Raw genomic sequence first — 54,897 nt, 5'->3', positions numbered from 1 at the left:
GTTTCCACATTGGACGACGCTTCCTCGGACGCAGCGGCCACCGTCGTACTCTTCTCGCTGGTATCATCTGCACCTGCGGTCAGGGTCACGGAAGCGCCGTTCAGATCCTCGACCTGGGACATGACTGTCGCGGTCAGTTCCGTGATCTTCCGATCGAAGTCTTGCGAAATTTCGCTGATCTTTTGAGCGCGGGCGAGCTGCTGCCGCTGAGTTTCTTCCTGTTCGGCTGCCAAGGCTTCCGCCTGCTGTGCCTTGTCGCGGAAGACTTCCAGAGCCTTGCTGATCTCTCCGATTTCATCCTGACGATCCGTGTCATGGATCGGCTCTTCATAGCGGCGGTCAATCAAGGCCTGAATGCTGCCGACTGCACGCTCCAGCGGGCGACGCACAATGTTCGTACCTACAATATAGATCGACGTTGCCACAACGAGCAGCAGAACAAGCCCAACAACCGCAATCATAGTTATGATCTGCGTTGAAGCTGCGTTCAAAGTCGATACTGGTACGTTGACGACCACGGCCATTTTGGCGTCGGTCCGGCCAATGCTGACCGGTTTTACAATTCGCAAAACATCGGTGCCGAGTGTGTTTGAGTAGCCTTCATACACATAGCTCTCGCCATTCTTTACGGCTGCAAGCAACTCATCCTTGACCGCCAGATCGGTATCGGACCTCCCTTCGCTCCACTTTTTACCGAGGAGCGCACCGTCCGGATGGGCGATCCAAGACCCATCCTGGGAAATCAGGTGGACCGATCCGGTTCCAAGTGGTTGTTGTTCCCCCAAAGCACTCGACAAGGGTGTCAGCATGATGTCACCGCCGGCAACACCAATGACTTTCGAGCCCTCTTTCACCGGAATACCGAAGGATACGCCGGTCACAGTCTTTCCATCAGCTTCCCAGCTGTATGGCTCTGTCACGTAATCCTTGCCGGTTTCGTAAGGGACATTGAACCAAAGGCTTTTGCCGGGCTGATCCATCTCCAGATCACCCATCGGGCGGTACCCGAGCTTGCCGTCGGCAAGCCGGAAGAAATAGGGGCGCCACATGCCGCTGTCATCGTGCTTTTCGGCACCGACGTACTCTGCGTCCTTACCGTCCAGCCCATCGAAAGGAATAGCACCCCAGGTTCCAGAGAAGTCGACGTTTTTATGCAGCGTCTCTTCAACGATCGCCATCCACTGATTGCGATCCTGATTGCCGGTGCTCTTCAGTCCTGTCAGGGCCGCGGCAAGCGATTGAGCGGTGACAAGACCGTTTTCCATGGTCCGCTGGACCAATTCAGCCTGGTCTTCAGCAACAGCATCCGCTTGAGCAACGGCAAGCGATTGCGTCATCTGTGAGGCTTGCCAGCCAATGACCCCGATCCCACCGACCAAGGCCAAGGCAAGCGTTGCAACACTAACGCCTACGAGTTTTGTAGTGACCTTCGCATTCTTAAACACCGGATCTTCTCCGTTAGCCAATCGATTCGCTGCAGCAGTCCAACTGCTGCATCTGCGAACAAACTAGCCTGCGGAGATTAACAAGGTATTCAAAGGCCTAGGGATTATTGCGGTTTTGGCGGAAACGCATCTTCTACCATCGGCAAAAGATGCAGTTTCCGGTTAGTGCCGGAAGTGACGCATGCCGGTCATGACCATCGCAAGACCGGCTTCATCAGCCGCTTTGATCACATCATCGTCGCGCATGGACCCACCCGGCTGAATGACCGCCGTCGCACCCGCCTCTGCCGCCGACAGCAATCCGTCAGCGAACGGGAAGAAAGCATCCGACGCAACGACGCAGCCCTTGGTAAGTGGTTCGGACAATCCGGCAGTTTCCGTCGCATCCAAGGCCTTTCGGGCAGCAATCCGAGCCGAATCCACCCGGCTCATCTGACCAGCCCCGACGCCAACTGTGGCTCCATCCTTGGCATAGACGATAGCATTCGATTTGACGTGCTTGGCAACCCGGAAGGCGAACTTGAGATCCTGCATTTCCTGATCGCTTGGTGCCCGCTTGGTCACGACTTTCAGATCAAGATCATCGACAACGCCGTTGTCGCGTGATTGGACCAGCAGACCCCCAGCCACGGATTTCACGAAAAGCCCCTTGGCGCGCGCGTCGGCAAGCCCACCCGTGACCAGAAGTCGGAGGTTTTTCTTCGAGGCAATGATCTCGCGGGCGGCCTCATCGGCATCCGGTGCGATGATGACTTCGGTGAAGATCTTGACGATCTCTTCAGCCGCCGCAGCATCCAGTTTTTGGTTCAGGGCAACGATGCCACCAAAGGCAGAAACTGGGTCACAGCGGAGCGCTTTTTCGTAAGCCTCCTTGAGGTTGCCGCCTTCCGCAACACCGCAGGGATTGGCGTGCTTGATGATCGCAACTGCGCTCGTGCGCGCAGGGTCGAACTCGCTGACCAGCTCAAAAGCCGCATCGGTGTCGTTGATGTTGTTGTAGGAGAGGGTCTTGCCCTGTATCTGCGTTGCAGTTGCCACGCCCGGCCGCTTTTCGCCCGTTTTATAGAAGCCAGCTGTTTGGTGCGGGTTCTCGCCGTAGCGCATGACTTCCGAGAGCGCGCCGCCGACAGCTCTGTGGGCCGGGGTTGCCTCATCCAGTTGATCGGCCATCCAGTTCGACACCGCCGCATCATAGGCAGCCGTCCGCGCAAAGGCCTTTAGCGCCAATTTCTTCCTTAAGTCGAGCGGCGCCTTGCCGTCATTGGCGTCCAGCGCTTCGATAACAGAGGCATAGTCGGCCGGGTCAGTCACCACCGTGACATAGGCATGGTTTTTCGCTGCCGCCCGGGTCATGGCCGGCCCGCCAATATCGATGTTTTCAATCCCCGTTGCATAGTCCGCACCGGACGCAACAACCTCTTCAAACGGATAAAGATTGCCGCAAAAAAGATCGATGCCGGTGATGCCATGATCGGCCATCGCCTTTTGATGGTCTTCATCGTCGCGGATCGAGAGGAGTCCGCCGTGGACGCTTGGATGAAGCGTTTTGACCCGGCCATCCATGATTTCCGGAAAATTGGTGACTTCCGAGATATCAAGAACGGCCAGCCCGGCGTCTTTCAAAGCCTTGTAGGACCCGCCTGTCGACACCAGCTCAACGCCGCGGTCCGCCAACGCCTTTGCGAAGTCGACAAGACCGGTTTTGTCAAAGACAGACAAAAGGGCACGTTTGATAGGGACGAATTCTGGAACGGGTACGGCTTTGGACACGATGGCCATAAAGACTGCCTCTCAGCTGGAACGGGGCGGGAAAGCGTGGCGCCCCGTAACACGTCTGGCCGGAAAGCGGAAGGTTTCAGATCGTTCTAAGCTGCTATGTCAGTCCAAAGACGCATCGTCTGCAGTCGCCTCAGCTTCTTCGATTGCGTCGGCAGGCGGATCTTCGAGCGGCAGCTCTTCCGTTTCATCAAAATCACTGGTTCCACGCCGGCTCAACTTGGCCGTCGCCGTCCGCCGGAACTGCCACCCGACAGAGGGCGCTGTTTCCAGTGGGCCAGACAGAACGATCTGCTCGGACTTTCTGTGACCATAAATATCTGAAAGATAGATACTTTCTTCCAAAGCAATCTCAATACCCGGAGCTTCGAATTCCCACGCTTCGCCGTCACGGCATACCAGCAACAAGGCAGACCCTGCCCGGATCAAAGACGCCTTGATCGCCGGATGAAGATGGAAGCGGATGGTGTAAAGCGTGTCCGGATCGACAGAGCTGACCGCCTGGAACGTATCGATGCCGTCGAGAACGGTTCCGTCGGCCGACAACCGCAAATCCCGCTGATGCAGAACATTGAAATCCGACACATAGCCGTCGTGAGAAGCGATCACCCGGCAACCCGCAGCGTCATCTTCCCTGGAAATGTCGATCACCCGCGGCCCGGACAGGATCGGGGCACCGAGCAAATGTCCGAACGGCTTTTCCGAAAGAAACCGGCATGAGGAGGTATCGTCGATCGACGCGGTCGAATGGGCGGCGGTGGATCGGCTCACTTTGCGCCAGACCGGGTTCGATTTTGACGAAACCCCGCAATTGACCACCATACGATGGGCGCCGGTAGAAAACTCGAACGACAAGCAGCCGGCGTGAGCGTTTCCGGACAGCGCAATGTCCGGGGCAGGGCCGGTGTCGACCAAGACGACCGATGATCCTCCGCTCAAGCGTTGATATCCGGAATGCGGCGCATTGGTGGGCGGCGCCCCGCGGGCATCATCATAAGCGAGGATGGTTGCGACCAGATCGCTCGGCGTAGAACCCATGCCATTAAAGTGAGCTAGCGCTCCATCACCGTGGCGGAAAAACTTCATCAGAGGCATCATCCGGTCAACCGACTGGACCATGGCCGCCGGGACTTCGAGTCCCTGCGCCACAAAGGCCTGACGCACAGGCAAAAGATCGGCAAGGATGTCGATCAAGGCCCGCGGATTTCTTGAGATATGCCCCCCATCTGGCAAGATCTGTCGTGACAGCTCCTGATCGAGCCGGCGAATGCTTTGACGCGCAAAACGGCCTTGTCCCGCCATGGAAATACAGGCTGATGCGATAGCGAGCGTTGCATGAAGCCGCTCAACCCCATCTTCGGTCTCATTGATCGTCTGACGGAGATACTGCACCTGGCGCGCCAGAGACTTGATGAAGGTCCGGTAGAAACTGTGATCACCGTCTTGCAGGATGAACGGAGAGTGCGCAAGCCAGGACAAGATACGCCGCGTGACAATGGGCGCTTCCCACCCGATCGGATGCCAGCGGCCACAATACTTGATCCAATCCTCCGCCAGAGCACGGGCATTCTGCCGCGCGATCTGGCTGTCGGCTGCCCGCAGATCCCTCAGCCATCCAAAGGCATGAAGTTCACGCTGCCAGTCTTCATGCACCGCCTGAAGCTCAAACGGAGACCGGCCTTGTGTCTCAACGAGATGACCAGAGAATAGAAAACGCCCGCCATAAATATCGGCTGCGTTTGTTGCATCGGCCGTTCTGAGATCTTGTGGGGCAATCAGCAAGCGCTCGGGCACGGCCGAAAATGGCTGCAAGCGGGAGATTGGTCCGCCATGCATCCATTTCCGGGTCCGTTGCCAGATATACAGCGCCACCAGGCCCCAAATACGCCCGCGCTCAGAGAGGGTGGCATTGCTCACCGGACCATCTCCAACATCGATGGTCTATGCGTGTCTATAACGATCTCCATTCACGCTGCCGGGTTCATAGCTCCGGCTCAGCCGTTAAGGTTAGCAAATCATTTATAGAATCATGACAGTTGAAGAGTTTATTCTGCGTTAAGAGATCCTGAACCGTGCGGCGAAAAAGCCATCCATGCCGAAAAGGCCGGAATCAAGCCCCGCAGACTGATCCGGCCGGCAGCGAAGATAGCCCTCTGGCGTGACACTTTCGCCAAGGCCGCCAATTTCACTTGCGTCGACCGGCACCAACGCCACGCGCTCCTTGTTCCGCTCAAAAAACGCCTCTGCCTGGCCTTCGCCTTCGGCGCGCTCCAGGGAACAGGTGCAATAGACCAGAACGCCGCCCGGCTTGAGCCAAGACATGACGCGGTCCAGGAGAGCTGTCTGAATTTCGCTCAGCTTTTCAATGTCGTAAGGCTTTTTAATCCAGGGCACATCGGGATGACGCCGGATCGTCCCCGTTGCGCTGCACGGTGCATCGAGCAGGATCGCATCGAACAAAGCCTCGGGTTCATACTCCCGCAAATCCGCTGCAACAGTCCTCACAGATAGTCCGAGACGGGTCATGTTTTCCGCAAGCCGCTTGAGCCGGCCCTTTGAAATATCGATGGCCGTTACCTCGGCGCCGCTAGCTGCAAGCTGTGCTGTTTTTCCGCCGGGCGCTGCGCAAAGATCGGCAACCTGCTTGCCCGAGATATCGCCCAGCAGTTTGGCCGGAAGGGAAGCAGCGGCATCTTGCACCCACCATGCGCCCTCTTCGAACCCTTCCAGTGCATCTACGGCACCTTTTTTGGTGAGCCGAACACTTCCAGCGCCGACAACCACACCATCGAGCTTTTCCGCCCATGCTGCTGGATCGGCTTTCACAGTCAAATCAAGCGCGGCCTCACTCTCATGCGCCTTTGCGATTGCCCGTGCACCTTCCTCGCCATAAGCCTCCTGCCAACTTTCCCAAAGCCAATCCGGAGTGTTAAGCCGGGGGGCATCGAGATCCGCCGCAATTTCTTCGCGCTCGCGCCCAAGACGGCGCAGAACACCATTGACCAGGCCTTTGTAGGGCCGGGCCCGGCGATCCATGGAGGCATGATCAACGGCGAGCGAAACGGCAGCGCGGTCTGGAACATCCAAAAACTGCATCTGCGCGATGGCGACATGGAGAATGTCGAGCACCCGGCCGGTTTTTTCCGGAATATCGCGATCCAGCAACCGGCCCAGGATTTCCGAAATTTCACCTCGGTGGCGAAGGGCAGCGCCCGCGATGGCGCGCACCAGGGCCCGGTCATTGGCGGCTAAGGCCCGGAAACCGGAGTGTCCGGATGCCATATCCAATTCACCGTCCAAGGGACGCTTCTTGTGCACCACATTTCCCAGGATATCGGCGGCGACTTTGCGGGCCGCAAAACCCGGCTTTTCTGACTTTTCAGCCGGGGCGCCTTTCGAAGGCTTGTTGTTTTTTTTAGGTGATTTGCTCACGAAATTGTCCTGATCGGCAGACCTGCACACTTCAGCAGGTGTCAAAATCAAGCGCCGCAGTCCGGGCTTCCGGCTGCGGCGCGTTGACGGTCATTCTAGATCCAACCCCGGCTGGCGCCAAGGTGTTTTCAAGCTTTAGCCCCACGGGCCCTTTGGGCGCGGCGGTTCATCATAGGACCGGCCACCAGTTGTGCCGCCCCAGGGGCCTGATTGCGGAGCGCGGGATTGGGCAAATGTCCCGCGTCCTGCGGTGCCCAATCCGGCTTCCGACAATTTGCGCAGCTCATCAATCCGATTCTGGGTGTTCGGGTGCGTGGAAAACAGATTGTCCATGCGCTCGCCGGACAGCGGGTTCATGATGAACATGTGCGCCGTCGCCGGATTGGCCTCAGCATCCGGATTGTGGATGCGCTCGACACCACCGGATATCTTCGCCAGGGCAGACGCCAGCCACATAGGTTCGCCGCAGATCTGCGCGCCCATGCGATCCGCGGCATATTCGCGGGTCCGGGAAATCGCCATTTGCACGATCATCGCCGCCATTGGCGCAACGATCATCATCAAGATGACGCCGACAAAGCCCAGGGGATTGTTGCGATTGCCCCCGAAGAGAAAGGCAAAGTTCGCAAGCATCGAGATCGCACCGGCGATGGTCGCCGTGATCGTCATGATCAAGGTGTCGTGGTTCTTCACATGCGCCAGCTCGTGCGCCATCACACCGGCCACTTCTGCCTTGCTTAGCATGTCCAGCAAGCCGGTGGTCGCTGCAACGGCTGCGTTTTCCGGGTTCCGTCCGGTCGCAAAGGCGTTCGGCTGCGGGTTGTTGATGATATAGACCTTGGGCATCGGCAGATCGGCATTTTGCGCCAGTTGGCGAACCATGCCGTAATACTCGGGCGCCGAGCGCTCATCGACTTCCTGTGCATGGTGCATGCGCAGGACCATCTTGTCTGAATTCCAGTAGCTGAACACGTTCATCGCGGCCGCAATCGCGAGCGCGATCAACATGCCCGACTGACCGCCGATCATGAACCCAAGGCCCATGAAGAGCGCCGTCATACCTGCAAGCAACATGGCTGTGCGAACGTAATTCATCGGTGCCTTATCCGTTTCCGTTTGAAGCTGCGGACGAAAGTTGCCGCAGTCTTTTCTCAACGTTCAAGATGGGGATGCCTGCCATTCTTGGCAAGTTTGTCCTATATAACGCGAAAGTTTTGAAATCTGGCTGACAGCGGAAACCATGACCGACACGAAAGATACGGAAACGGCGCAATTCACGGCAACCGAAGTGCCCTCCCTGAAGACAGACGTGGCCGAAGCTCCAAAACGCAAATTCGAGGACCTGCCGCCTGCGGCCCAGCGCGCCCTGAAGGAAGCCGAAGACCGGCGCAAGGAAATCGACGCCAAACACAATGCCATGGCACCGGAGGTTGACGGCCGAGGCGGCCTGGAGCCAACGCGTTATGATGATTGGGAAATCAAGGGTTTGACGGTCGATTTCTAGGCGGCAGTCTTCGCCAGCTTCCGCACTTCCGCAGCGATTGCCTTGGCCAGACCTTTTTGCGGTTCGGCTTCCAAATGAACCGCGTCCACGTCGCTCACGGACACAACGCTGCCCGTATCGAAAAAGGCAACGCCGTAGGTTTCCGCCAGCGTCTCATAGACGCCCGCCAGCAGCTTGGACTGGGCCACACTGTGGTCTTCTGAGAAAAGGCCGGCATATTCCTTGCCCGTAAAATCCCCAAGCGGCGGCGGCGACATCAAAAGTACTTTTGGGGCGCGGCCCTCGACATCATCGGTCGCTTGCGTGGCGGCGAACAGCAGCCGGCCCATCGCAAGACCGATCGCATCAGCGCTCATCTGAAACCGGTCCTGGAGATCATTCGTTCCGAGCATGATGATCAGGATGTCGATTGGCATGTGCGTCTTTCGCACGGTTGCCAAGTGCTCAAGACCGTTCTTGTCGCCGCGGGCAGGGTCTTCAAAAACAGTTGTCCGCCCGTTTACGCCCTCTTCGATGACATAATAGTCAGAGCCAAGTTCCTTTTGCAGGAGGCGTGTCCAGCGCTCGTCGTGGCCGTAGCGGGTCTTTGTTCCCGGCACAAACCCCCAGGTGAGCGAATCACCAAAACAAACGACGGAGAGGGGATCTTTTCCCGACATATCAAATCCATAGACACGCGTGTGAAATCCAAGCATTGGACCCTAGTGGATCCTTTAAAGTGTGGCAATCTCATGCAGATTGGCGGCGATATTCTGCTTGGTTAATAAGAGATTTACCAAGGACGGGATAGGGTCGGGCAAACGTTTTGCGTAACGACTGCCGGATCTTAAATGACTGCCAGCCAGACCACCTACAAGCGCGGCGCCGCGCTGCCGGGTTCCAACCCTTTCCAACGCCTTGCCGACTTGCTTGACGGGCAAACTCCGGGCCTTGAACCGATAATGATGACGATCGGTGAGCCCCAGCATCCGATACCAGATTTCACGGCTGAAGTGCTGGCGGAAAACATGGCTGATTTCCGCCGCTATCCGCCGATCAACGGCACGCCAGAGTTCCGCAGCACGATCGCGGACTGGCTCGACAAGCGCTATGGCCTGAACGGCACCATTGACCCGGATTTTGGCGTCCTGCCGCTGAACGGCTCCCGTGAAGGCCTGTCATTTGGGGCAATTGCGGCCCGCGATCAGCTGGACAAGGGACTGGATCATCCGGCTGTCATTCTGCCGAACCCTTTCTATCAGACCTACGCGGCCGCAGCTCATGTCGCAGATGGCGAGACCGTTCTTCTGGATGCTGTCTCTGAGCACCAGTTCCTGCCGGACCTGGACGGCCTGGAACCGGCGCTTCTGGACCGGACGGTCGCCTTTTATGTTGCCTCGCCTACCAATCCGGAAGGCTCGGTCGCGACGCTGGAATACTGGCAGAAGTTGATCGGCTTGGCCCGCAAACACCGCTTCATGATCTTTGCAGACGAGTGCTATTCGGAAATCTACCGGACATCCCCGCCCCCAGGCGTGCTGGAAGCCGCGCATCGCATGGGCACGGACTTTTCCAACATCGTTGTTCTGAATTCCCTGTCGAAGCGCTCCAATCTTGCCGGGCTACGGTGCGGATTTGCAGCCGGCGATCCTGTTTTCCTGAAAAAATGGGCAAAGTTCCGCGGCCTTGCAGCGCCGCAAGTACCCTTGCCGGCCCAGGCCGTCGCGGTCCGCGCATATCGCGACGAAGCCCATGTTGAGGAAAACCGGCGGCTCTATAACGAAAAATATGAAGCCGCAGAACGCCTCCTTGGCTCAATCCTTGGCCCTGTAACAACCGAGGCAGGCTTCTTTCTCTGGCTCAATGTCGAAAAGTGGGGAGACGGTGTTTCCGTCACACAGGCCCTTTGGCGGGACACAGGCGTGAAGGTCTTGCCGGGCAGCTATCTGGCATCTGATCAATCAGATGGCAGCAATCCGGGCCGGAATTACATCCGTGCGGGTTTGGTGGCGCCCCTTGCGCAGACGGAAGTCGCTCTTGAGCGTGTGGCAAACTGGTTGGGAGACAAGGCATGAGACGGGCCAGTGCAGTGCGCGGATCGGGCCGCCGGTCCGCGGTCGATCTTCTGGACACAGAGAGTCCGGCCAAGCGTTTTCTAAGACGGAACCTGACCGGTGCGGCTGGCCTCGGGATCATCTCCATTGCGGCGGCCCTCTCAGCCGCCCTTGCAACCTGGTCCGTTAATGATCCGAGCCTGAACCATGCGACGGGTGGACCTGTGCGCAATGCGCTTGGTGCTCCAGGCGCGATCGTTGCCGACGTCTTGATGCAGACGATTGGCCTTGCAACAGCTGTTTTCCTCGTTCCCCTGGTGTTATGGGGCTGGCGCCTCTTGACCGGCCATGCCCTCGGCATCGGCCGCAAGCGTCTCTTTTATTGGATTCTCGGATCCGGGCTTTCGGCTGGCGCGCTGGCGGCGCTGCCCGTTCCGCAAAGCTGGCCGTTGCCGACAGGCCTTGGCGGGTTTCTGGGAGACATGATCCACGGTGTCCCGGCTATTTTAACCAGCAACCTGACGAGCGGCGCTGCAACAATCATTGGAGGCCTTGGACTCGGTGTTCCGGCCGGTCTTCTCCTCCTTGCTTCGGCCGGTTGGCTGGGCCGCGCAGGTGAACCTTTAGAGCATATCGAGCCACGCAGGGCCCCGGCCGGGCATGGCAAATCCATCGAGGACGATCTCGGCCTTGATGACGCAGAGGAAGGCGAAAGCCGCTTGGCTCTGATGGCGACGGCTTTTGCGGGACAAATCAGTCACATCGGGCTTTTGGCGGTGACACAGGTCCGCCGGATGACAGGCTTGAAGCGCACGCCGGTCCATGAAGACGAGGAGGAATGGGACGGTATCGACGAGCACGATGACTACGAGCCGGAAGAACCTGCTCAGAAGAGCCGTCTGCAATCGTTCCGCCGGGCTCTCACCGGCCGTTTGATGCCGGAAGACGATGACGGTCTGGACGAATTCTACGAACGCGGTCACATGACTGAGCCTGACGCCCATGATCTGGATGACCCCTTCGGCGAGGACGGTGAGGACTTTGGTCCAGACGATTTCCTGATCGACAAAGGCCCGGTCTCCGGCGAGTCGTTGCCGGGTGAAACACCAAGACCGGTTGGTATTGCAGCCCCTGAACCAGCTCCAGCACCTTCGGGACGAGCAGCTGCGCAACCCGCGCCGACCGGCCGTGTCATTCCACCGGCTCCAAAACCGAAACAGAGCAAACGGGCGATTGAGGAAGCGCAGCCCTCTTTCCTCGGTGCCCCGGAAGAGTACGAATTGCCGCCGCTGCGCCTGCTTGCAGAAGCCAAGGCCGCCGGCAAGGTTCCAGGTCTTTCTGCGGATGCTCTGGAACAAAATGCCCGGATTCTGGAAGGGGTTCTGGAAGACTTTGGTGTGCGCGGCGAAATCATCGAAGTCCGCCCGGGTCCGGTTGTCACACTCTACGAACTCGAACCCGCACCCGGTATCAAGTCGTCCCGGGTCATTGGTTTGGCAGATGACATTGCCCGCTCCATGAGCGCGATTTCCGCCCGTGTTGCGGTCATCCCCGGTAAGAACGCCATCGGCATCGAATTGCCGAATGCACGCCGTGAGACCGTTTATTTGCGCGAAATGCTCGCCGCTCAGGATTTTGAAAAATCGAAATCCAAGCTGGCACTTGGCCTCGGCAAGACGATCAACGGTGAAGGCGTGGTTGCCGATCTTGCCCGCATGCCGCACTTGCTTGTTGCCGGTACGACCGGGTCAGGTAAGTCGGTCGCCATCAACACCATGATCCTGTCGCTGCTGTACCGGCTGACACCGGATCAGTGCAAGATGATCATGATCGATCCGAAGATGCTGGAATTGTCGATCTATGACGGCATTCCGCACCTTCTGACCCCGGTCGTGACCGACCCGAAAAAGGCCGTTGTTGCGCTGAAGTGGACTGTCCGCGAGATGGAGGACCGCTACAAGAAGATGTCCAAGATGGGCGTCCGCAACATCGACGGCTACAACACCCGGATCAAGCAGGCCCTGGAGAAGGGCGAAGAGATGACCCGTACGGTCCAGACCGGATTTGACCGGGATACGGGAGAACCGATCTACGAGGAAGAACAGCTGCCGCTGGAGGCAATGCCGTATATCGTGGTCATCGTCGATGAAATGGCCGACCTGATGATGGTGGCCGGCAAGGACATTGAAGGCGCGATCCAGCGCCTTGCGCAGATGGCTCGTGCCGCAGGCATCCACCTGATCATGGCAACACAGCGTCCCTCGGTCGACGTCATCACCGGTACCATCAAGGCGAACTTCCCGACCCGAATTTCCTTCCAGGTCACTTCGAAGATCGACAGCCGCACGATCCTGGGTGAAATGGGCGCGGAACAGCTGCTCGGTATGGGTGACATGCTGTTTATGGCCGGTGGCGGCCGGATCCAGCGTGTTCACGGGCCTTTCGTCTCCGACGACGAAGTGGAAGAGGTGGTCAAACACCTCAAGGTTCAGGGCACACCGCAATATCTGGAAGCTGTGACGGAAGAAGATGAATCTGCCGACAGTCCTTATGATGGCGGCGCGGCCTCCGGCAGCGGAGACAGCAACGATCTTTATGACCGGGCCGTTGCAATTGTTCTGAAGGACAAGAAAGCCTCAACGTCCTATGTCCAACGGCGTCTGTCGATCGGCTACAACCGGGCTGCGTCGCTCATCGAGCGCATGGAGCAGGAGGGCCTGATCAGCGCTGCTAACCATGCCGGTAAACGTGAAATTCTGGTGCAAAACGGGTTGGATGAGGATTTCTGATCCTCGTTCGCCCAAGGTTTGCCATAGACACTTCCTAGTTAAGATGAAACGGTTGAACCTAGCACCAGATTAGGACTTTGAATCATGCTGACACGCTTCGTTTCCCGCATCGCCAAGTCAACAATCCGGCCGGTCGTCGCTCTGGTAATGGCCGCTGCCATGACCGTGCCGGCTATGGCCTTGAGCGATCAGGAGCAACAGACCCTTCAGGATCTGAACGCGTATTTCAACTCCGTGAAGACCATGCACGGCGACTTCATCCAGTTTGGTCCGGACGGCAGCCAGTCGGATGGGAAGTTCTATATGGCGCGCCCCGGAAAGGTCAGGTTCTATTACAACAAGCCGTCCGTTCTGGACATTGTGGCCGACGGCAAGTCGGTATCGGTGCGGGACCGCAAGCTGAACACGCAGGATATCTGGCCGCTTGGACAAACGCCGTTGCGCTTTCTTCTGTCGGATTCCATTGATCTCCAACAAGATACCAACGTGACGAATGTGCTCGTCGAGGAAGATCTCATCACGGTGACCATTTTCGACAAGACCAAGTTCAACTCTGGAACTCTGACCCTGATCTTTGACGCAAAAGACTATGCGCTCAAGCAATGGACCGTGACCGATCAGCAGGGCTATGACACGTCGGTTGCCGTCTACAATGTCGTCTCGAACGGTCCGACCAATCCGGATCTCTTCAAGATCGACTACCTGGCAAATTCACGCCAGTAACTCGAACGAAACGCATTCCTGCAGGACAATGGATAAAACACCGTCCCTTCCTTTGGTCCGCAGGATCTTTGCCGACTATTGCGACCGGCATGGCTTGTCGCTCATTTGTGACGAAGGATCCGGGCAGGCGGGCTATATTGAACTTGCTGACGGACGCCGCCGCTTCTTTCGCGGAACCCACTTCGATCTCAACCCGCTCGGCGCTGCGGAAATCGCGGACGACAAGGCTTATACTCTCAGTTTCTTGAAACGGGACGGCTTCACTATCCCGGAGAGCATGCTCATTCATGGGTTTGACGTCTTGGCCGGCCTGCGGGTTCATAAACCCGAGATTGCGGCGAAGATGCACTCAGCCGAAGACGCGTTGCAGTTCGCTGAAACCGTCGGATATCCTGTTTTTGTTAAGCCGAACAGTGGGCAGGAAGGAGAGGACGTGCTGCGCCTGGACGATCAGGCAGGCCTTCAGCACGCCTTGACCAATCTCCTGCTGCGGCATTCGTCACTTCTCGCGCAGAGATGCGTTGAGGGTGCAGATCTCAGGATCCTGGTCCTTGATGGCGAGATTCTGCTAGCGCTGGATCGCCAACCAGTGCAGGTGGAAGGAGACGGGGAACGGACGGTCGAACAACTTGCCTTCGGTGTTGCCGGCCTGAATTTCCGCGATCCGCGCGTTGAACCTGAACTCACACGGCAAGGTCTTGGCCCCGCGTCCATTCCGGAGAAAGGACAAATTGTCGAGCTTTTGCCGAACAAAAACCTGTCCGCGGGAGCAAAAGCCAGGGACATCACGAACAGCGTTGCGGATGATCTGAAAGAGACCGCAATCTCGATCTGCGGAAGCCTTGGCCTGCGCTATGCAGGCATCGACTTGATCGCAGAAAACCCAAAAAAGCCCGGAAGCCGTTACGCTGTTCTGGAGGTCAATGCAGCGCCCGGGCTCAACCGGTATGCCGCCCAAGGCGCGGAAGAACTTGCTAAGGTTACAAGTGTTTATGAGCGCGTCCTCGACGCGCTCACAGGCAAAAGCACTTAGTAGTCGCCGAGCTTGATATCCCGGGAATACTCGCCGTCGACTTCTTTCGTGACGGCCTGACCGCAGATGGTTTCACCCTTGGTCGCGTCATAGGTCAGGGACGGGGATCCGCTGAGTTCCCAGCCCTTGTTGAGCGCTTCGGTGACCCGGTGGCAAAACTCGCTGCTGTCGACATTGGTGATGAAGCGATAAAGTTTCATGCGGTACTCTCTGAATTGTCTACGCGCGGGCCGCAATGGCGTCTGCAATCGCAATCACCCGCTTGCCCATGTCCGCATGTAGCCGTTCGGCCATCTTTCCGTCCACCTGAATTGCGCCTTTCGATGCATTTTCAGGAAGGTCAAATATCTCGTTGATTTTACGTGCCCAGGCTACTTCGTCCTCTGTCGGGCTGAACGCCGCGTGACAAGACCCGATCTGTTTCGGATGGATCAAGGTTTTTCCGTCCATGCCCATTTCAGCGCCCTGCGCACATTCTGCAGCAAAGCCTTCCTCGTCCTGGAATGCGTTGTACACACCATCGAGGATGTCGATGCCCCCGGCACGCGCAGCCGCGACACAGGTCATCAGCCACGGCATCATGACCGCCCGGCCCGGTGCCAACCGCGCACGGGTTTCCTTGGCCAGATCATTGGTGCCCATGACAAAGCAGGACAGGCGCACTTCCGGATCCCGTCCGCAGGCCCCAATCGCACCAGCATTCAGCATGGCCTCCGGCGTTTCCATCATCGCCCAGAGCTGGATTGAGCTCGACGCACCGTGCATCGACAAAAGATGCGCGACTTTTTGCAGATCAGCCGGGCCATTCACCTTGGGAACGAGGATCGCATCCGGATTTGCTTTGACGGCAGCCTTCAGATCGTCATCGCCCCAGACAGTGTCCAGACCATTGATCCGGATGACCACTTCCCGCTCCCCATATCCGCCTTCCGAGACCGCTGTCACGATCTGCTGACGCGCCGTTTCCTTTGCATCTGGTGCCACTGCATCTTCGAGATCCAGAAGCAGGCAGTCCACATCAAGGGTCTTGGCTTTTTCGAGGGCGCGCGCATTTGACCCCGGCATGTACAGCGCGGAGCGGCGGGGTTTGAAGGTCTCACTCATGAAAGGCGTCCGTGGTTTTTGTTGCTGCGCAGCAAGCTAACGGCAACGATCCGCGGAATCCACTCGCCTTTTGGCTCACTCCGCTGCGGTACCCGGCGCGGATTTCTGGAAGAGCATGTCCTTTGCCGCAATCACCGCCCCCACCGTAATCGCAACGCAGGCAATGATCACAGGCAACGTCAGAGCGCCAAATCCAAACGCAATGAGCAACAACGTAGACAGAAGCGGCGCGGAGTATGCCGCAGCTCCCAGAACCTGGATATCACCGCGCTTTACGCCGATGTCCCAGGTAAAGAAGGCAAGCCCGACAGGGAAAAGGGCCAGAGCGATCACAGATCCCCATTCCAGCATGTCTTGGGGCCAGACCGTTTCTTCCCAGATAAGATGACACACAACGGACAAAAGGGATGTCATGAGGCAGAATCCGGCGACAGCCTCGGTCGGCACCTGCCCGAGACGCCGGGACAAGACGGAATAGCTCGACCAAAAAAGCGAAGACAACACGGCGGCCCCATAACCAATCGCCGACCCGCCGGAAAAGCTGATCCCGTCACCGCCCGTGATCAGTAATGCAGCGCCGATCAGTCCTAGAACCGTGCCAATCACATGGTGCACCCTCAGGTGTTCACCTGGCAAAAACGCGGAAAACACGACGATCAGCAGCGGCCAGGTATAGTTGATCAGATTGGCATCGACCGGGGAAGCATTTCGGATTGCCGTGAAATAGAAAAAATGGAAGCCAAAGAGGCCGAGTGTCCCAAAAGCCCAAACTCTTGGCGGCTGTTTGAGCCGATCCAGTTTTCCCATTGCCGTGACAAGGGACAGCGCAAGCAGACCGGAAATTCCGAAACACATGGCATTCAGCAAAAAGGGCGGCACTGCACCGGAGCCTGCCCCGAACAGGCCCAGCGTTGCCCACATCAACACCGCGCTCAGTCCGATCATCGTCGCCCGGACCCGGCTGATATCTGACATGCTCGCTCCCATTCAATCCTGCACGCGGGTGATGCCATGATCGCCAAAAAATCGAAAGTCCGATGGGCTATTTTGATTCAAGTCCTTGATCACCGAACGCCTTTTGGACATGTTGGGCGTCTCTTCTGTTCCTCATCTCCGGAGATTTCATGAGCAAGACGGAAATCAAGGCTCTCGGGCTGGATGACGCCCATCAGCTTGCCCCGCTCATTGCCGAAAATGCACAGGCCCTGAAACGCGGCGCCCCGCGCCGGCCTGACGAGTTCTATGCCGAACGGATCCTCGGCGACAAAACCGCAGAGGTGCTTGGCGCGTTCAACGGCGATGCGCTGATCGGTTTTGCAGTCTATTTCGACTTGCCGGAACTGATCACAGGCCTCCGGATCGGCCAGCTGGATGATATCTATGTCCATCCCGATCATCGCAATCAGGGAATTGGCCGGAAACTCATCGAAACACTGGTGAGTGAAGGTCAAAGCCGTGGCTGGCTGCACCTGCGCTGGATTGTCCCGGGCAAAAACACGCCAGCGGTCGCGCTCTATGAAAAGATCGCCGAACCGGATCACCGCAAAAGCTACGTCATTCCGATCGACCGGATTGCCGGCGACTGATCCATCGGCTTCAGGATCCCGTCTGAAACAGGGGCGGGATCCGGCCAAGCGTGACAATTCCCATCCGCATCAGACCGTTGTCGATTAAAAGCGGTATCTCGATCGCGGGATCACCGTGATGGTCAGTTCCAGTTGGTTGAAGACTGGACAACAGGCTTTCTACAATACTGAATTCATTGCTGTTCGGCGGAAAGAGTGGCCGGATGAAGTTCAGCATGTCGCCGGGTTGAACGAGGGTAAGCGTCAATGTGCCGGACAAGGCTCCGGCCCCGTTCACCGTCAGATCGCCCCTGCCGCCAAAACGGCTCGCGCCTAGAGCTACTTCGGCCAAGACCAAACGAACCGGCAATTCGCCGCCATTTGCCAGAACAAGCGAGCGCAGATCCGCGCCAGACAACAAGGACGCGCCATTGAGGACCTGAAGATGCATCCTTGCATCCACCCGATTGGTCAGTGACGGCAGCTGATCCACCGTCAGGCCATCAATGGAGAAAAATCCATCGACGGCACCGATTGTCTCTGGAGAGGGACGCAAATGAAATTCGGCCTTCTCTGACAAAATCCGTGCCTCGGCGGCAGGATTTTGAACTCTTAAGTCCGGCCGGGTGACAACGACATCCACCTTTCCGAGCGCTTCGGTGGAATATCTGGCACTGGCTCGAGCTGTTTCCCAGGTCAATTCACCGGAAACACCCGCCAAGGGCAACGATACGGCTGCCGGTGTTGCGGCCTCCAGAATGACATGCCAGGGATTGTAGACCAGTGCGACTGCGGTCAGACCGCCCATGGCACCTTCGCTGCCGGACAAATCACGTGATTTCAGATCATCACAGCGGATTTCGTAGCGCCATGGATAGCCGCCAATTGTCAGGTCAGTGCACGTGACTTCTGTGCCTTGCTCGGAGAACCGGCCAAATTGCATGTCCAGCTGATCGGCCAGAACAGTACGCCCGTAAGCCCAGGCACCAGACCAACCGGCAACCACGATGACGATAACCCCGATAAGAATAAGATACTTACGTTTGCTTGGTGTTTTTCCAGCGGCAGTATCAGAAGACACGAATGAATTCTCCTTCAGGCATCAAACAAATCGCGGCAGCATTGAAACGACCGGCAACGCTTGGTATCCCGGCATGTCCGTAACCACATGGCTTGAGACCGGGCGCAAGCGAAGAGACAGGATGATATGAGCGATTTTTGGGTGTTTGGCTATGGGTCATTGATGTGGAACCCGGGATTTGACCACTTGCATGCCGAACCTGCTCTTCTGCATGGGGCCCATCGGTCCTTATGCGTTTATTCGTGGGTCCACCGGGGCACCGAAGCCCGGCCCGGGCTTGTCTTCGGCCTCGACAATGGCGGCACCTGCCGGGGCATGGCCTATCAGGTTGCAACAGAGAACTGGCCGACAACGCTCGAATACCTTCGCGCCCGCGAGCAAACGACCATGGTCTACAAGGAACACTGGCACAACATCTCGCTGGACAGTGGCCAGAAAGTGGAAGCCTTGGTCTACATGGTTGATCACGGCCATCCGCAATATGCCGGCGCGTTGCCGTTGGAAAAGCAGCTTGAAATCGTCAACGGAGCGGTCGGGAAATCCGGTCCGAACCCGGAGTATGTCATCAATACTGCCGCTCACTTGGATGAAATGCAGATCACCGATACCGGCCTGACTTGGCTGGCCGAGCAGCTTAAGTCCGTTACGGATCGCTAATCAGCCTGTCGAGACCGGAATGTCTTTCAACACTGGCGACGGATTCCTAGCTAAGCGGGCTTCCTCGATCAGACGATTGCTCGAAGTCTCGATCTCTTCAATCATCTTGTCATAGAGCGCTTGCGGCTCCAAGCCTGGTTCGATGGGCGGCAAGATCTCGACAATGACCGTTCCGGGGTGAACCATGAAGGATGCTCTCGGCCAATAGACGCCGGCATTGTGCGCGATCGGGACAACCGGACACCCCAGGTTCTTGTAAAGATGCGCAATCCCGAATTTGTATTTCGGCTCCGCACCAGCTGGACGGCGCGTGCCTTCCGGGAAAATCAGAATCTGTCGCTTGTCCGCGATCTTTTCTTTTGCGGCTTCCATCATTGCCGCGAGCGCTTCGGAGCGTTTGCCGCGATTGATCGGGATCTGATCGAACTTCATTGTGTACCAGCCGAAGAAAGGCAGCCAGTTGAGTTCACGCTTCAGGATGAATGCCGGCCTTGGAAACAACGGAATAAGACCCACGGTTTCCCACGCGGACTGGTGTTTCATCGCCGCAATGTAACCAACACTCGGCAGGTTTTCCCGGCCGCGGATCTCTACATTCAGACCCGCCACATATTTCATCAAGAGGATCAGTGACTTGGACCAGACATGCGGGATCCACCAGCCCCATTTGCGGGGCAACAGAAGAACCGGCAGATACAACAGCATCTGAACCAGCGTGACTGAATAAAACAGGATCTGAAAAACCGTTGAGCGCAGTACCAGCATGGGACCTGTGAAGCTTGTAAGGATCAACCGCCGCTGAAACGCCGCAGATAAGAGCTCAGCTCATACTGCGCACGGCAATTCGAAGTCGTGCGACGGTATACTTCACATATTCGCGGATGAGAAGACGGATCGTGGCGGGCTTTGTGTGCCAGGCTTCAAGTTGAAGATCCTTTGCAAAGACCGGGTATCCGATCAGCGTCACATCGGGCAGCGCACCGGAGAGTTCTGCAGTGGCCCGCGGCAAATGATACGCGCTTGTGACCACAAGGAGAGAATCGAACCCGTTCTTTCGAACCCAGTTCGCGGTCTCGGTTGCGTTACCGGCTGTATTCAGCGCAACCCGGTCCAGCTCCACGCTGCCTTCTTCCAGCGGTTTCGCTGATGCGGTGACGACAGCGATCTGTTTGCGTGTGGTTCCCGGATGCACGCCCGAAATAAGCAGGCGGCCAGCGTGGCCTTCTTCCAGCAGGCGGACGGCCTCACTGACACGTTCCTGACCACCGGTCAAAACAACGATCGCATCAGCTTGCGGGCTCAAAGGAACGGTTGCCGTTGAGACCCTGTTGGCAAAGTTCGCAAATTGGATCGTTGTTCCAACGATGAAAACGGTGACACACGCCACAAGAAACGTTCGCAAAGCAAAACGTCGTTTTTCCCGTGCATCTTCCGTCACAGAGGCGCAAGAAGCGGAACTCCCCGGTGCATGTCCGCCAGGGTCGAGCCGGGTGACCGGCAGGGTTGTCCCGTTTTTGCCGCCCGCATCAATCGCGGGATCTGCCTGTGTCATAAGGAGACCGTAGAAGATGATTCGGCCAATTTCGCGGCATTTTCACGCAAAAATCAATCCACTTTCGCCAAATGTGCCTTCACCGCGAGGCCAGATGTCATTGCCGTCAACACGGCGACCAGAAACACGACACCAAAGACGCCAAAGTAGCCCGGCAAACTCACAGATACTGTCCCAAATAGGGCGGAGAGCTGGTCGGAACCAGCCTGTCCAGTGCCCTGGCGGGTCATCATATCCAAAAGCACAAAGCAAACGATCGACGCCAGCCCCCCTGAAACGCCACCTTTCAGGCCCAGCACAAGGAAATGCCGCTGGAATTCCCGCGCAATGAAGGTGTCTTCTGCGCCGACAAAATGGAGCACGGAGACAACATCCTTGTTTCCGGCCATCGCTGCCTGCGTTGCAAAGACAACACTGAGGACCATGGATCCCAACACGAGCAGCATGATCGCAAAGCCGCCAGCAACGACCGTTCCAGCCATCGCAGACAACCTGGATGTCCAGACCGAATGGTCATCCACGCTCGCGCCCGTCACATTCTGGCGGATGGTCGCCCGGAGTTGCTCAAGATTCAAAAGGGATGGATCTGCAATGGTAATCTGAATAAGCCGCGGCACCGGCAAGCCGTCGAGCTGCAGACCATCGCCAAGCCACGGCTCCAAGAGTGCCTTTGTTTCGGAATCTGAAAGCGCGCGCACGCTATCAATTCCGGAGAACTCTTGTGCAAGCGCAACCGCCTTGTCGATCTCGCGCAGCATATCGACGCCTTCCGTCGGGCGGATCTGGATTGTGATCTCGCGCACGAGGTCGTTTTGCCACGCGTCGGCGGCATCCCAGACGATCGATACTGCACCAACTGTCAGACAGGCGAGGAAACTCATGATCGCAACAACGAGCGTGAGCGCGCGCCCTGCCACAGACTGCGGCGGTACAATCGCTGCGGAGGGACGGAGTTTTGTAGCATCGCCTTTTGGGGCCGATTTTGATTTCGGCGCGGGCTTGCGGGCAGGTTTCTTGGGCCGGCCCGTCTGCCGCTGCGGCCGGACTGAAACTTCCGGAGCTTTTTTGCCGTCTTGTTTTTTAGACCCTGCCATTGCCAGCCTAATCGAAAATGGTAAGTCGACCCTCGGCAAGGACCATCCGCCGGGCATCCACCTGTTCCAAGAGTGCAATATCATGCGTTGCAATGACAACGGACGTTCCAAGTTTGTTGAGTTCGATAAAGAGGCGCAATAGACGCCGGGCAAGGGGCGGGTCAACGTTGCCGGTCGGCTCATCGGCCAGCAGAACTTCCGGACGGGTGATCAAGGCGCGGGCAATCGCGGCGCGCTGCTTCTCCCCGCCGGACAAGACTGGCGGTAATACATGCATTCTGTCGCCAAGCCCAACCCATTTTAGAAGGTCGATCACATCGGAGCGATATTCAGCTTCATCCTTTCCGGCAACCCGAAGCGGCAAGGCGACGTTTTCGTAAGTTGTCAGATGGTCCAGCAAACGGAAGTCCTGAAACACCACCCCAACCTTGCGCCGGAGGGCTGGCAGTTCCTGCTTGCTGATCACACTCATGTCACGGCCAAACACGTTGATCAGCCCACGCGTCGGGCGCAAAGACATGAATAGCAACCGGATCAAGCTGGTTTTTCCGGCACCTGACGGCCCGGTCAGAAACTGAAAGGATTGCGGCTCGATCTGAAATGTGAGGTCCTGCAGGATCTCCGGACCCATGCCATATCTTAATCCGACATTTTCGAAACGGATCACGCCCGCGACTCCTGTTGATGGGCTGCACGCTAACCGCGCGCCGTTAACGAAGCATTAAACATATAAAGGTCCACTATGCGGTGGAAAGTCCGTGATCGAACGCACTGGCCGTTGTCCAATATTTCATGCCGGAATCCACGCTGATCGATTACACTGTGACACAGTTTGAAGATGCCATGGCGAAAGGTCTTCTCAGATGAAGATCACCTGTCCGGACTGCAATACCTCCTATGGAATTAAACCTGAAGCCCTTGGGCCAGAGGGTCGCAGTGTGAAATGCGCCAAGTGCGGCAACCGGTGGTTTGTGTCTCCCAAAGATGAAGACAAGGACACGGCCGCATTCGAAGCGGATGCCGCGGAAGACGATAGCCCCGGCAAGCCGGCGGCTGACAACAAAACAGACACCGCCAAGGACGAAGAAGATTGGGCCGCGGATGCTGATGCTGGCGTAGACGATCAGGATGACTTTGCCGCAGAGGACGACCCAGAGCCGGTTGCGGACGTCAAGCCACCGATAAAGGACACATCGCCGTCCAAGGCTGAGGCCGGCTCTCAAAAATCAGCCGCAGAAGCGGCACCAGACGTCGATCCCAAATCCGCAGATATCGAGACACTGGCAAAGCGGCCTAAGATCATAGTCAATCCCGACAAGTTCCGGACCAATAGAATTGGCGCAATCATTGATTGGCTCTTGCGGCGGAATTACCGGCGCATTGGAGGTGTCTTGCTGCTCGGCGGAGCGCTTGCCATGACTGTAATGCTGGTTTTGATGCGCGATACGTTGGTCAAACAATCCCCGGACCTTGCGAGCCTGTACAGCATGGTTGGCCTGGATGTGAACTTGCGTGGATTGGAATTCAGAAATCTCAGAACATTTATGGAAGTAGAAGACGGGCGGCGTGTTCTTGTAGTAGAAGGCTCCATTCGAAACCTACAGAAAGAAAGAAACAGCGTCCCCGCGGTCCGGTTGTCCATACGAAGCGCAGACTTTCAGGAAGTTTATGCCTGGACCGTCGAACCCCGAACCAAAAACCTGAACGCCCTTGATGAAACCCGGTTCAGAACCATTCTGGCGGATCCGCCAGCCGGAGCTTCCGACATTCAGGTGCGGTTCGTTGATCGCGACCAGCGCAATATCGTTCTCGAGTGACCATGACAGCCAACATTTTCACGCTTTATGACGAAGACACCATTGCAGAGCGGGTCGCCTCGCTCGCGGGGGAGATCACCAAAGCCGATCCGGACCGCTTGCTGGTGGTCGCCGTTTTGAAGGGAAGTTTTATCTTCGCAGCCGATTTGGTGCGCGCAATGCACCGTGTGGGTCTTGAACCGGAGATGGAGTTCATCCATCTATCTTCTTATGGAGCTGGCACCGAAAGCCAGGACATCCGCATATTGCGCGATGTCGAAAGTGACGTTAACGGCCGGGACATAATTCTCGTGGATGATATCCTGGAATCCGGTCGGACACTGGCGTTTGCGAAAGATCGATTGATCAATCGGGGCGCCAAATCGGTACAGATCGCAGCCTTGCTGGACAAGCCTGAGCGCCGCAAAGCTGCCATATCTGCTGATTACGTTGGCTTTACCTGTCCTGATAAGTTTGTCGTCGGATACGGTATGGATATGGGGCACGCCTGGAGGCAATTGCCCTTCATTGGTTACGTGATTCCGCCAGAGGCGGAGGCAACGGACGGCAAGACGGGAGAGTGAGCATGGCTCGCATTCTTCTTACAGAAGATGATGAAGCAGTGCGCAGCTTCGTGAAAAGAGCGCTTGAACTCGACGGCCACACTGTGGACCCGGCAGAGGACGGCGGCGAAGCTGTGGAGATCCTGACCAGAGAAAAGGGTAGCTACGACCTGCTCCTTTCCGACATCAAAATGCCTGTGATGGACGGGATCGCATTGGCGCTTCACACTGCGCGAGACTACCCAAACCTTCCAATTCTCCTGATGACAGGCTTTGCAGACCAGCGGGAGCGCGCCAGCGGGCTCGATGCTCTCGTGCATGACGTGGTCACAAAGCCGTTTTCTCTTGCAGATATTCGCGCTGCGGTTCGTGGTGCAATCTCAGGTGTGCAGCCACAGGCGAACCGCCGTTACGCCTAAACGTTTACAGCAATGATCGAATAAAAAACCCCGCCAGGAGCGGGGTTTTTTGTGCCTTACTTTATACCGAACTCAAGTCAGTACCGTTTCAGCAGACGCTCAAGATAATCCAGCTCAAGCTGCGGGCGGGACGGATCTGAGAACCGGCGGCGGAGTTCTTCGAGAATCCGGCGAGCGCGCTGAACATCAATCTCGTCAGGGATCTGAACCCGGTTGTTGAAGTCAGGACCCTCGGTCCGGCGCGGACGGCCGAGCGGATCTTCGTCCATCGGCGACGGTCCGCTTGGATTTCCGGCCCCTTCGCCCTGGCCCATCATTTGTTCGGTCATGCCTTGCGCGCCGCGCCGCAAGGCATCCAGCGCATCACCTTGCTGACCAAGCGCTTGCTGGCCCTGACCTTCGCCGAGCGACTCCTGGGCCTGGCCCATCGATTCGCCAGCCTCGCCAAGCGCCTGGTTCTGACCCATGCCGTTCTGGTTCATCTGCTCCATGAGTTCCTGGAGCTTTTGAGCCAATTCGCCCTGGCCCTGCTGAAGCTGATCCAGCATCTGCTGTAGTTGCTCTTGCGTGAGCTGTTGCTGCTGCCCTTGTTGTTGCTGACCCTGCTGACCGGGCTGGCGCTCACCCTGACGCTGTTGCTGCTGGTCCTGATTGAACTGATGGGTGTCGTCCATGAGCTGCTGCTGGCGTTGGATCATCTCGCCAAGCTCATTGAGCATCTCCATCATTTCGCTGGACATGTTGTTTGGCATCATCTGCGGCCGACCGGCCTGCAGATTTTCCAGCATTTGCTGCATTTGAGCCAAAAGTTCACGGGCAGCATCCCGTGACCCGGTGCGGGCGAGTTCTTCAATGCGGTCCAGCATCTCGCTCAAGTCCTGCTGGCTGAGGGACTGCTGGTCACCGTTGAAGGGCTGCATGGCCTGCGGATTGCGCTGCATTTGTTCGGCGAGCGCTTGCATATACTCGCTCAGCGCCTGACGCAGTTCCTGGGTCAGGCGCGCGATTTCCTCGTCACTCGCCCCTTCTTCCAACGCCTTGCGCAACGCCTCCTGTGCTTCGCGCAGCTTCCGCTCAGCCATGGAAAGATCGCCGTCTTCGATGGACAGCGCCAGATCCCACAACAATGGCAAAAGCGCTTTGAGCTCCTCGTCCGTATTCGCCTTGATCAATTGGCGATAGGCGAAGTCCATTCCGAGATAGGTGCGCGCCTGGACGTCGAAGACATCCGGGGCCAGCATCAAGGCGTCAAACGATGTGATGACCGTCGGATGGTTTTGCGCATCCAGAGCCAGATTGCGCCGCTGTTCCACAACTGCACGCGCAAGCGGTTTGCTGAACCGGCGTTGCGGCAACGTGATCCGGTAGTGTGGTGAGATGCCTTCTTGTCCAGCCTGATCACGCGCCAGAAGGTTCAAATCCACTTCAGACCCGGCCCAGGGGTGAGATGTCAGATCCCGGATTGTTTCGCCTGTTTTCGCGGTCCCAGCCTGCGGAGGCAGGGAAAGCGGAAAAATAGGGGCATCCGCCAACGGGCGCGGCACATGGCCGTCAGCCCGGTTGGGATCCGGCAACGGCGTGATACGGGCTTCTGCCGAAACCACGCCGTAGTCGTCATTGACGAGATAAGAAAACTTCAGCGCCCCGCTCAGCTGCTCTTCCGGGTCGTCCGTCAGGCGGATGACCGGAGCATCATCCGGGCGGACGGCAAAGACAAAGGTGAGGAACGGATCGTTACCAGACTTCAGATCGACAATACCGGTCGTCTCAAGCGTCAACCGGCGTTCTTCTGGAAGCAGCATCCCCGCCTGCGCACTCGACTGAGGCCCATCCGTTGCGGGATCAATGACTTCGGGTTCGCCCTCAGCCCCTTCCGAGAAGGTCATTACAAGCTCTTTCGCACCTTGTGTGCGAACAACGAGAACAGAGCCTTCAGGGACCGAGATAGGGGCGCCCGGATCTCTCAACTGCGCGCTTTCACCAGTCAGATAGATTGGTGGCTCGCTGGTATAGAGCGGCGGCGTCACCCAGGCATCCAGGCGGCTGGGCGGTTCAACGGTCGTAAACGGGTTGCGGAACGCAGACCCCAAGCGCTCATTCAATTGCGGTCCGGCTGCAAAAAAGCCGATCAGAACAAGGCACACCGCGACAACGCGAATGGCGAGAGGGTCACGGCGGTAGGCTTTGGGCTGCGGGCCTTTGGAGCGGATGTCGGCCAGCGCCTGTGCCGTGCGCCGCTGATGCAGCATCCAGATTGCTTCACTCTGGCGATCGCCGGCACCGACTGACAGTTCATCCTCAAGCGTGGTCAGCGGTCGGTGACGATATTCAGAGGATTGTTCAACCCGGGTCAAAGCTTCGCCGCGGGTCGGCCAGGAGATCTTGAACAGATCACCGGACACCCAAATGGCGGCCCCCAGGAACAGGACAACGCCAATCGGCCCCATCCAGACCGGCAGGACCAGCCATAGCCCAAGCCAAGAGACGCCGACAAACAAAACAACGACGATCAACAGAGGGAACAGGGCCCGCCAGCAACGCTCGGCAAACAGCGCCCATGTGCTGTGCCGAACAAGACGGTTCAGCCGTGATCGGATCAGGGCAGGCCAGCCAGCATGTTCCACGGACTCGTTCCGGATCGGATCCGGCTTGTCGTCATTGGTGTGCAAAGGCACCTCCAGATGCTCACAGAAGCAAGGCCGCCGGATAGCGTCCTGCTGCTCCTAGCTTTTGTCCACCCTTATAAGAGTGAGGCATCAGGGGCGCTCCGGCAAGTTGCTCAAACAACTAATTGCCGGAGAATTATGTCAAGAAGTCTTGAGCCAATCGGGAATTTTGTCGAGATCGAGCAGTTCTTCGTAGCTCGGTCGCGGACGGATGACCGCGAATTGATCAGCGTTTACGAGCACTTCCGGCACCAAAAGGCGTGAATTGTATGTGCTCGATTGCACCGATCCATAAGCCCCTGCAGAATAAACAGCCAGCATGTCACCGGCGTTTACTTTGGGCATATCCCGATTCTGGGCCAGAAAATCGCCGGTTTCACAGACCGGACCGACAACATCTGCCGTGAATCGATCAGCATTCACATCCGGCTCTGATACCGGGCGGACCTCGTGATAGGCTTCGTAAAGGGTCGGCCGGATCAGGTCATTCATGCCCGCATCGACAATAACAAAGTTCTTGTCGGCACCTTCCTTCACATAGATGACCTGCGTGACAAGGATCCCGGCATTGCCCGCAATCATGCGGCCCGGCTCAAACATCACCTTGCAGTCGAGTTCGCGCACATGCTTCTTCACGACTTCCGCATAGGCATCCGGATGCGGTGGCGGATCGTTGTCGGTGACATACGGAATGCCCAGGCCGCCGCCGAGATCGACATGGTCGATGGCATGACCCTGACCACGCAGATCCGTGATCAACTCGCCCAAACGTGCAAAAGCGCTGTCAAACGGCTCAAGCTCGGTGATCTGTGAACCGATGTGCATGTCGATGCCTGTGACCTTCAGGCCCGGCAGGCTTGCAGCGGTTGCATAAACCTCGCGGGCACGCTGCCATGGGATACCGAATTTGTTTTCCGCCTTGCCGGTCGCAATCTTCGCGTGGGTCTTGGCGTCCACATCAGGGTTGATGCGCATGGAGACCCGGGCTGTCTTGCCCATCTGGGTTGCGACGCGGGAGAGCTGATGCAGTTCAGGCTCAGATTCCACGTTGAAACAAAGGATGTCCTCGGTCAGCGCATAAGCCTGCTCGGTTTCCGTCTTGCCGACGCCGGAGAACACAATCTTCTTCGCCGGAACACCTGCTGCCCGCGCCCGGCGCAGTTCACCTTCCGATACAACGTCCATTCCTGCGCCCAATTGGGCCAGTGTTGCCAGAACCGCCTGGTTGGAGTTGGCTTTCATCGCATAGCAGACGAGCGACGGGATGTCGGCAAAGGCGGACGAAAACACCTCATAGTGCCGGGTCAGAGTTGCGGTCGAATAGACATAGAACGGCGTTCCGACTTCCCGGGCGATTTCCTCGATGGCCACGTCCTCTGCGAACAGGGCACCGCCTTTATAATCAAAATGATGCAAGGATCTTACTCGTGCAGATTGGTGTTCACTTAGTGCTTGTGATGGCCGTCAATTCCCGATCAGCGGATCGAGAATAAAGCCACCGGAGCTTGCCGTCGGTGCCGGTTGTTCAGGCGTATAAATGCCTTGTGTTTCGGCTTGAATCTCCGCCGGACTCGGTTGAGCTTTGGCCGCAGGCGTTTCCAAAGCGCCCTTGCGGCCGCAACCGGTGAGCAACAGACCAAGACATAGTCCTGTCATCGCGAAAGTCATCATGCGGCGCGTGGTCACCATTACAGCCCTTTTGGCGAAGAGTTCCTGTTGCTTTCTCCTCGCATGACAGACCCGATTGGGCAAGACCAGTCTTGGCTGTCATGCGGCAAATGGAAAGAGGGTTCAGCCCTTGGCCAGCTCTTTCAACCAGCGGCGCGCTTGTTTGCGCACATTTACCGGCGATGTGCCGCCATAGCTCACCCGGCTGCGGACCGACTTGTCGACCGACAGTACCGAAAAGACCTCTTGGGTGATCTTAGGTTCAACACCCTGCATCTCTTCCAGAGAAACCTTATGCAGTTCGATGCCTTTGCTGACCGCAATCGCAACAATTGCGCCGGTCACGTGGTGGGCGTCCCGGAACGGCAGGCCCAGAACCCGGACCAGCCAGTCAGCCAGATCGGTTGCCGTGGAATAACCGGAGCCGGCAGCCTTTTTCATGGCCTTCGTGACTGGTTCCAGATCGCGCATCATGCCGGTCATTGCCGCCAGAGCGAGGGAGATGCTGGCAAGCCCGTCAAAAGCCTGTTCCTTGTCTTCCTGCATGTCCTTGGAATAAGCCAACGGAAGACCCTTCATCATAACGAGAAGCGCCTGTAATGACCCATAGATCCGGCCGGTCTTGGCGCGCACCAGTTCAGCTGCATCCGGGTTCTTTTTCTGCGGCATGATCGAGGAGCCGGTCGAGAACTTGTCGGACAGCTTCACGAAGCCAAACTGAGCCGAGCACCAAACGACGATTTCTTCCGCCAAGCGCGACAAGTGCATGGCTGTCAGGGACGCCGCACCCAGTGCTTCAATCACAAAATCCCGGTCGGAAACAGCATCGAGCGAATTTGCAGTCGGACGATCGAACCCCAGCGCTTCCGCTGTCATTTTCCGGTCGATCGGAAAGGACGTGCCGGCAAGGGCAGCAGACCCGAGGGGGCATTCGTTCATCCGTTTGCGCGCATCCCGGACGCGGCCCCGGTCCCGGGCAAACATTTCGACATAGGCCAGAAGATGGTGGCCGAATGTGACCGGTTGGGCGGACTGCAGGTGGGTGAAACCGGGCATGACGTCGCCAGCGTGAATTTCAGCCTTTTCGGCCAAAACCTGCATCAGTTCCGTGAGCTGAGCGTCCAGCGTGTCAAGCGTATCGCGGACCCAAAGGCGGAAATCGGTGGCAACCTGGTCGTTGCGCGAGCGAGCAGTGTGCAAACGGCCCGCAGCCGGACCGATCAGCTCCGCCAAACGGGCTTCGATATTCATATGAATATCTTCCAAGCCCCTCGAAAACTTGAACGCGCCATTTTCGATCTCTGACAGGATTGTGTCTAGACCTTGAACGATCTTGTCGGCATCGTCCCGCGTCACAATGTCTTTTTCCGCGAGCATGCGCACATGGGCTTTTGAGCCGTCAATGTCTTGCTTATATAGCTTCTTGTCGTAGTCGATGGAGGCGTTGATTTCCTCCATGATGGCGTCCGGTCCCTCAGCGAACCGGCCTCCCCACATGCGATTGCTCATGTCCTGTCCTTTGAAAGGCGCCCCTTGCGAGGTGTGAACGAATGACGAAGCCAACCGAACCTGCCAAGTCCTCCAATCGGAAACTCTATGCCGCGGGGCTCGCAGGTGCAGTGGCTGCTGTAGCGGCTCTATACGTGATCAACGGCCAAAATGGCAATATTGGCGGCGGCGAAAGCTGTTCGGCCGCCCTTGTTTCTGCAGAAGCGGTGGCCCCGCATGCCAAAGGTGAGGTGGCGGCCTTCCTTCCGGCCAGTCAGCCACTGGACCTCAGTAACCTGACGTTCCTGAGCCCGGATGACCAGCCCATTACCATGGCGGACTTTGAAGGCCGTACCGTGTTGCTAAATTTGTGGGCCACATGGTGCGCGCCGTGCCGCAAGGAAATGCCCGCTCTGGATGAGTTGCAGGCCGAGCTCGGTAACGCGGATTTTGAAGTGGTGGCGGTTAATCTTGACCGCGGCGGTCCTGAAAAGCCAAAAGCATTTTTGGAAGAAATCGGGGTTGGCAACCTGGCCTACTACCACGATGCCAAAAATGGTCTTTTGAAGGACTTGCGCAAAGTCGCCCGTGCCACGGGGCTTCCAACAACAATCCTCATCAGCCCGGACGGCTGCGAGGTTGGAACCATGTACGGTCCGGCGGAATGGGCCTCCGGCGAGGCCAAGGCCTTGATCAATGCGTCCATGACAAAACCGGAGGCGTGATCCGCCACCGGTCTGACCAAATGATCATATCGGCGGGGTGTGGATCCCGCCTGTTTCTTTAAACAGTGATGTCGACAGCTTCGCCGAGGCCTGGGATCTGGCGCTGTTCGCGCCGATCCTGCTCGTCCGTTGCCTGTGACTCTTCCAACTGTTGCGCAACCTGACGCTCTTGTTCGTTCTGATCACGAACCGCGTTGGTTGCCAGTTCACTGCGGACAGCGGCAGCGCTGTAGGCGGCAGATGAAGAGGTGCTGTCTGATACACTCGCCATATCGGATCTCCTTTGGCGTTGTATGGGCGAACGCTCTGCGTTCTAAACTGTTATGTCCACAACATCGCCGACCCCTGGGCCGGCATCTGTCTGTGCGCGCTGCTCGATTTGTTCAGCGACCCGGGCAAGACTTTCGGCCCGGTTTGAACTGAAATCCGCCTGCCGCTGCACTGTCTCTGCGACGACTGCAGACTGCCGCGCGTTGATTTGTTGTGCCTGCTGCGCAAGCTGGTCGCCTCTCGGCACCGCCAACGAAGGCTGGAATGCCGGGGACGCCCCATATCCAACTCCCTCTGGCATGACGGCACCGTTCGTTACGTAAAACACAACGGCTCATATTGTGCCGAAATCAGAGAAAATAAAGTAAATACAACAAGTTACTTGGCATGAGGCCTTATGAAGGCCTACTAAAGCCAAGACAAATTGATTAAAATTTTAGCTATCAGATTTAAGCAACTGACTTGATTTGCATTTATCAGATGCGGTGGTTGGCGACACGTGTCAGGAAATAAGGAACTCAAGAACCGCAACCGGCATGGTTCCGGTTCCGAATGGGGAGTTTCTTCAAAAATGTTAAGGAATGACCGCTGACGCGCGGACAAGGCTGCAATGAAGAATTGATCAGGCGCTGACGTCCACCTGGGTTCCAAGACCCGGGGGCGGGGCGGCGGCCTGAAGGCTCTCAGCGCCCTGCTGAAGAAGCGCCACGAGATTGGCGTCTTGCTGGGCTGCCATCTTCATCATTTCAGCCTGAAGCGCCTGGCCGGTCTGGGCCTGGGTCATGGCTACAAATGTGTTGGCAATCCCAACGCTGTCCATCTCGGTCTCCTAGTGATAGCCAAACACTAACCGCGCCGCCTTAAACACACGTTAACAAAAACTTACGGCATTTTTTCCGAGTTTAATTTTTAGAAAGCGCCTTGCGCTGCACTTTGCCCGAAGGTGTGCGCGGCAGTTCGGAAATGATCCGGTAAACCTTTGGACGTTTGTAGTCCGCCAATCGGTCGACCGCGAAAGTAGCAAGATCAGATTCATCGAAGTGCTCCGGGTCCGCTGGAACAACAAAAGCAGTGATCAAGTCGACCCCGGACCCGGAGGAAACCGTTGTCACGGCAACTTCAGAAACTGCCGGATGCGCGACCAAGGTGCGTTCCACTTCTTCCGGCGCAACGCGATAGCCAAACGCATTCATGAGGTCGTCGGCCCGGCCCTCATACCAGTAGTAGCCCTCTGCATCGGCGCGCGCCCGGTCACCCGTCAGAAACCAATCGCCTCGGAAAGCGGCTTGTGTTTCCTCTGGCCGGTTCCAGTACCCGAGCATCAAACCGGGCTCGTCCCGATGAACCGCCAAAAGACCGGCCGTGTTCGGCGCCGCAAACTTGTCGCCTTCTGCAGTTTCATCGAGGATCGCAACCTTCCGGCCGGTCTGAGGCCGCCCGGGCGAACCAGGCTTCACTGGCACGGTTGGGCTGCTGGAGAGGTAGGTGGAGATTTCGCTCATGCCCAGCGCTTCATAAAGCTCGCGTCCGGTGCGCGCCTTCCATGCGTGATAGAGCGCCGCCGGCAGGGCTTCACCGGCTGTCAGACCATGACGCAAGTTTGGAAAAGATCCTTCAGAAACCTCACCATACTTCAGGATCCGCCGATAAAGGCTAGGCACCGCCGCAAACAAAGTCGCATTGCTCGCAGTCAGAATTTCGGGCCAGATCTGAGGATCGCGCGGGCCATCATAAACGACACTCGTCGCGCCATTGGCCCATGGATCCATCAGCCCGACACCGAGCGTGTAAGTCCAGTTGAAGGCACCGGCGTGGAGCAAGCGGTCGTCAGCATGAATGCCATACCAACCCTTATACATCGGCGCCCGGGCAGCAGCAGCCCTTTGCGCGTGGAGGACACCTTTCGGAGTTCCGCTGGTGCCTGACGTGTAGATCAGAAACGCGGGGTCATCAGCCGCGGTGTTTTCAAATTCTCCGGGATCAGATTGTTTGAGCTGAGCGATCCGCTCGGGACCAATGACCCGCGCGGTCCCGGCCTGCGGTAAGGCCGTTTTGCCGTCATGGACAACACCTGCAGCACCAGAGTCAGAGAGAATTGTATCCGTTTCGGTGCTCGTAAGAAGCGCGGAGGTCGGAACGGGAACGAGGCCAGCCGCGATGGACCCGAAAAAGAGCAGCGGAAAATCACTGGAGTGTCCGATGCGCAAGAGAACCCGGTCGCCACGCTCAAAGCCCTCAAGCCTCAAGCCATTGGCAACCGCGAGGATTGATCGCGTCAGATCTGCGTAGGTCCAGGTTTCCAGACGCTCGCCCGCAACACCGATGACCTCCAGAGCGATCTTGTCCGGATCGGGACTTGCGTTGGTCAGGCAATAGCAGGTGAGATTCACAGCGTCGGGACCGATTAACGTGTCGGGACCGGAACCTCACCGCGGTAGTCGTAGAAACCGCGCTGTGTCTTGCGGCCAAGCCAGCCAGCTTCGACATATTTCACCAGAAGCGGACACGGACGGTACTTGGTGTCGGCAAGACCTTCATAGAGCACCTGCATGATCGACAGGCAGGTGTCGAGGCCGATGAAATCCGCCAGCTGCAGGGGCCCCATCGGGTGGTTGGCACCAAGTTTCATTGCCTTGTCGATGGATTCAACCGAGCCAACGCCCTCATATAGCGTGTAGATCGCCTCGTTAATCATCGGCAGCAAGATGCGGTTGACCATAAAGGCCGGGAAGTCTTCAGCAACAGCGATCTGCTTGCCCAGCCGGTCGCAGAACTTCTTGGAGGCCTCAAACGTCTCGTCCTCGGTCGCAATGCCACGAACCAGCTCCACCAGCTCCATGATCGGCACCGGATTCATGAAGTGAATACCGATGAACCGTTCCGGGCGGTCGGTTGTGGCAGCAAGCCGCGTGATGGAAATCGAGGATGTATTGGTCGCCAGGATGGCTTCCGGCTTCAGGATCGGGCAGAGCTGAGAGAAGATCTTGCGCTTGACCTGTTCGTTTTCAACAGCCGATTCAATCACCAGATCCGCATCGCTCAGAAGATCCACATCCTCGGCAGGCTTCAAGCGGGCCAGAGCGCCCGTGCGCTCTTCTTCAGTGATGATCGACTTGGATACCTGACGGGCCATATTGCCGTTGATTGATGCCAGGCCGGATTCGATGCGCTCCATTGAGATGTCGCTCAATCCCACTTCGTAGCCGGCCAGCGCACACACATGTGCGATCCCGCTGCCCATCTGACCCGCGCCAATCACGCCGATTTTCTTGATTTCGACTGCCATCTGAATATCCGATCTGAATAAAATGCCCGACTGGGCTTATTGCCGTTATTTTTGGCAAGTCTTTCGCCGAACAGCAAGAACCCCGGGGCGAAAACTGACATTCACCCCGGGGTCCGTGATCAATTTGCCGCAGGTCTTATTCGACTGACGCCTTCAATTCCGGCAGAACGTCAAACAAGTCGGCGACCAGGCCGTAATCCGCGACCTGGAAGATCGGGGCTTCTTCGTCCTTGTTGATCGCAACGATCACCTTGGAATCCTTCATGCCGGCAAGGTGCTGGATCGCACCGGAGATGCCGCAGGCAATGTAAAGATCCGGAGCCACGACCTTACCTGTCTGGCCGACCTGCCAGTCGTTCGGGGCATACCCGGCATCAACAGCTGCACGGGATGCACCAACCGCTGCGCCGAGGGCGTCGGCAACCGGCATGATGACTTCCTGGAACTTTTCTTCAGAGCCCAGCGCGCGACCACCAGAGATGATGATCTTGGCGGACGTCAGTTCCGGACGGTCAGACTTGGAAAGTTCCTCGCCAACGAATTCGGACAGGCCGGAGCCATCTGTGCCAGCAACGGTTTCGATGGCGGCAGAACCGCCTTCTTCAGCTGCTGCGAACGTGGATGTCCGCACGGTGATGACTTTTTTCGCATCGCCGGATTTCACAGTTTGGATCGCGTTGCCTGCGTAGATTGGGCGTTCGAAGGTCTCAGCGTCGATCACTGCGGTAACGTCAGAGATCTGCATGACGTCCAGCAGGGCTGCAACGCGCGGCAAGGTGTTTTTGCCGTTTGCGGTTGCCGGAGCAACGATCGCATCATAGTCACCAGCCAGGCCAACAATCAGGTCAGCCATCGGCTCGGCCAGCTGGTGCTCGAGTGCATCGCTTTCAGCAACCAGAACCTTGGCAGCGCCAGAGAGCTTCGCCGCAGCTTCAGCCACAGCCTGAACGCCTTTACCGGCGACCAGAACATGGACGTCGGAGCCCAGAGCCGCAGCAGCGGACATAGCCTTTGATGTCGCATCGTTCAGAGCGCCACCAGCGTGTTCAGCCACAAGAAGTGTTGTCATTTTCTTTCCTCCTGCGACGGTCCTTAAAGGACACCAGCTTCGTTCTTGAGTTTTTCGACCAGTTCGCTCACGGAGCCAACCTTGATACCAGCTTCACGAGCAGCCGGCTCAGCCGTGGTGACAACCGTCAGACGCGGTGTGATGTCGACGCCATAATCGTCCGGGGTCTTCTCGTCGATCGGCTTCTTTTTTGCCTTCATGATGTTCGGCAACGATGCATAGCGCGGCTCGTTAAGACGCAGATCGGTCGTAACGATCGCAGGCAGCTTCAACTTGACGGTCTGAAGGCCGCCGTCGACTTCGCGGGTCACATCAACGGTGCTGTCACCAAGATCAACCTTGGATGCAAACGTGCCTTGGCTCCAGCCAAGAAGGGCGGAAAGCATTTGGCCGGTCTGGTTGCAGTCATCATCAATTGCCTGCTTGCCAACAATCACAAGGCCCGGCTCTTCGGCTTCAACAATGCCCTTCAGGATCTTGGCAACAGCCAGCGGCTCGGTTGTTTCGTCCGTTTTGACCAGAATGCCGCGGTCGGCACCCATGGCAAGGCCGGTACGGAGTGTTTCGGTCGCCTGCTGCGGACCAACGGAAACAACAACAACTTCAGTCGCCTTGCCGGCTTCTTTCAAGCGCAGGGCTTCTTCCACGGAGATTTCGTCAAACGGGTTCATGGACATCTTGACGTTGGCAAGATCCACTCCAGAACCGTCCGCTTTTACGCGAACTTTCACGTTGTAATCGATGACCCGTTTTACGGGTACGAGGATTTTCATTTGGTCTCAACCTCTTGCTGGGCCGGCTTTCACCGCACCGCATTAAAGGGCTTGCGCCCGCCCTGTAACGCTTCGTCACAAACGGCGGAAACAAGCCAACCGTGGCGCATGGCGCGGGACGGTACTGACCTGCGCGGCACCTGTCAATGACAGCAAAAGGGCTAAAGGTGCAATTTGCCGTGCTTTGCAAAAGTTGCGTCGCAAACATGACATTGCGGCAGCGCGGCAAAATGCAGCAGGCGCAGGCAATCAGCGCCCAGCATGTGATTGGAGAAATCAGATCCCGTTGGTTTGTGGAGAGAAATTATCTGACACGGGCTCGGCAAAAACCGTGGTCCAGACACCATTTTCATCACGGCATGCCGTGCCCCGAATGGTCATGTCCAGTTTCCCAAACCGGGTTTCCCGCAAATACTGTCGGCACCAATGCCCACTCTTACTCTTGTAGGTCTTGATTGGCGTCAGGATTTCCGACCAGTCTCCATCCTGTCCGATCGCGACAGGTTCTCCGCTGACCTTTGTTTCCAAGGCCTCCTGAACGGTCTGGGCAAGAGCGAGACGCTCCGTCTCCATATGGACCGCAAGCGAGGCCACAATCTGATCCATCCGGGACTGCATCCAGAAATTCGTGACGGCAAATGTTCCGGCCACCAAAACAAGAGAGGCCGCCAGATATACGATGGCGCGGCTCCAGTGCCTGTCAGATCCGGCTTTCGGGGCCCGGCGGTCGAATTCGCGTTCAATGACGCTCTCAATCCTCTTTATGGTGGCATCCGGAACAGACGGCGGCAGCACCTCTTGAAGCAGCGCCTGATCTGCCGCCATTTGCTGCATCATTTCTGCGCTATCGGCATCGGCTTGAAGACGGATCAGCAATTCATCCCGCGCTTCGGGCGGCATTTCATTGTCCAGGATCAGCCCGATATCCTGCGCCAGGTCCACTTGGCTTTTCTTTTCATCAAACGTCATGACACCACCCCCGTAGATGCCGATTGCGATGCGCCATCCGGCGACTTTCTGGCTTCCAGCCAATCTCTCAATTTCAACCGTGCGCGGGCCAGCCGGCTCGTGACCGTGCCGATCGGGACCTGCAGCTCTTCGGCAACGTCCTTGTAGCTGCGCCCATCTATGGCGATCATCATCAAGACCGTTCTGTTGTCGTCGTCCAACTGCTCGATAAACCGGCGAACCTGTTGCAATTCCAGGCTGGAAACCGCCGCCCGCTGGCCGTCGAACGTGTCGTCGTAATCGAACATCGCTTTCTCAAACAGTCTTGCGCGGTTGGCGGTGTCCCGCTGCATGTTGAAATAAAGGTTCTGCAGAATCCGGAACATCCAACTGTCCAGACGGGTTGCCGGATCAAACTGATCCAGCGATCGAATGGCCCGCTCGCACGTTGTTTGCACCAGATCGTCTGCCTGATCCGGATTCCGGCATAGCCGCAGCGCGAAACTTCTCAGTTTCGGTATCAAGCGGATCATGTCCGCTTTCAGTGGTTCATCGGCCAAGAAGTTCTCCGCCACGCCTCTCTCAAACTCTACAACACGGGAGTTAGACTTTTGATCCCGGCTATTTTTTGACTACATTGCAGGAAGGAATGTACCCACTTGAGGGTTCTAAAAGGGAAAGCCGAAACAATCTTCGGATTGTCAGGCGCGCGCAAGCCTTGAAAGACAACGACTACATGGAACACACCCGCCAGACGCCATTGCATGACCGCCTCTCTGCGATGGTCCGACGTCTGCCCGGTGTGGTGGCTGCGGCGCTGGTTTTTTCCTGTGTCTACTTCAGCCCCTTGTTTGACCAGAAAACGACCATCGCCGCAGTCGCGGAATCTGACAACCGCGGAGGTGGTGACCGGGGCGGCGGTGGCGGTGAAGGCCGTGGCGGAGGCCGCGGTGGCAGCGAGAGGGGTGACCGGGGCGGCGACGACGGCAATGGTCGCGGAGGCGGTAGCCGGGGCGGCAGTGAACGGGGTGGCTCCGACGGAGATAACGACAGCGACAACGACAGTGATGGCGGTCGCGGTGGTAGTGAAAGAGGCGGCGAACGCGGCGGCAGCGAACGTGGCGGCGGTGAGCGCGGCGGCTCCGATGCAGACAACGACGGCGACAGTGATGGCGATGGCGGCCGCGGTGGCAGCGAAAGAGGCGGCGGTGAACGCGGCGGTGGCGACCGTGGTGGCAGCGACCGTGGTGGCAGCGATCGCGGTGGGAGCGACCGAGGCGGAAGTGATCGCGGCGGAAATGGCACTGAAAGCGAAGCCCAGAGCGATTCCGGAGATAATGACAACGACGGCGGCAATCGCGGAGGCTCAGATGCTGCTGATGGTGGACGGGCGCCTTCAAATGACAATGACGACGACAATCAGCCGGAGCAATCGCCTGCACCTACTCCTGCCGCACAATCGCCCGCTTCCCAAAGTAGGGGTTTGGTTCCAGGTCGATCTCAGTTCCAGGGAAACAGCGCGCCTGGCGGCGAACCTTTGTCCGCCAGCGAGGAGAGAGAGGCGATCGACCGAGGGTGGCAATAGCGGGAGAGGTTAAGCGTTGCGAATTCGGGTGGATATAAGGGCGGCACGTATACTCCCGGTCCTGACACTGGTTACAGCTATCAGCGGATGCACAGCCTCGGCGCTTGTCGGGCCTGGAACCGGCAGCGGTCTTGCGCGGTCCGATCAAACGATGGCCGAAGCAACGTTCCAAAATGCTCTAGAAACATCCTTATCGGGAAAAACCAGTTCCTGGCGGAACCAGGAAACCGGCGCCAGCGGATCTGTAACCCCGGTCCGCACATGGAAAACCCGAAGCGGTGTTTATTGTCGGGCCTATCGGGAAAATATCCTGCTCGCGTCCGGAACCAGGCGACAAGACAACGGCACGGCATGTCGCAACAAATCCGGCAAATGGCTGCTTGCTTGAGATCCAGCGTGAGGATTTAGGCTCTCGTTCCCGTGTTTAAATCAATCACCTTCACGCGAGATCCCGGTCGAACAACACCACACCCCGGCGCCTCATGAACAAGATAAGGATGGCGCCTGCCGCCAAGCCACCGATATGGGCTATCCAGGCGACTTGACTATCGATCGATGTCGCGATCTGGACGAACTGATAGATCACCCACGCTCCGAGGATCCAGATTGCACGGAGCCGCAGCGGAATCCGGCCGAACGCGAGCACCCAAATGCGCACGCGCGGGTGGAGCATCAGATAGGCAGCCACCACACCCGATACGGCACCTGACGCGCCGATCAACGGGACTTCGGAACCTGGATCCAGGGCGGCATACGCAAAACCACCGGCAGCTGCACACAAGAGATAGAAGACCAGGTAACCGATATGGCCGACTGCATCTTCCACATTGTCGCCGAACACCCAAAGAAACAGCATGTTGCCCAAGAGATGCATGAAGTCGCCATGCAAAAAGGCATAGGTAACGATCCCGGACCACTCCGGAAGCACCTGGAGATGAGGGGCAAGATCACGCACATCGAAAAAGACCGCCGGAACGAGCCCGTAGGAATAGACCGACGCACTCGCCCCTTCAGATACGCCGCCGCCCTGAACCAGCAGGAAAACCAGGACATTGGCAGCAATCAGCGAAAGATTGACATAAGGCCGCGGCACATGTTTCAGCCGATTGTGATCATGCAGCGGGAGAAACATGGCGACAGTCCTGAGATTATGAGCCGATTAGCGGTTTTTGCCCGGAACCCATAGCACGTCTTCTTCACCCTTGTTGTTCAGATAACGGGATGCGACGAAGAAGTAGTCCGACAGACGGTTCATGTACCGGATCCCCGCCTGATTGATGGTTTCACGGTCAGCCAGTTCGACCATCAAGCGTTCAGCACGGCGGGAAACCGTTCTTGCCAGATGCAAATGGGCTGATGCCGCACTGCCACCCGGCAAAACGAAGGACCGCAGCGGCGAGAGATCGGCATTCAATGTATCAATCGCTTCTTCAATTGCTGAAACCTGGCCGTCCGTGATCCGGAGCGGTTCGTATCCCAGGTCTTGATCGGTTTCCGGTGTGGCGAGATCCGCACCGAGGTCGAACAAATCATTCTGGATGCGGTTCAGCACGGCGTCGATGTCCGGAACAACGCTTGCGGTATGCAACCGGGCCATACCAACGATGGCATTGGTTTCATCAACGGTGCCGTAGGCGTCGATCCTCAGATCATATTTTGGCCGCCGTTCGCCGGAGCCCAGCGCGGTCGTGCCGTTGTCGCCGGTTTTTGTGTAGATCTTGTTCAGTACGACCATGAAATCCCATCCCGCAGAAATGTTCGTGTTTTCAGCTGGCTTGTCAGCCTTTGCCGAAGAAGTAGAGCCCACCCATCACAAGGACAATCACCAGGAACTGCAATCCGACCCGCCAGCGCATTAATTTTTGAGAGCGATTGGCCGGACCGTTGCGGAACATGTTCAAAAGCCCTGCAAGCAGCACAAGCGCCACAGCCGCCATGCCGACAAAAATGAGTATATCGTAGATTTGTTCCATCAATTACGTCCTTGTCGTTTCCCGCGTTTGCCTGCACCAGATTTTCCGGCCGGATCCGGGTTTTATTCTTCGCCGTCCGCCGCCCAGATGCAGAACCTGTCCAAGACCCGCGTCGGCAGCAGCCGTTTTGCAATCGCCATCACCTTGGTCGGGATGGTGACACGGTAGCGCGCTTTTGGCCGATGTGACTCAATGGCATGGATTAGAGGTTTGGTGACTGCGCCCGGCGGCAATTTGAAAGGCCCCGGTTCTCCCGCTTCCATCCGGATCCGGCGCTTTTCGTAAGTCTCGCGGTGAACGGACTGCTTGGCCCCCTCTTCGCCAATCCACCGGTCAAAGTTTGCGATCGTGTTCTGCGTGAACCTAGTGTCGATCGGCCCGGGCTCAATAAGCGACACATGGATCCCCGTGCCTGCAAGCTCCTGGCGCAAGGTGTCTGTGTAAGCCTCGAGTGCAAATTTGGAAGCCGTGTAGGCACCCCGGTATTTGAGCGCCACAAAGCCCAAAACAGACGAGCACTGCACAATCCGTCCGGACTTCTGGGCGCGCATTGCGGGAATGATCTGGCGCGTCAAATCGTGCCACCCGATGAAATTGGCTTCGAAAAGGGTTCTCAGACCATCTGTCGGCAGATCTTCCAGCGCCCCAGGGATCGCGTAGGCGCCATTGTTGAAGATGGCGTCCAGTTCGCCATTTGTGGCTTCCAGAACGGCATCAGCTGTCACACGAATCGAATCCGGATCTTCATAATCGAGTTGAAAGGACTCAAACCCTTCATCCTTCAGGCGTTGAACATCTTCCAACTTGCGCGCGGTTGCGAAGACGCGCCAGTTCCGTCCGCGGAGAAGGCGGGCTGATGTTTCGCCAATCCCGGAGGAGCAGCCGGTCATCAAAATCGACCGGTGCTGCGGATAGCTGGAATTTTGATCGTTCATGCAAGCGCTGCCCAGGAAACCTAGCGGAGACGTCATCTCCTATCAGATCGGATCTCCTGAAAGCAATTTCGGCACCGGCCCCGCAAAACCGGATGCCTCCTTGATGAACTGGCTTTTCAAGCTCGGCATCCGGTCAACCAGCCCAAGGCCGAAGTCTCGCGCAGCCCGGAGGATGTCAATATCGTTTGAAAACAACCGGTTAAGGACATCCGTCACGACACCCATCTGGAACGTGTCGAACCGGCGCCACCGCTGGTAGCGCTCCAGAACGTCAAATGCGCCAATGTCCTGGCCGAGACGGCGGGCATCAATGATGACTTCCGCAAGCGCTGCCACGTCCTTGAACCCAAGGTTCAGTCCCTGGCCTGCGATGGGATGAATGCCGTGGGCCGAATCACCGATCAGGGCGAACCGAGGTTTCACGAATTCCCGCGCCAGTTTCAGTCCAAGCGGATAGGCCTGGCGCGGACCGTCAACTTCCAAAGTCCCAAGGTGATGGCCGAAACGGCGTTCCAGCTCCAGCTCGAAGGTGAAATCATCGGAGCGGACCAAGCGGTCGGCATCGGAGGTCTTTTCGGTCCAGACAAGAGAAGAGCGGTTGCCCGGCAGCGGCAGAATGGCAAAGGGTCCGGCGGGGAGAAAGTGTTCTTCGGCGCGGCCGTTGTGTGGACGCTCGTGCTTGATCGTCGTCACAATGCCCGACTGCTTGTAGTCCCAATTGACCGTCCGGATGCCTGCGAGATCCCGCAATTTGGAACGGACACCATCGGCAGCGATCAAGAGACGGGTTTTCAAAACCTTGCCGTCGTTGAGTTCCAGATCCACGTGATCCGGATTGTTTCGGAAGGTTGCCGCGCTGTTGGGCGCAAAAAACACTGTTCCGAGCGCTTTGGCTGCTTTGTAGAGTGCCGGCATCATGACACCGTTGGGCATCATGGTCGCAAACGGTTCGCCATCGGTCGCTTCACCGTCAAAGGTCAGAAAAACAGGACGCACCGCATCGCGCAACTTGCTGTCCGTGACGATCATCTCGTTGATCGGCTGGCCTTTATCGGAGATTTTCTCCCAGATGCCGAGCTGGGTCAGCATTCGTGACGCGGCCGCTGCAATGGCCGAGGCGCGCGGATCCTTGTCGAGGGTATTCATCGGCTTTGGATCAACAACAGCGCATTTGAGGCCCGGATCCCCTTGTTTCAGCGCGAGCGCCAGCGACAGGCCGACATAGCCGCCGCCTGCGATAACGACATCAAACATCTCGTCGCTCTTTTTGGACCTTGCCATTGCTTTAAAACTCCTCGCCCCTCGTTTCCGTAGGGGCATCTTGACTTTAACGTCAACACACGTCCAAGACTTCATCAAACCGGCGGCTCACCCGGCCACTGTCCCCATTGTTCTATTTAACAGGAACCGCGCCGATGAATACGGCCATTGATAACCTTCTGCACATTCTCGACCTGGAACCTCTGGAACACAATCTGTTTCGTGGTCGCAGCCCCCAAGTCGGCTGGCAGCGTGTTTTTGGCGGCCAGGTGATTGGCCAGGCACTGGTAGCCGCCTCGCGCACGGTGGTCGAAGACCGCCACGTCCACTCCCTACATGGGTATTTTTTGCGGCCGGGCGATCCGTCGGTGCCGATCATTTATGAAGTCGACCGGATCCGTGATGGCGGAAGCTTCACCACACGCCGGGTGGTAGCTATTCAGCACGGTCATGCGATTTTCTCCATGTCCGCCTCCTTTCAGGTGCGCGAAGAGGGGTTGGAATATCAGGCCGACATGCCGGATGTGCCGGGACCGGACGACCTGCCGAGCGAACAGGAACTGAAAGAAAAATTCCTTGCGTTTGCCCCGGAAAACGTCAAGCGCTACTGGGAGCGCGAACGGCCGATTGAAATGCGCCCGGTCGACATGACCCACTATTTCAGCAAGAAACCGTTGCCGGCCCAACAATATGTCTGGGTGCGCGCGAGCGATCCCTTGCCGGATGATGAGCGCATTCACCAGTGTGTTTTGGCCTATGCCTCCGACATGACATTGCTCGACACCTCGTTGTTCCCGCACGGCACGTCGGTTTTCAGCCCAAAAATCCAGGCCGCAAGCCTGGATCACGCCATGTGGTTTCATCACCCGTTCCGTGCGGACAAGTGGCTTCTTTACGCGACCGACAGCACCAGCTCCTCCGGCTCCCGCGGCATGAACCGCGGCCTCCTCTACACCCAGGACGGCAAGCTGATCGCCTCAACGGCCCAGGAAGGCTTGATCCGGCTGCGGAAGAAAGAGGCTGAGTGAGTTTGCTTTGTAAGCCGCCGTCCCGGCCTTGGGACCGGAACCTACCAATATGACCCCGGCTCAAGGCCGGGGCGGCGCGGAGTGGTCAGCAGCGGCTGAATTACCACTGAAAAGTCGCCTTAGATGGCAAGTCACCTCACCCAATCGGAGAGGGAGCTCTGCACTGCCGGCTGTATTTTTTCTGCCATGAAGGCTGGAGACTAACGCGGCGGGCTCGTAAATCCAGACACCGCAAGCGGGTTGTTCAGCATGGCCTCACTATCCGGCGTGTCGGGCCGTAGTGCGCCGGAAAAGGCTTCGAACATCTTGCGGACGAACCCTTCAGGCAAATCCTTGGTGATGAATACCATCCGGGTCCGCCGGTCCTCATCCGGCCAGGCGTCCAGCGTTGCAGGTGGGTGGAAGACGTGTTGGACGCCGTGAATGACGACTGGCCGGTCCGGGTCCTCGGCGATCTGAACAATGCCTTTGACCCGCAGCAGTTTTGGGCCGTGCGCCGAGCGCAGCAAATCCAGAAACATTTCCAGCGCGGAAGCCGAGACCGGACGGTCGGTCGAAAGGGTGAAGGCCCGGATCGCGTCGCTGTGCCGGTTTATGTCATGCGCATGATCGTGGCCGTGATGATGGTGCCCATGGTGGTGATCGCCGTCATGATGATGATCATGAGAATGATCATGGTGGTTTGGCTCATAGGCTTCCGCGTTCAGCCAGTTGGCAACATCCGGGATCTTGGTCTCCGGATTGTAGAGCCCGGCATTGAAAAGCGTTTCCGGCGTCGCTTCACCGGCCTGGGTATCGAGCACCTTCGCGCCCGGGTTCAAAGCGAGAAGTCGGGATTTCAGATCCGAAAAGCTCCTCTGGCTCTCCTCACTGTTGAGCAGATCCGTCTTGGTGAGCACGATCCGGTCCGCAACCGCGGCCTGTTTTTTGGCTTCTTCATGCTCATCAAGCGTGGAGAGCCCGTTCACGGCATCCACCAGGGTCACGACACTGTCCAGCCGGTAGCGCATCACCAGATAGGGGTGCAGCATGATCGTGTGAAGGATCGGCGCAGGATCGGCGAGGCCTGTGGTTTCGATCACCACCCGGGTCAACCGTTCGGTCCGCCCGTTGTCCAGATGACGCAGCAGATTTTCAAGCGTGGTTACGAGATCGCCGCGGATCGTGCAGCACAAACACCCCGACGACAACTCAACGATGCCGTCGCCTGCCTGATCGACAAACAGATGGTCCAGGCCGATTTCACCGAATTCATTGATGATGACGGCCGTATCGGCCATGGCCGGATCCTGAAGAATACGGTTCAGTAGCGTTGTCTTTCCAGCACCCAGAAACCCGGTCAGAACGGACACAGGAATCGGCGGCTTGGGACCTCTAGCCGGTTTTTCAGATACGGGGGATGCGTCCGCAACGCTCATGCACTTCGCTCCATAGAACCCCGGAGCATACTCTCATTGATGAAATGAGGTGTGGCGGACGCCAAAAAACCGCCTGTGCTCCACAAGGGGCTATGGCTAGCATCTGTGAGGGCGCAGCGTCAAAGCAGAAAGCCTGATGCTTGGAGGTGTCGAATGATTGGGGTCCAGCTAAACAGTATCAGCCAGCGTTCAGAACGTGGATCTCGCCGCTCTTTGTCTCGGTATCGTCGTCCGACAGCTCAGCGGCATCATCGCCGGAAAGATCCATCGGGGTCAGGTCTTGCGCCAGATCTGCTTCTTCCGGCGCACCGTCTTCCATTTCTGTCTCGTCGATCACCATCCGGACAGCTTCCGCAGCCTTTCGTAAAGTTGCGATAACATCTTCGACCGATGTGCCTTCTTCCAGCTGGTCTGCAGACAATTCTGCAAGGCTCGCAAGGGCGCGGATTGTGGCAGTTGATCTCGGTTCTATCATGCGGTGATCTCTCGATCCTCATCAACACGGCGTTTCTTCGCCTATAGCAGCACCTCTTGTGCTGCAGCTGACGATCCGGCAAGGCAATGGCCTCAATTCCGATCGACGCTTACTGCATCGTTAAAGAACAGCGTTAAAAATAAGTTAAGTAAACCAGAGAGTGATCAAGTTCCAGCTGTCAAACCAAGGGGATCTAGTTGGATCGCGACGGACTGGGCGCAGGAACGGGCACCGTGAAATCAAGTCCTTTTCTAAAGATCGAGCCGGGAGCCGTCCGCGACGTATCCACCGCAGATCCAGGTCGTTGCGCTGTCGCCTCAACTTGAGGGATTGATCCGGCACCTGCCTGTACAGTCTGCGGAGTACCAGTTGTTCCAATGGGTTGGGCTGTCTGCAACTGATTGCGGATCTTGATTTCTGCCAAACGGATCGGATTGGCCGTCGGCAAAGGAATGTCTTCGGCAGGTACCGAAGCACTGATGACCGGTGTGCCTTTCGGATTGCCGAGCCCAACCGGCAACGGCTTGTACGCAACACGGCGTGGTCCCAAAGTTCGATCGAGGATCTTGGCCCAGTCCGGCTTCCCGTTCGACTTGGTAAAGCTGCTGGTATCGACCTTGGCCTCTTTCGGGTTCTTTTGTTTACCGAAGAACAGCAACCCGCCGCCGCTGGGCTCATTCTGCATGTCATAACGGGCCATATACTGTTTGGAACTCAGCTTCTTGTTCCGGCGGCAATAACCATCGGCGGGCGGATTGCCGGACGAACCGCTGAGACTCTTCACGTTCTGGCCGCGGCTGCCCTTTCGGAACCCTTCATCGAACAACTGCCTGGCAAAGGCTGTCCGCTCAAGCCCCGAAGATGCGCCCATGATGATTGCAATGAGCGTTCGCCCCCGGCGCGTCACCGAGGACGCAACATTAAAACCGGAATTGCAGATATAGCCGGTCTTCATTCCGTTGGCGCCCGGAACCCGGAGCAGGAACTCCCGGTTGGCCGAGCGCAAGGTTTTTTTACCGAACCGGATGCCTGGATGTTTGTAAAACTCTCGCGACTCCGGAAAATCCGCGCGCAGAGCCATAGCAAGGATCGCCATATCTCGCGCTGTCGTGACCTGGCGGTTGTCCGGAAGGCCATGGGGATTTGTAAAGCGGGTGTTCGTCATTCCCAACCGGCGGGCTTCGGCATTCATCTCTGCAAGAAAGGCGCTTTCTGATCCGGAGACTGCTTCGCCCAATGCGACAGAGACGTCATTGGCCGATTTGATCAGGATGATCTTAAGCGCTGTGTCGATGGTAAATTTCGTGCCAACCTTGAAGCCCATTTTGCTGGGCGGTTCAGCTGCCGAGTTTTTGGATTGTACAACGGCGGAATCCAGGGCAACCCGTCCTTCGCGGATCGCCTTGAAGGTCACATAGGCGGTCATCATCTTGGTCAGGGACGCCGGATACCATTTGCGGGTCGCGTTTTTCTGGTCGACTACGGCGCCATTGCGGGCATCCACGAGGATGTATGTGCCGATTTCCGCTCGAGCTGGCGCAGCTATCAGAAACAATCCGAGAGTTGCCGCCAGAATGGGCAGGGCTGATCGACGGCCGAATAAGCTTGCGTACACCGGAAATCCTCGCTGTCTTCCCATGGGCGAACACGACTGCTTCAAATCAAAAGCACCTTAGCGGAAAGTTCCAATTAAAAAACCGGATCATAGACGCAAGAGCAACCCTTGCGATGGAGTCATCCAGCGGCAATCTTTTGAGCACCCGCTTATTTTTTGTGCAAATCAGCTTCCTGATAACAAGAATTATTTCGATTTATCAGCACTTTGAAGGCTAATTGCCGTCAGTATTCTACACGACCCGTCTTGGCCCGGTTGTTGCTACTGCTGGAAACGACAAGATACCGGTTTCGCCTGACCGTGGACAATCAAACACAGAGCGGGCACGGTAGAAAGAAAAACGAGACAGGTCCGAAGCGGGGAGGCTTCCTGAATGTATGATGCTGCAACAGCATCGGAAATTGGAACAACCGCGCCTGCTATGCAGCGGGTGCGCGGCACTGCACGTGTCGCCTTCGCAAATACCGCCGGTCAAACACGTCTGAAAGATCTCTTCCAGAGCGGCTCCGCGAAAGTCCGGCTCCCCAAGGTCTATGGTGAACCCGCGACCGCCGTTCTGATCAACACAGCCGGCGGTCTCACCGGCGGCGATCGCATGGATTACGAAGCGGCGATCTGCGCTGGTTCTCACGCAATCGTGACAACCCAGACCGCCGAGCGGGCTTACCGCAGCCTTGGGACCTCCGCAGAAGTAACAGGTCAGCTGTCTGTTGGTGCGGAAGCTACGTTGGAATGGTTGCCTCAGGAAACGATTCTGTTTGAGAACTCTAGCGTTTCGCGCCGGATCACTGCAGAGCTTACCGGCTCCGCCCGGCTACTCATCCTTGAAAGTGTTGTTCTAGGCCGCGCCGCCATGGGCGAACAGCTGACCCAGGTGTTTTTCAAGGACAGCTGGCGGATCCGCCGGGATGGCAAGCTTGTCTTCGCCGACGATCTGCGTCTCAACGGTGACCCAAACGACTTCTTTTCCGGTCCGGCAACCGGTCAGGGCGCAAAAGCCATGGCAACCCTGTTGGACTGCGCGCCCGATGCCGAAGACAGGCTGGATCATGCCCGGGGCTGTCTGGAAAGCACCTCATCTGCCTCCGTTCATGCAGCCGCAAGTGCCTGGAACGGACATCTCATCCTACGCTTTGTTGCCACCGACAGCCGGGCTCTACGACTGTCGTTGATGGCCTTTCTTGAAACCTATCGGTCGGCCCGCCTGCCGCGCGTTTGGTACTGTTAATTCTGGAGGACTTCCGTGAACCTGACACCAAGGGAAAAAGACAAGCTGCTGATATCCATGGCAGCCATGGTAGCCCGCCGGCGCCTTGAACGCGGCGTCAAGCTGAATCACCCTGAAGCTATTGCCCTGATTACGGATTTTGTCGTCGAAGGAGCCCGTGACGGGCGCAGCGTCGCCGATCTGATGGCTGCAGGCGCCAAGGTTCTCACCCGCGACCAGGTTATGGAAGGGGTCGCGGAAATGATCCATGATGTTCAGGTCGAGGCAACCTTTCCCGACGGAACTAAACTTGTGACGGTTCACGAACCGATCCGCTGAATTGGCCAAAGGAGATTTGATAATGACCAGGATTTTTGCAACGGCGTCTGCATTGGTGGTTTCTGCCGGCTCTGCCTTGGCTCACCCCAGCATTCAGGAACACGCGCACCCGCACACCGATGCGGCCAGCTATTTCACGGTTGAAACGCTCCTCATTTTTGCCGTCGGCCTCTCGATCGGCGCAACGCTTGCCTGGATGAAGCGCAGAAAGGATCTGGACCAATGATCCCGGGAGAAATCTTTGCAGCCAAGGGCGAGATTGAGCTGAATGCCGGACTGGAGACACTTTCGTTGGAAGTATCAAATACCGGCGATCGGCCGATCCAGGTGGGCAGCCACTATCATTTCGCGGAGACCAACCCCGGGCTGTCCTTCGACCGCGATGTTGCCATGGGCATGCGCCTGGACATTCCCGCCGGGACCGCCGTGCGATTTGAGCCGGGGCAAACCCGGTCCGTGACCCTGGTGCCATACCGCGGGGGCCGTACGGTCTATGGCTTCAATCAGAAAGTCATGGGCAAGCTGGGAGGGTAAGCCAAGTGCGTTTCCTTACTCTCAGTTTGGCAGTTATTGTTTTTGGTGGAGCATTTGCACCTGCTGTCCAAGCGCAAGATGTTAATTGCAAAGAACCGCAAACGCAGTTGGATATGACCATTTGCGCCAAGAAGGACTGGGAAGCAGCGGATGTGGAGCTGAATGCGGCGTACAAGGCCGCCATGGCCGCAATGAAGCAGACAGACAGCTACCTTTCGGGCGACCTCAAGGGAGCCGCCGAAACGCTGAAAGCGGCCCAGCGCGCCTGGATCCCGTTCCGCGACAAGGCCTGTGAGTCCTATGGCTTTCTGGCCCGCGGCGGATCCATGGAGCCGATGCTGGTGTTGCAATGCCGAGCGGATCTGACACGCCAACGCACATCCGAGCTGAAAGACCTGACACAGGGGCTTGGGAATTGATGCGTTTTTGGAGCCAAGCAGCCTTACCAGCCGTCCTCTTGGGCCTTTGCGTGCCGGCCCTCGCCGACGACAACATTGATTGCGGTTACCCGCTGAACAATTCGGAACGCACATACTGCGCAGAAAAGGCACTGGATCAGGCAAACCAAGATCTGACGGCTGCTTATGAACGCGCGCTGGAAAAGATGACGGAGGTCGACGCCTCTCTGCCTGAGCATTTGAAGGGAAGCCCGGAGGCTCTAAAGGCTGCGCAAGAGGCCTGGACCAATTTCCGCGAAAAGGACTGCACCGCTTACAGTTTTCCCTTCAGAGGCGGCACTCGCGGCAACGAACTCTACCGCAACTGCATGATCGTCATGACCATGCAGCGCATCGATGATTTGAACGCCATGGTCGAGGACTATGGCGGCTGACAGACTGTGGTCTGATCGCTGATTGGAGACATGAATGGCTTATAAGATGCCCCGCGCCGCCTATGCGGACATGTTCGGACCGACCACCGGGGACCGGTTGCGACTGGCCGATACCGATCTCATCATCGAGGTGGAGAAGGATTTCACGACCTACGGCGAAGAAGTAAAATTCGGCGGCGGCAAGGTGATCCGTGACGGCATGGGGCAGAGCCAGGCACCGAGGTCCGCAGGCGCGGTCGATACCGTCATCACCAATGCGCTGATTGTTGATCACTGGGGCATCGTGAAAGCCGATGTCGGCCTCAAGGACGGCCGCATCGTCGGCATCGGCAAAGCAGGCAATCCGGATGTCCAGCCGGGCGTCGATATTATCGTCGGACCAGGCACGGAAGCCATTGCCGGGGAAGGCAAGATCCTGACCGCCGGCGCGCTTGATGTTCATATCCACTTCATTTGCCCGCAGCAAATCGATGATGCGCTGATGTCCGGCGTGACCACCATGCTCGGCGGCGGCACAGGGCCGGCAACCGGCACCAACGCCACTACTTGCACGCCGGGCCCCTGGCACATCACCCGGATGCTGCAATCGGCCGACAGCTTCCCGATGAACCTTGCCTTTGCTGGGAAAGGCAACGCGTCTTTGCCGGCAGCGCTCGAAGAACAAATCCTCGCCGGTGCTTCCGCGTTGAAACTCCATGAGGACTGGGGCACCACCCCGGCAGCCATCGACACGTGTCTCTCCGTTGCGGACGAATACGATGTCCAGGTGATGATCCACACGGACACGCTGAACGAATCCGGCTTCGTCGAAAACACCAAGGCCGCGTTCAAGGACCGCACCATCCACGCCTTCCATACCGAAGGCGCCGGCGGCGGCCATGCCCCGGACATCATCAAGGTCTGCGGCGAAACGAATGTTCTTCCGTCCTCGACCAACCCGACTCGCCCCTATACGGTGAACACGCTGGAAGAGCATCTCGACATGCTCATGGTCTGCCACCACCTCGACAGCTCAATCCCAGAAGATGTTGCCTTTGCCGAAAGCCGGATCCGCAAGGAAACGATTGCGGCGGAAGACATTCTGCATGACATGGGCGCCTTCTCGATCATCGCCTCGGACAGCCAGGCGATGGGTCGGGTTGGCGAGGTGATCATCCGCACGTTGCAGACGGCCCACAAGATGAAGGTCCAGCGCGGCCGTTTGTCCGATGAAGCAGGCGAAAACGACAATTTCCGCGTCAAACGCTACATGTCCAAGATCACCATCAATCCGGCAGTTGCGCACGGTCTTGACGAACACATTGGGTCCATCGAAGTCGGCAAACTCGCAGATCTCGTGCTTTGGGACCCGAAATTTTTCGGCGTTAAACCAGACATGGTCATGAAACTCGGCACGATCGCCGCCGCCCCGATGGGCGATCCGAATGCCTCGATTCCGACACCGCAACCGGTGCATTACAGGCCGATGTTTGGCGCATTCGGCAAGGCCATGACTCAGAGCCGGGTGACGTTCGTCTCCAAGGCCGCCTATGACAACGGCGTAAAGGACAAGGCAGGGCTCGACAGTCTGGTTCTGCCCGTCAAAAATGTGCGCAGCGGCATCTCCAAGAAGTCCATGGTCCTGAACGACGCCACCCCGCACGTTGAGGTCCATCCGGAGACTTATGAAGTGCGTGCCGACGGCGAGTTGCTGACCTGTGAACCGGCGGACGTTTTGCCAATGGCACAGCGCTACTTCCTGTTCTAATCTCCCAAAAAACACGCAAAGGGAGAAACGAATGTACAAGATTGTCGGCTATCCGCAGACCCGGGCTATGCGCGTCATGTGGCTTTTGGAGGAATTGGGAGAACCATATGAAATCGATCCGGCAATGCCCCAATCTAAGGGCATTCGCGAGGTCAATCCGGCCGGAAAGGTGCCAGTGCTCATTGACGGCGATCTGGTGCTCCCGGAATCAATCGCCATCTGCCAATATCTTGCCGACAAGCATGGAAAGTTTACCTTTCCGGCAGGCACCAAAGAGCGCGCCATCCAGGACAGCTTCACCCAACTGGCGGTCGACGTTCTGGAAGGGGCGCTTTGGACGGCGGCCAAGAACAGCTTCATTCACCCGAAAGAGCTTCGCGTTCCAGAGATCAAGCCTGTCTGCAAGGCGGAATTCGCTGAAGGTTTACGGATCCTCGACGCGCGCATGGGCGAGGGGCCATATGTCATGGGTGAGACTTTCACTGTGCCAGACATCATCATCGGTCATTGCGGCGGGTGGGCGGTTACCGCCAAGTTCGACCTGCCAAAGGAAGGCCGCATCTACGATTACTTCAAAACTCTGCGAAACCGTCCGGCCTATAAAGCAATGATGGCCAAGGTGATGGTTGCAGCTGCATGATTGGAAGGACCGTATGATCCGGGTTGCCAGCATCAAACCGGCCGGCGGATGGGCAGGCCAATCCGCCGATACGATCACGCTGGACCGCGAAGACCGGCATCGCCGCCGCGCCGTGCTTACGGCCAGTGGCGGCCTGTCATTCCTTTTGGATGAGGCAAATGCCGTTCATCTGCATCACGGTGACGGCCTGATTCTCGACGACGGCCGGATCGTTGAGGTCCGCGCTGAACCCGAAGACCTGGTGGAAATCCGCGCAACGGATGGCGCGCATCTTGTGAAGATCGCCTGGCATCTCGGCAACCGGCATTTGCCGACCCAACTGATGGGCGATACCCTTCGTATCCGGCGTGATCACGTGATTGAGGACATGGTCAAAAAGCTCGGCGGAAAGCTGACGGCCTTGAGCGCCCCGTTCGATCCGGAGGGCGGCGCCTACGGCCACGGCCAGACGCACGGCCATAGCCATGATCATGGGCATACGCACTCTCATGACTGATGTTTTCCGAGTTCATGATATGGGCGTCATCCCCGCCTTGAGCGGGGATCCACTCGTTTGCGGAGAAACTGCACTGAAATTTCTCAAGTTGCGGCAGGCGGATAGGCGAGTGGATCCCGGCACGGAGGCCGGGATGACATCCGAGGCAATGCTCGGCGAAAGGGCTTTGGTATGACAGCGTCCGTCACCCAATCCGCGCTCTACCGGCTGCTGACATTTCTCTCTCCGGCCTTTCCGATTGGGGCGTTCACCTATTCCCATGGGCTGGGACAGGTCATCGACGCTGGTGGTGTCAGCTCCGCCGAAGAACTCCGGATCTGGCTCAAGGACATACTGACCCACGGAGCCGGTCGGAGCGATGCAATCCTGATGAGCCAGACCTACCGGGCGGCGCTTGCCGGATCACACGAGGACGTCCGGGAACTGGCAGAGCTTGGCCTCGCGCTCCAGCCTTCAAAGGAACGGCATCTGGAAACATCCGCTCAAGGCTCGGCATTTGTTGACACTGTGATTGCGAGCTGGCCGCCGGACTCACAAACCACAGCAGGGGCTGTTTACAGCAGCCTGACCATTGAAAACAGTGAGACGCGTCTGACCGAGTGGCCCTATCCCGTCGCGTTGGGTCTGATTTGCGCAGCCCATGCGCTGCCGGAAGACGCAAGCTTGACGGCCTTTCTCCACTCCTTTACGGCCAATCTCATCTCGGCGGCTGTCCGCGCTGTGCCGCTTGGGCAAAACGAAGGTCAACGGGTACTGGCCGAACTGGAACCAGTCATCTCAGAAATGGCTGCCGATGCGATGGGTGCCGGTCTTGACGACCTTGGCACCTCCACCTTTCTCGCCGACATCGCCTCCATGGCGCACGAAACACAATATTCGAGGTTGTTCCGCTCATGAAATCTCAAAACGGTCCCTTGCGCGTTGGCATCGGCGGCCCGGTTGGCGCGGGTAAAACGACGCTGACGGACAAACTGTGCAAGGCGATGCGGGATCGCTATTCGCTCGCCGTCATCACCAACGACATCTACACCAGCGAAGATGCCGAAGCGCTGATGCGGTCGCAGGCCCTGACCAGCGACCGGATCCGCGGCGTGGAAACCGGCGGCTGCCCGCATACGGCCATTCGGGAAGACGCCTCGATCAATCTGGCGGCGGTCAAGGATCTCAATGACAAAATCCCCGATCTCGACCTGATCCTGATTGAATCGGGCGGCGATAATCTGGCGGCCACTTTTTCACCGGAGCTTGCGGATCTAACGATCTATGTCATCGATGTAGCGGCGGGTGAGGAAATTCCTCGAAAAGGCGGTCCCGGCATCACCCGCTCGGACCTGTTGGTTATCAACAAAACGGA

General features: G+C 57.5%; 60 protein-coding genes (2 of these 60 running past the window's edge). 25 read left to right on the top strand and 35 right to left on the bottom strand.

The features are described from left to right. The 5 genes from ACQY4Z_RS12505 to htpX form a co-directional block, all read right to left on the bottom strand. A protein-coding gene (locus ACQY4Z_RS12505; RefSeq protein WP_428521721.1) for a methyl-accepting chemotaxis protein crosses the window boundary here: on the bottom strand, positions 1 to 1,445 show its 5' portion. 661 nt of this gene lie to the left of the window's left edge; 1,445 of the gene's 2,106 nt are visible here — the first part of the coding sequence; it begins with the start codon at positions 1,443 to 1,445; its stop codon lies off the left edge, out of view. Positions 1,446 to 1,607: 162 nt separating this feature from the next. After that, positions 1,608 to 3,224, bottom strand: a complete 1,617-nt coding sequence (purH, locus tag ACQY4Z_RS12500; protein WP_428521719.1) for a bifunctional phosphoribosylaminoimidazolecarboxamide formyltransferase/IMP cyclohydrolase — start codon at positions 3,222 to 3,224, stop codon at positions 1,608 to 1,610. Between the two features lie 99 nt (positions 3,225 to 3,323). Further along, positions 3,324 to 5,138 carry a heparinase II/III family protein gene (locus ACQY4Z_RS12495; RefSeq protein ID WP_428521717.1) on the bottom strand — a complete coding sequence of 605 codons (1,815 nt, stop codon included), beginning with the start codon at positions 5,136 to 5,138 and terminating at the stop codon, positions 3,324 to 3,326. Between the two features lie 138 nt (positions 5,139 to 5,276). After that, positions 5,277 to 6,653, bottom strand: coding sequence for an RsmB/NOP family class I SAM-dependent RNA methyltransferase (locus ACQY4Z_RS12490; protein WP_428521715.1), 1,377 nt, complete (start codon positions 6,651 to 6,653; stop codon positions 5,277 to 5,279). A 135-nt stretch (positions 6,654 to 6,788) separates the two neighbouring features. Then, positions 6,789 to 7,748 (bottom strand): zinc metalloprotease HtpX, encoded by a 960-nt coding sequence (gene htpX / locus ACQY4Z_RS12485; protein ID WP_428521713.1) that lies wholly within the window; start codon positions 7,746 to 7,748, stop codon positions 6,789 to 6,791. A gap of 145 nt (positions 7,749 to 7,893) precedes the next feature. Here htpX and ACQY4Z_RS12480 point away from each other — a divergent pair, with 145 nt between their 5' ends. Further along, positions 7,894 to 8,157 carry a DUF1674 domain-containing protein gene (locus ACQY4Z_RS12480; RefSeq protein ID WP_008194342.1) on the top strand — a complete coding sequence of 88 codons (264 nt, stop codon included), beginning with the start codon at positions 7,894 to 7,896 and terminating at the stop codon, positions 8,155 to 8,157. Here the strand turns inward: ACQY4Z_RS12480 and ACQY4Z_RS12475 are convergent. After that, on the bottom strand, positions 8,154 to 8,852 hold the full coding sequence (locus tag ACQY4Z_RS12475; RefSeq protein WP_428521711.1) for an SGNH/GDSL hydrolase family protein: 699 nt from the start codon (positions 8,850 to 8,852) through the stop codon (positions 8,154 to 8,156). The genes ACQY4Z_RS12480 and ACQY4Z_RS12475 overlap by 4 nt on opposite strands. 135 nt (positions 8,853 to 8,987) lie before the next feature. On the opposite strand from ACQY4Z_RS12475, the gene ACQY4Z_RS12470 reads away from it, so the two are divergent. From ACQY4Z_RS12470 to ACQY4Z_RS12455, 4 genes are all read left to right on the top strand, one after another. Further along, positions 8,988 to 10,211, top strand: coding sequence for an aminotransferase class I/II-fold pyridoxal phosphate-dependent enzyme (locus tag ACQY4Z_RS12470; protein ID WP_428521709.1), 1,224 nt, complete (start codon positions 8,988 to 8,990; stop codon positions 10,209 to 10,211). Next, the gene (locus ACQY4Z_RS12465; protein ID WP_428521707.1) at positions 10,208 to 12,979 is read left to right on the top strand and encodes a DNA translocase FtsK; all 2,772 of its coding nucleotides are present in this window, start codon (positions 10,208 to 10,210) and stop codon (positions 12,977 to 12,979) included. Before ACQY4Z_RS12470 ends, ACQY4Z_RS12465 begins: the two co-directional genes overlap by 4 nt. 84 nt (positions 12,980 to 13,063) lie before the next feature. Further along, positions 13,064 to 13,702 carry an outer membrane lipoprotein carrier protein LolA gene (locus ACQY4Z_RS12460; protein WP_428521705.1) on the top strand — a complete coding sequence of 213 codons (639 nt, stop codon included), beginning with the start codon at positions 13,064 to 13,066 and terminating at the stop codon, positions 13,700 to 13,702. A gap of 28 nt (positions 13,703 to 13,730) precedes the next feature. Beyond that, positions 13,731 to 14,735, top strand: coding sequence for a hypothetical protein (locus ACQY4Z_RS12455; protein WP_428521703.1), 1,005 nt, complete (start codon positions 13,731 to 13,733; stop codon positions 14,733 to 14,735). On the opposite strand, the gene ACQY4Z_RS12450 is transcribed toward ACQY4Z_RS12455, so the two are convergent. The 3 genes from ACQY4Z_RS12450 to yddG all read right to left on the bottom strand — a co-directional run bounded on the left by ACQY4Z_RS12450 (position 14,732) and on the right by yddG (position 16,814). Further along, positions 14,732 to 14,935 carry a DUF1737 domain-containing protein gene (locus tag ACQY4Z_RS12450; RefSeq protein WP_133952789.1) on the bottom strand — a complete coding sequence of 68 codons (204 nt, stop codon included), beginning with the start codon at positions 14,933 to 14,935 and terminating at the stop codon, positions 14,732 to 14,734. The genes ACQY4Z_RS12455 and ACQY4Z_RS12450 overlap by 4 nt on opposite strands. 19 nt (positions 14,936 to 14,954) lie before the next feature. Further along, the gene (locus ACQY4Z_RS12445; protein WP_428521701.1) at positions 14,955 to 15,839 is read right to left on the bottom strand and encodes an HpcH/HpaI aldolase/citrate lyase family protein; all 885 of its coding nucleotides are present in this window, start codon (positions 15,837 to 15,839) and stop codon (positions 14,955 to 14,957) included. Between the two features lie 75 nt (positions 15,840 to 15,914). Next, on the bottom strand, positions 15,915 to 16,814 hold the full coding sequence (yddG, locus tag ACQY4Z_RS12440; RefSeq protein WP_428521699.1) for an aromatic amino acid exporter YddG: 900 nt from the start codon (positions 16,812 to 16,814) through the stop codon (positions 15,915 to 15,917). Positions 16,815 to 16,963: 149 nt separating this feature from the next. Here yddG and ACQY4Z_RS12435 point away from each other — a divergent pair, with 149 nt between their 5' ends. Beyond that, positions 16,964 to 17,425: a GNAT family N-acetyltransferase gene (locus ACQY4Z_RS12435; RefSeq protein ID WP_133952787.1), complete on the top strand. Its 462-nt coding sequence runs from the start codon at positions 16,964 to 16,966 to the stop codon at positions 17,423 to 17,425. A gap of 10 nt (positions 17,426 to 17,435) precedes the next feature. On the opposite strand, the gene ACQY4Z_RS12430 is transcribed toward ACQY4Z_RS12435, so the two are convergent. Beyond that, a complete protein-coding gene (locus ACQY4Z_RS12430) occupies positions 17,436 to 18,485 on the bottom strand; it encodes a DUF2125 domain-containing protein (RefSeq protein ID WP_428521697.1) in 1,050 nt (349 codons plus the stop codon). A 126-nt stretch (positions 18,486 to 18,611) separates the two neighbouring features. Here ACQY4Z_RS12430 and ACQY4Z_RS12425 point away from each other — a divergent pair, with 126 nt between their 5' ends. Next, complete coding sequence (locus tag ACQY4Z_RS12425) at positions 18,612 to 19,142, top strand: gamma-glutamylcyclotransferase (RefSeq protein WP_428521695.1); 531 nt, start codon at positions 18,612 to 18,614, stop codon at positions 19,140 to 19,142. On the opposite strand, the gene ACQY4Z_RS12420 is transcribed toward ACQY4Z_RS12425, so the two are convergent. The 4 genes from ACQY4Z_RS12420 to ftsE are packed head-to-tail and all read right to left on the bottom strand — an operon-like array spanning position 19,143 to position 22,455. After that, positions 19,143 to 19,907, bottom strand: a complete 765-nt coding sequence (locus tag ACQY4Z_RS12420) for a lysophospholipid acyltransferase family protein (RefSeq protein WP_428521693.1) — start codon at positions 19,905 to 19,907, stop codon at positions 19,143 to 19,145. It lies immediately after the preceding gene. Positions 19,908 to 19,962: 55 nt separating this feature from the next. Then, the gene (locus ACQY4Z_RS12415; RefSeq protein WP_428521691.1) at positions 19,963 to 20,694 is read right to left on the bottom strand and encodes a YdcF family protein; all 732 of its coding nucleotides are present in this window, start codon (positions 20,692 to 20,694) and stop codon (positions 19,963 to 19,965) included. Positions 20,695 to 20,747: 53 nt separating this feature from the next. Beyond that, positions 20,748 to 21,788, bottom strand: a complete 1,041-nt coding sequence (locus ACQY4Z_RS12410; RefSeq protein WP_428521689.1) for a cell division protein FtsX — start codon at positions 21,786 to 21,788, stop codon at positions 20,748 to 20,750. Positions 21,789 to 21,795: 7 nt separating this feature from the next. Beyond that, positions 21,796 to 22,455 (bottom strand): cell division ATP-binding protein FtsE, encoded by a 660-nt coding sequence (gene ftsE / locus ACQY4Z_RS12405; protein WP_133952781.1) that lies wholly within the window; start codon positions 22,453 to 22,455, stop codon positions 21,796 to 21,798. Positions 22,456 to 22,651: 196 nt separating this feature from the next. Here ftsE and ACQY4Z_RS12400 point away from each other — a divergent pair, with 196 nt between their 5' ends. From ACQY4Z_RS12400 to ACQY4Z_RS12390, 3 genes are read left to right on the top strand one after another with little or no spacing between them, the layout of a single operon-like run. Beyond that, on the top strand, positions 22,652 to 23,605 hold the full coding sequence (locus ACQY4Z_RS12400) for a zinc-ribbon domain-containing protein (protein ID WP_428521687.1): 954 nt from the start codon (positions 22,652 to 22,654) through the stop codon (positions 23,603 to 23,605). A 2-nt stretch (positions 23,606 to 23,607) separates the two neighbouring features. Beyond that, a complete protein-coding gene (gene hpt / locus ACQY4Z_RS12395; protein WP_409686456.1) occupies positions 23,608 to 24,168 on the top strand; it encodes a hypoxanthine phosphoribosyltransferase in 561 nt (186 codons plus the stop codon). Positions 24,169 to 24,170: 2 nt separating this feature from the next. Then, positions 24,171 to 24,566: a response regulator gene (locus ACQY4Z_RS12390; protein ID WP_008196491.1), complete on the top strand. Its 396-nt coding sequence runs from the start codon at positions 24,171 to 24,173 to the stop codon at positions 24,564 to 24,566. A gap of 77 nt (positions 24,567 to 24,643) precedes the next feature. On the opposite strand, the gene ACQY4Z_RS12385 is transcribed toward ACQY4Z_RS12390, so the two are convergent. The 4 genes from ACQY4Z_RS12385 to argH form a co-directional block, all read right to left on the bottom strand. Beyond that, the gene (locus tag ACQY4Z_RS12385; RefSeq protein ID WP_428521684.1) at positions 24,644 to 27,241 is read right to left on the bottom strand and encodes a TIGR02302 family protein; all 2,598 of its coding nucleotides are present in this window, start codon (positions 27,239 to 27,241) and stop codon (positions 24,644 to 24,646) included. A gap of 132 nt (positions 27,242 to 27,373) precedes the next feature. Next, positions 27,374 to 28,648 (bottom strand): diaminopimelate decarboxylase, encoded by a 1,275-nt coding sequence (lysA, locus tag ACQY4Z_RS12380; RefSeq protein ID WP_428521682.1) that lies wholly within the window; start codon positions 28,646 to 28,648, stop codon positions 27,374 to 27,376. 48 nt (positions 28,649 to 28,696) lie between these two features. After that, positions 28,697 to 28,921, bottom strand: coding sequence for an LPS translocon maturation chaperone LptM (gene lptM, locus ACQY4Z_RS12375; protein ID WP_428521680.1), 225 nt, complete (start codon positions 28,919 to 28,921; stop codon positions 28,697 to 28,699). Positions 28,922 to 29,023: 102 nt separating this feature from the next. Next, positions 29,024 to 30,409, bottom strand: coding sequence for an argininosuccinate lyase (gene argH, locus ACQY4Z_RS12370; protein WP_008190438.1), 1,386 nt, complete (start codon positions 30,407 to 30,409; stop codon positions 29,024 to 29,026). A 41-nt stretch (positions 30,410 to 30,450) separates the two neighbouring features. Between argH and tlpA the strand changes: the two genes are divergently transcribed. Then, positions 30,451 to 31,113, top strand: a complete 663-nt coding sequence (gene tlpA / locus ACQY4Z_RS12365; protein ID WP_428521677.1) for a thiol:disulfide interchange protein TlpA — start codon at positions 30,451 to 30,453, stop codon at positions 31,111 to 31,113. Positions 31,114 to 31,171: 58 nt separating this feature from the next. Here tlpA and ACQY4Z_RS12360 read toward each other — a convergent pair whose 3' ends face one another. The 9 genes from ACQY4Z_RS12360 to ACQY4Z_RS12320 all read right to left on the bottom strand — a co-directional run bounded on the left by ACQY4Z_RS12360 (position 31,172) and on the right by ACQY4Z_RS12320 (position 38,019). After that, positions 31,172 to 31,384 carry a hypothetical protein gene (locus tag ACQY4Z_RS12360; protein ID WP_008196545.1) on the bottom strand — a complete coding sequence of 71 codons (213 nt, stop codon included), beginning with the start codon at positions 31,382 to 31,384 and terminating at the stop codon, positions 31,172 to 31,174. A gap of 42 nt (positions 31,385 to 31,426) precedes the next feature. Beyond that, entirely contained in the window at positions 31,427 to 31,711 is a 285-nt protein-coding gene (locus tag ACQY4Z_RS12355) for a hypothetical protein (protein WP_428521675.1), read from the bottom strand. A 294-nt stretch (positions 31,712 to 32,005) separates the two neighbouring features. Then, entirely contained in the window at positions 32,006 to 32,203 is a 198-nt protein-coding gene (locus ACQY4Z_RS12350) for a putative motility protein (RefSeq protein WP_055673057.1), read from the bottom strand. A gap of 82 nt (positions 32,204 to 32,285) precedes the next feature. Then, positions 32,286 to 33,773, bottom strand: a complete 1,488-nt coding sequence (locus ACQY4Z_RS12345; protein WP_428521672.1) for an AMP-binding protein — start codon at positions 33,771 to 33,773, stop codon at positions 32,286 to 32,288. Positions 33,774 to 33,787: 14 nt separating this feature from the next. Then, positions 33,788 to 34,669 (bottom strand): 3-hydroxybutyryl-CoA dehydrogenase, encoded by an 882-nt coding sequence (locus tag ACQY4Z_RS12340; RefSeq protein ID WP_133952773.1) that lies wholly within the window; start codon positions 34,667 to 34,669, stop codon positions 33,788 to 33,790. Between the two features lie 136 nt (positions 34,670 to 34,805). Next, positions 34,806 to 35,738 carry an electron transfer flavoprotein subunit alpha/FixB family protein gene (locus ACQY4Z_RS12335; protein ID WP_133952772.1) on the bottom strand — a complete coding sequence of 311 codons (933 nt, stop codon included), beginning with the start codon at positions 35,736 to 35,738 and terminating at the stop codon, positions 34,806 to 34,808. Between the two features lie 23 nt (positions 35,739 to 35,761). Next, a complete protein-coding gene (locus ACQY4Z_RS12330) occupies positions 35,762 to 36,511 on the bottom strand; it encodes an electron transfer flavoprotein subunit beta/FixA family protein (RefSeq protein ID WP_008197339.1) in 750 nt (249 codons plus the stop codon). 276 nt (positions 36,512 to 36,787) lie between these two features. Then, positions 36,788 to 37,480, bottom strand: coding sequence for a hypothetical protein (locus ACQY4Z_RS12325; protein WP_428521669.1), 693 nt, complete (start codon positions 37,478 to 37,480; stop codon positions 36,788 to 36,790). After that, entirely contained in the window at positions 37,477 to 38,019 is a 543-nt protein-coding gene (locus ACQY4Z_RS12320; RefSeq protein ID WP_209002679.1) for an RNA polymerase sigma factor, read from the bottom strand. Before ACQY4Z_RS12320 ends, ACQY4Z_RS12325 begins: the two co-directional genes overlap by 4 nt. Positions 38,020 to 38,108: 89 nt before the next feature. Between ACQY4Z_RS12320 and ACQY4Z_RS12315 the strand changes: the two genes are divergently transcribed. Together ACQY4Z_RS12315 and ACQY4Z_RS12310 are read left to right on the top strand one after the other, a co-directional pair. Continuing rightward, positions 38,109 to 39,044 (top strand): hypothetical protein, encoded by a 936-nt coding sequence (locus ACQY4Z_RS12315; RefSeq protein WP_428521667.1) that lies wholly within the window; start codon positions 38,109 to 38,111, stop codon positions 39,042 to 39,044. A 151-nt stretch (positions 39,045 to 39,195) separates the two neighbouring features. Then, positions 39,196 to 39,432: an RT0821/Lpp0805 family surface protein gene (locus tag ACQY4Z_RS12310; protein WP_133952768.1), complete on the top strand. Its 237-nt coding sequence runs from the start codon at positions 39,196 to 39,198 to the stop codon at positions 39,430 to 39,432. Positions 39,433 to 39,483: 51 nt separating this feature from the next. Here ACQY4Z_RS12310 and ACQY4Z_RS12305 read toward each other — a convergent pair whose 3' ends face one another. The 5 genes from ACQY4Z_RS12305 to ACQY4Z_RS12285 all read right to left on the bottom strand — a co-directional run bounded on the left by ACQY4Z_RS12305 (position 39,484) and on the right by ACQY4Z_RS12285 (position 43,233). Continuing rightward, positions 39,484 to 40,176 (bottom strand): rhomboid family intramembrane serine protease, encoded by a 693-nt coding sequence (locus tag ACQY4Z_RS12305; protein ID WP_428521665.1) that lies wholly within the window; start codon positions 40,174 to 40,176, stop codon positions 39,484 to 39,486. Between the two features lie 27 nt (positions 40,177 to 40,203). After that, entirely contained in the window at positions 40,204 to 40,779 is a 576-nt protein-coding gene (locus tag ACQY4Z_RS12300) for a cob(I)yrinic acid a,c-diamide adenosyltransferase (protein WP_055673064.1), read from the bottom strand. A gap of 43 nt (positions 40,780 to 40,822) precedes the next feature. Next, positions 40,823 to 41,017, bottom strand: coding sequence for a twin transmembrane helix small protein (locus ACQY4Z_RS12295; RefSeq protein ID WP_428521662.1), 195 nt, complete (start codon positions 41,015 to 41,017; stop codon positions 40,823 to 40,825). A gap of 62 nt (positions 41,018 to 41,079) precedes the next feature. After that, on the bottom strand, positions 41,080 to 41,952 hold the full coding sequence (locus tag ACQY4Z_RS12290; RefSeq protein ID WP_428521660.1) for an SDR family oxidoreductase: 873 nt from the start codon (positions 41,950 to 41,952) through the stop codon (positions 41,080 to 41,082). A 42-nt stretch (positions 41,953 to 41,994) separates the two neighbouring features. Then, a complete protein-coding gene (locus ACQY4Z_RS12285) occupies positions 41,995 to 43,233 on the bottom strand; it encodes a ubiquinone biosynthesis hydroxylase (protein ID WP_428521658.1) in 1,239 nt (412 codons plus the stop codon). Positions 43,234 to 43,367: 134 nt separating this feature from the next. Between ACQY4Z_RS12285 and tesB the strand changes: the two genes are divergently transcribed. After that, complete coding sequence (tesB, locus tag ACQY4Z_RS12280) at positions 43,368 to 44,240, top strand: acyl-CoA thioesterase II (protein ID WP_428521656.1); 873 nt, start codon at positions 43,368 to 43,370, stop codon at positions 44,238 to 44,240. Between the two features lie 200 nt (positions 44,241 to 44,440). On the opposite strand, the gene ACQY4Z_RS12275 is transcribed toward tesB, so the two are convergent. The 3 genes from ACQY4Z_RS12275 to ACQY4Z_RS12265 form a co-directional block, all read right to left on the bottom strand. Beyond that, the gene (locus ACQY4Z_RS12275; protein WP_428521654.1) at positions 44,441 to 45,658 is read right to left on the bottom strand and encodes a CobW family GTP-binding protein; all 1,218 of its coding nucleotides are present in this window, start codon (positions 45,656 to 45,658) and stop codon (positions 44,441 to 44,443) included. Between the two features lie 178 nt (positions 45,659 to 45,836). Further along, positions 45,837 to 46,133, bottom strand: a complete 297-nt coding sequence (locus ACQY4Z_RS12270) for a hypothetical protein (RefSeq protein WP_133952762.1) — start codon at positions 46,131 to 46,133, stop codon at positions 45,837 to 45,839. A gap of 193 nt (positions 46,134 to 46,326) precedes the next feature. After that, a complete protein-coding gene (locus tag ACQY4Z_RS12265) occupies positions 46,327 to 47,748 on the bottom strand; it encodes a D-alanyl-D-alanine carboxypeptidase family protein (RefSeq protein WP_428521652.1) in 1,422 nt (473 codons plus the stop codon). A 373-nt stretch (positions 47,749 to 48,121) separates the two neighbouring features. On the opposite strand from ACQY4Z_RS12265, the gene ACQY4Z_RS12260 reads away from it, so the two are divergent. The 11 genes from ACQY4Z_RS12260 to ureG form a co-directional block, all read left to right on the top strand. After that, positions 48,122 to 48,976 carry an urease accessory protein UreD gene (locus tag ACQY4Z_RS12260; protein WP_428521650.1) on the top strand — a complete coding sequence of 285 codons (855 nt, stop codon included), beginning with the start codon at positions 48,122 to 48,124 and terminating at the stop codon, positions 48,974 to 48,976. A gap of 15 nt (positions 48,977 to 48,991) precedes the next feature. Further along, positions 48,992 to 49,294 (top strand): urease subunit gamma, encoded by a 303-nt coding sequence (locus ACQY4Z_RS12255; RefSeq protein ID WP_209176452.1) that lies wholly within the window; start codon positions 48,992 to 48,994, stop codon positions 49,292 to 49,294. 22 nt (positions 49,295 to 49,316) lie between these two features. Beyond that, entirely contained in the window at positions 49,317 to 49,520 is a 204-nt protein-coding gene (locus ACQY4Z_RS12250) for a hypothetical protein (protein ID WP_428521647.1), read from the top strand. Beyond that, entirely contained in the window at positions 49,517 to 49,828 is a 312-nt protein-coding gene (locus ACQY4Z_RS12245) for an urease subunit beta (protein ID WP_428521645.1), read from the top strand. The genes ACQY4Z_RS12250 and ACQY4Z_RS12245 overlap by 4 nt, the downstream gene beginning before the upstream one ends. 113 nt (positions 49,829 to 49,941) lie before the next feature. Beyond that, entirely contained in the window at positions 49,942 to 50,247 is a 306-nt protein-coding gene (locus ACQY4Z_RS12240) for a lysozyme inhibitor LprI family protein (protein ID WP_428521643.1), read from the top strand. Beyond that, positions 50,247 to 50,660 carry a lysozyme inhibitor LprI family protein gene (locus ACQY4Z_RS12235; RefSeq protein ID WP_428521641.1) on the top strand — a complete coding sequence of 138 codons (414 nt, stop codon included), beginning with the start codon at positions 50,247 to 50,249 and terminating at the stop codon, positions 50,658 to 50,660. Before ACQY4Z_RS12240 ends, ACQY4Z_RS12235 begins: the two co-directional genes overlap by 1 nt. A gap of 34 nt (positions 50,661 to 50,694) precedes the next feature. After that, entirely contained in the window at positions 50,695 to 52,407 is a 1,713-nt protein-coding gene (gene ureC, locus ACQY4Z_RS12230) for an urease subunit alpha (RefSeq protein WP_428521639.1), read from the top strand. 31 nt (positions 52,408 to 52,438) lie between these two features. After that, positions 52,439 to 53,047 carry a glutathione S-transferase family protein gene (locus ACQY4Z_RS12225; RefSeq protein ID WP_428521637.1) on the top strand — a complete coding sequence of 203 codons (609 nt, stop codon included), beginning with the start codon at positions 52,439 to 52,441 and terminating at the stop codon, positions 53,045 to 53,047. A gap of 13 nt (positions 53,048 to 53,060) precedes the next feature. After that, positions 53,061 to 53,543: an urease accessory protein UreE gene (locus ACQY4Z_RS12220; protein WP_428521635.1), complete on the top strand. Its 483-nt coding sequence runs from the start codon at positions 53,061 to 53,063 to the stop codon at positions 53,541 to 53,543. Between the two features lie 171 nt (positions 53,544 to 53,714). Further along, on the top strand, positions 53,715 to 54,440 hold the full coding sequence (locus ACQY4Z_RS12215; RefSeq protein ID WP_428521633.1) for an urease accessory protein UreF: 726 nt from the start codon (positions 53,715 to 53,717) through the stop codon (positions 54,438 to 54,440). After that, on the top strand, positions 54,437 to 54,897 hold the 5' portion of the coding sequence (ureG, locus tag ACQY4Z_RS12210; RefSeq protein ID WP_428521631.1) for an urease accessory protein UreG. 151 nt of this gene lie beyond the right edge of the window; only the first 461 of its 612 coding nucleotides appear in the window; the start codon lies at positions 54,437 to 54,439; the stop codon falls past the right edge of the window. The genes ACQY4Z_RS12215 and ureG overlap by 4 nt, the downstream gene beginning before the upstream one ends.

It is taken from the genome of Roseibium sp. (assembly GCF_965276855.1).
Classification (GTDB): Bacteria; Pseudomonadota; Alphaproteobacteria; order Rhizobiales; family Stappiaceae; genus Roseibium.
The sequence above is the reverse complement of the archived record's forward strand: the minus strand, read 5'-3'. Positions and strand labels throughout refer to the sequence as shown.

What these genes read in the sequence shown, in the direction of transcription:
- purH (WP_428521719.1), bottom strand. Translation starts at nt 3,224, where the DNA reads ATGGCCATCGTGTCCAAAGCCGTACCCGTTCCAGAATTCGTCCCTATC.
- htpX (WP_428521713.1), bottom strand. Translation starts at nt 7,748, where the DNA reads ATGAATTACGTTCGCACAGCCATGTTGCTTGCAGGTATGACGGCGCTC.
- ACQY4Z_RS12480 (WP_008194342.1), top strand. Translation starts at nt 7,894, where the DNA reads ATGACCGACACGAAAGATACGGAAACGGCGCAATTCACGGCAACCGAA.
- ACQY4Z_RS12475 (WP_428521711.1), bottom strand. Translation starts at nt 8,852, where the DNA reads ATGCTTGGATTTCACACGCGTGTCTATGGATTTGATATGTCGGGAAAA.
- ACQY4Z_RS12470 (WP_428521709.1), top strand. Translation starts at nt 8,988, where the DNA reads ATGACTGCCAGCCAGACCACCTACAAGCGCGGCGCCGCGCTGCCGGGT.
- ACQY4Z_RS12465 (WP_428521707.1), top strand. Translation starts at nt 10,208, where the DNA reads ATGAGACGGGCCAGTGCAGTGCGCGGATCGGGCCGCCGGTCCGCGGTC.
- ACQY4Z_RS12460 (WP_428521705.1), top strand. Translation starts at nt 13,064, where the DNA reads ATGCTGACACGCTTCGTTTCCCGCATCGCCAAGTCAACAATCCGGCCG.
- ACQY4Z_RS12455 (WP_428521703.1), top strand. Translation starts at nt 13,731, where the DNA reads ATGGATAAAACACCGTCCCTTCCTTTGGTCCGCAGGATCTTTGCCGAC.
- ACQY4Z_RS12450 (WP_133952789.1), bottom strand. Translation starts at nt 14,935, where the DNA reads ATGAAACTTTATCGCTTCATCACCAATGTCGACAGCAGCGAGTTTTGC.
- ACQY4Z_RS12445 (WP_428521701.1), bottom strand. Translation starts at nt 15,839, where the DNA reads ATGAGTGAGACCTTCAAACCCCGCCGCTCCGCGCTGTACATGCCGGGG.
- yddG (WP_428521699.1), bottom strand. Translation starts at nt 16,814, where the DNA reads ATGTCAGATATCAGCCGGGTCCGGGCGACGATGATCGGACTGAGCGCG.
- ACQY4Z_RS12435 (WP_133952787.1), top strand. Translation starts at nt 16,964, where the DNA reads ATGAGCAAGACGGAAATCAAGGCTCTCGGGCTGGATGACGCCCATCAG.
- ACQY4Z_RS12425 (WP_428521695.1), top strand. Translation starts at nt 18,612, where the DNA reads ATGAGCGATTTTTGGGTGTTTGGCTATGGGTCATTGATGTGGAACCCG.
- ACQY4Z_RS12420 (WP_428521693.1), bottom strand. Translation starts at nt 19,907, where the DNA reads ATGCTGGTACTGCGCTCAACGGTTTTTCAGATCCTGTTTTATTCAGTC.
- ACQY4Z_RS12415 (WP_428521691.1), bottom strand. Translation starts at nt 20,694, where the DNA reads ATGACACAGGCAGATCCCGCGATTGATGCGGGCGGCAAAAACGGGACA.
- ACQY4Z_RS12410 (WP_428521689.1), bottom strand. Translation starts at nt 21,788, where the DNA reads ATGGCAGGGTCTAAAAAACAAGACGGCAAAAAAGCTCCGGAAGTTTCA.
- ACQY4Z_RS12400 (WP_428521687.1), top strand. Translation starts at nt 22,652, where the DNA reads ATGAAGATCACCTGTCCGGACTGCAATACCTCCTATGGAATTAAACCT.
- hpt (WP_409686456.1), top strand. Translation starts at nt 23,608, where the DNA reads ATGACAGCCAACATTTTCACGCTTTATGACGAAGACACCATTGCAGAG.
- ACQY4Z_RS12390 (WP_008196491.1), top strand. Translation starts at nt 24,171, where the DNA reads ATGGCTCGCATTCTTCTTACAGAAGATGATGAAGCAGTGCGCAGCTTC.
- lptM (WP_428521680.1), bottom strand. Translation starts at nt 28,921, where the DNA reads ATGGTGACCACGCGCCGCATGATGACTTTCGCGATGACAGGACTATGT.
- argH (WP_008190438.1), bottom strand. Translation starts at nt 30,409, where the DNA reads ATGAGCAATCGCATGTGGGGAGGCCGGTTCGCTGAGGGACCGGACGCC.
- tlpA (WP_428521677.1), top strand. Translation starts at nt 30,451, where the DNA reads ATGACGAAGCCAACCGAACCTGCCAAGTCCTCCAATCGGAAACTCTAT.
- ACQY4Z_RS12360 (WP_008196545.1), bottom strand. Translation starts at nt 31,384, where the DNA reads ATGGCGAGTGTATCAGACAGCACCTCTTCATCTGCCGCCTACAGCGCT.
- ACQY4Z_RS12350 (WP_055673057.1), bottom strand. Translation starts at nt 32,203, where the DNA reads ATGGACAGCGTTGGGATTGCCAACACATTTGTAGCCATGACCCAGGCC.
- ACQY4Z_RS12340 (WP_133952773.1), bottom strand. Translation starts at nt 34,669, where the DNA reads ATGGCAGTCGAAATCAAGAAAATCGGCGTGATTGGCGCGGGTCAGATG.
- ACQY4Z_RS12335 (WP_133952772.1), bottom strand. Translation starts at nt 35,738, where the DNA reads ATGACAACACTTCTTGTGGCTGAACACGCTGGTGGCGCTCTGAACGAT.
- ACQY4Z_RS12330 (WP_008197339.1), bottom strand. Translation starts at nt 36,511, where the DNA reads ATGAAAATCCTCGTACCCGTAAAACGGGTCATCGATTACAACGTGAAA.
- ACQY4Z_RS12325 (WP_428521669.1), bottom strand. Translation starts at nt 37,480, where the DNA reads ATGACGTTTGATGAAAAGAAAAGCCAAGTGGACCTGGCGCAGGATATC.
- ACQY4Z_RS12315 (WP_428521667.1), top strand. Translation starts at nt 38,109, where the DNA reads ATGTACCCACTTGAGGGTTCTAAAAGGGAAAGCCGAAACAATCTTCGG.
- ACQY4Z_RS12310 (WP_133952768.1), top strand. Translation starts at nt 39,196, where the DNA reads ATGGCCGAAGCAACGTTCCAAAATGCTCTAGAAACATCCTTATCGGGA.
- ACQY4Z_RS12305 (WP_428521665.1), bottom strand. Translation starts at nt 40,176, where the DNA reads ATGTTTCTCCCGCTGCATGATCACAATCGGCTGAAACATGTGCCGCGG.
- ACQY4Z_RS12300 (WP_055673064.1), bottom strand. Translation starts at nt 40,779, where the DNA reads ATGGTCGTACTGAACAAGATCTACACAAAAACCGGCGACAACGGCACG.
- ACQY4Z_RS12295 (WP_428521662.1), bottom strand. Translation starts at nt 41,017, where the DNA reads ATGGAACAAATCTACGATATACTCATTTTTGTCGGCATGGCGGCTGTG.
- ACQY4Z_RS12290 (WP_428521660.1), bottom strand. Translation starts at nt 41,952, where the DNA reads ATGAACGATCAAAATTCCAGCTATCCGCAGCACCGGTCGATTTTGATG.
- ACQY4Z_RS12285 (WP_428521658.1), bottom strand. Translation starts at nt 43,233, where the DNA reads ATGGCAAGGTCCAAAAAGAGCGACGAGATGTTTGATGTCGTTATCGCA.
- tesB (WP_428521656.1), top strand. Translation starts at nt 43,368, where the DNA reads ATGAATACGGCCATTGATAACCTTCTGCACATTCTCGACCTGGAACCT.
- ACQY4Z_RS12275 (WP_428521654.1), bottom strand. Translation starts at nt 45,658, where the DNA reads ATGAGCGTTGCGGACGCATCCCCCGTATCTGAAAAACCGGCTAGAGGT.
- ACQY4Z_RS12270 (WP_133952762.1), bottom strand. Translation starts at nt 46,133, where the DNA reads ATGATAGAACCGAGATCAACTGCCACAATCCGCGCCCTTGCGAGCCTT.
- ACQY4Z_RS12260 (WP_428521650.1), top strand. Translation starts at nt 48,122, where the DNA reads ATGTATGATGCTGCAACAGCATCGGAAATTGGAACAACCGCGCCTGCT.
- ACQY4Z_RS12250 (WP_428521647.1), top strand. Translation starts at nt 49,317, where the DNA reads ATGACCAGGATTTTTGCAACGGCGTCTGCATTGGTGGTTTCTGCCGGC.
- ACQY4Z_RS12245 (WP_428521645.1), top strand. Translation starts at nt 49,517, where the DNA reads ATGATCCCGGGAGAAATCTTTGCAGCCAAGGGCGAGATTGAGCTGAAT.
- ACQY4Z_RS12240 (WP_428521643.1), top strand. Translation starts at nt 49,942, where the DNA reads ATGACCATTTGCGCCAAGAAGGACTGGGAAGCAGCGGATGTGGAGCTG.
- ACQY4Z_RS12235 (WP_428521641.1), top strand. Translation starts at nt 50,247, where the DNA reads ATGCGTTTTTGGAGCCAAGCAGCCTTACCAGCCGTCCTCTTGGGCCTT.
- ureC (WP_428521639.1), top strand. Translation starts at nt 50,695, where the DNA reads ATGGCTTATAAGATGCCCCGCGCCGCCTATGCGGACATGTTCGGACCG.
- ACQY4Z_RS12225 (WP_428521637.1), top strand. Translation starts at nt 52,439, where the DNA reads ATGTACAAGATTGTCGGCTATCCGCAGACCCGGGCTATGCGCGTCATG.
- ACQY4Z_RS12220 (WP_428521635.1), top strand. Translation starts at nt 53,061, where the DNA reads ATGATCCGGGTTGCCAGCATCAAACCGGCCGGCGGATGGGCAGGCCAA.
- ACQY4Z_RS12215 (WP_428521633.1), top strand. Translation starts at nt 53,715, where the DNA reads ATGACAGCGTCCGTCACCCAATCCGCGCTCTACCGGCTGCTGACATTT.